The organism is Staphylococcus sp. HMSC071G07 (genome assembly GCF_001811435.1).
Lineage (GTDB): Bacteria > Bacillota > Bacilli > Staphylococcales > Staphylococcaceae > Staphylococcus > Staphylococcus pettenkoferi.
Map to the genome: position 1 here is coordinate 45,362 of NZ_KV804759.1, position 54,018 is coordinate 99,379.

Genomic DNA, 54,018 nt, shown 5'->3' on the forward strand with positions numbered 1-54,018 from the left:
TGCCTTCTCGAATTCAGTCAGCTACCGCGACCCTCAACTAATTTTTATCGCTTTTCAGCTCAAAAAATGGATTTTCGCTGCGCCCTTCATCCCTCAGGAGTATCGCCGTTGCCCTGCACTTGTATTGCGGATACTCTGAACTATATCTTTCAAACGTACAACAACATAATCATCACACACTATTTTTTTATTTTTAATTAGAACGTATCGAGATTGCAATACTGCGTATTGGGGGTTAGCGAGGATTTTCTAAAATACTACCACCATCAAAAAACGCCACACCATTTCTCCACAAACCAAAACGCTCACATCCAACTAAGTGAATGTGAGCGTGTGCATTACCTTACGCGTCTAAGCCAATGAGGTCAGAAACGTTATGGTATCCTTGTTGTTTCAGGTATTTAACGATGTCTTTATTGATTTTAGCAGTGAGACCTGGACCTTCGTAAACGAGCGAACTATATATCTGCACGAGTGACGCACCGTTGCGCATCATCTCAATCGCATCTTCTGCACTAAAGATACCGCCTGTCGCGATAATTGGGAATGTACCTTTCGTTTGTTGGTAAGCCCATCGTACGAGGTCGCGGTGGCGTTCGAAGAGTGGACGACCACTTAAGCCACCGCCTTCGCTACGATTCTCGGATTGTAAGCCGTCACGTTGTTGTGTCGTGTTCGCTAACACTACGCCATCGAACGTGTCGACGATAGGGTCGAGAATGTGTTTGAAACCTTCGAGTTCTAAATCTGAAGTCAGTTTCAAGAAGATCGGTTGTGACAACTCGTGATTCTCACGATAGTCTTTGATCGCCTTCGTTAGCATTGAGAACTCATCTTTGTCGTGGAAGTTCTGCAAGTTCGCTGTGTTAGGTGAGCTGATGTTAATTGTGAAGAACGTCGCGTCATTCTTAAACGTATCGAGTACTTTGATGTAGTCTTGGTAACGCTCTTCGTAGGCCGTCATTTTATTCACACCAACATTGATACCAATCGGCAGCTCATAGCTATGGCGACGAAGATTGCTGAGCGCTTTGTTCATACCGATATTGTTGAAGCCCATGCGGTTAATGAGGGCGCGGTCTTCAGGGAGACGGTACATACGCGGTTTCGGGTTACCAGGTTGTGGTTTAGGTGTAATACCACCGAGTTCAAGGGCGCCGAAGCCACTATACTGAAGCGCTTTAGGAACTTCACATGATTTGTCAAAGCCAGCCGCCAGACCTACCGGATTAGTAAAATGAATGCCAGCAACGTCTTGAGCGAGCATCTCATTTTTATAATGGAAGATACGGTCAATCATTGAGAGTAAATTGGGGTGTTTTTGAACGATTTTCAGTGCGCGCATCATTCGGCCGTGCGCTTGTTCAGGATCCATTTTAAAAAGAATAGGTTTAATTAACTTATACATATTCAACGCTCCATTTTAATGAAATTTTCGCGAACAGCTTGGTTAAAGTTTCAGAGAGCCATTTGGTGTCGTTGATGTACTGTTTCGCATTTTTACCATATGTATCTCTTTAAGATTAGCATGTTATGTGTCGCTTTCATAGGTATTATAAATGAAAGTTGTTGTTCTGACACAAATCATTTTATCAGCTAAGGAGGGTGGAAAAATCTAAACGAGTTGAAATCGCATTTTACCTATAACATATGTAGCTTGTATTGACTAAGCTCAGATCAATGATAAAGATTAAATCACCACGAAAAAAGGTATAAAGGAATGTATAAGATAACGATCGAGGAGGCGTCGATATGAAACAAGTATGGCAAGAACAACTTCCGGTGAATCATATTCAACGTATTCAGCCAGTGAGTGGTGGGGATGTCAATCAGGCTTATAAAGTGGAAACTGCTGATGATACGTACTTCCTACTCGTACAACCCAATCGCTCAGAAGATTTCTATGCAGCAGAAATTGCTGGATTAGAGAAGTTTGAAGAAGCGGGTATTACTGCACCGCAAGTCGTTGGAAGTGGTGAAATAGAGGGTGACGCTTATCTCTTGCTCACGTATCTCGAGGAAGGGGGTCGCGGTGATCAACGTGATCTAGCGAAATTAGTGGCTAAGATGCATAGCAATCAGCAGCCAGAGGGTCGCTTTGGTTTCGAAATGCCACATGAAGGCGGAGATCATTCTTTCGACAATGACTGGTGTGACACGTGGAGTGAGCTCTTTATCAATCAGCGTATGGACGTGTTATGTGAAGGATTGATCGAGCAAGGAAATTGGACTGAAGCGGATCGTGAAACGTATCAAGAAGTGCGTGACGTTATGGTTCAAGCGCTTGAGCAACATCGTAGTAAACCATCGCTATTACACGGTGATATGTGGGGCGGTAACCATATGTACTTGAAAGATGGTTCGCCAGCATTATTTGATCCGTCACCATTTTACGGTGATCGAGAGTTTGATCTCGGTGTGACTAAAGCTTTCGGTGCATTTAGCCCTGAGTTCTACGAAGCCTACGATAAACACTATCCATTAAGTGAAGGTGCAGACTTCCGCATCGAGTTCTACAAATTGTATATCTTAATGGTTCATTTATTGAAATTTGGTGGTATGTACGCACATAGTGTCGACCGTTCTATGCAGATCATTTTAAATGGTTAACATGACTAACAGCGTTCACTGACTTACAAGGGGACTGATACTTAACGGTGCCCAGTTGAGTTGGTGGACGTTTTTTTTAGTATCGGGAAAAGGGTGATGTAATAACAAGATATGTATAACGAATATATTGTATGCCCCACTATATAGACACTGTCTATTTTTTATATAAAAGTATTAATAAGTATATTTAAAAATATAACAAAACTTGTATATTTCTTCCTTTCAGTTTAAATTATAGATAGAGTTAGAAAAGGAGGAATTAGATGAATCTCAAAAAGTATGTCATTTCGTTAATTGTAACTCTAGCATGCGGCCTTGGAATAGGCGCAGGTCACGCTTCAGCTGAAGAAATTCAACAACAAGACAATCAACAAGATGTGGCGACACATCAAATAGCCACAGCACAAGTAGATCAAGGCAAGAAGTCACAGCAAGCCACTCCTGAAACGAAGTCATCTCAAGTTGGAGCGCATCAACAAGCTACAGAGGAAGATTCTGCACAAGATACCTCCTCTCAGGCAGATGCAGATAAAGCACAATCACAAGATGTAGCGACAAATGAAAAACAAAAATCTGCACAACAAGATCAAGCAACTGCAACACAATCTAAACAACCTCAAACTTCTCAAGATGCACCACAACAAGATCACAAAGCAACACACTCTAACCACACAGCTACGCAAGATCAAGCATCTCAAGTTAATAACAAACAACAACCGCAGCAGAAACAAGCACCACAAAATAATCAAACACAGCAACCTCAACAACAAGACAAAGCACAACAACCTTCACAACAACAAGCGCCTCAAGCACAACAAGATAAGCAAAAACAACAAAAAGCAGCAACTGCGGCAGCACAAGAACCTAAACAAGAACAACCTGCTGCGAACAACGAACAACCACGTAACGCGCAAATTCCTGAAGGTCATTTTCAAAATGAAATAATATTACCTAACAACAATAGACATCGCATCCCAGGAACGACACATGGTCACTATCAATCGTTATGTTTCGTTGATATGGGTGACGGCGGTATTGCCTCAGGTGTCGTTGTAGGTAAGAACACAATGTTAACGAACAAACACGTTGTAAAGAACGATAGTGTAACAGCGATGCCAGCAGCGAATGGTCAGAATAATTTCCCTAAAGGTCAGTTCAAATCGAACAATATTGTTCGCTATCCTGGAGACCAAGACTTAGCTGTCGTACATTTTGACAAGAATGATAAAGGACAAAGTATCGGTGATGTCGTACGCCCTGCAAATATGGCAGATGCGCAACAATCTAAAGTGGGCGAACGCATGACTATCACAGGTTATCCTGGTGACAAACCGTTAAGTACAATGTGGGAAAGTATTGGTAAGATTACGAAGAATGATGGTAGTCATTTAGAGTACGATGCCAGTACTGTTGGAGGCAACTCAGGTTCTGGTGTGTTCAACAAGAAACGTCAACTCATCGGTATTCACTATGGTGGTGCAGGCAAAGATGCGAATGGCTCTGTACCTTTAACTGGTGATATGTTGAACTTTGTTAAAAATAACATGCAATAAGTTTTCAATTTGAGTTGAAGCAAGGGGCTAGATTGAGGAGTCGGCAGATTACATAGTTTGACTTTCTTTCGAAGCCTAGTCCTTTTGTAAAAGCGGGGGAGCCTAAGTCCAATTATTGGGCGAGGTGTTCCTCGCTTTTTATTATATGTAAAAATAAGAAAGCCTCAACGCTACTCCTGGGATTGGGGAGAGTTCGCGCTGAGGTTTTGATTATGGGTAGGTTATAGAATATCGTTTAGGGTTAGGTTAGTATGAATGGATTAATCATCTAAAGATGTTGTCTTAGAAAAGTGTTCCTCATATTCGGGTAGGAGTTGGGACTTCTAAAGGGAGTGCGATTAGAAGTTGGGTTTGGGTCTCCTCCGAGCAGAGGAACAATCATATCATCCTATTTATTGGTTCGCGTTGTCGCCGCCTTTTTCACCAATATCTTGATAGAATTCTTTGTCGTGGTTCTCAGCAGTTTGCTCGCCGCCTTTTTGACCTGCTTCTTCGTTCGTCATCTTACCGCTAGCGTGCATACCGCCTTTCTGACCGGCTTCGGCTTTAGTCGCTTTACCATTCGCATGGTCGCCACCTTTTTCGCCGATGTCTTGGTAGAATTCTTTGCTGTGGTTCTCAGCAGTTTGTTCGCCACCTTTTTTGCCAGCTTCTTCATAACTCATATTGTTCTCAGCCATTTGACATACCTCCTTAAGATGATTAATGGGAATACTGTTACCTACATTCCTTGCATGCCCGTTGAATCTTATTCTAAACATATTAGACAAGATTCTTTTCAGACTTGGAGGTACAAAGATTTATTTTGGAATAAAATTTAACTCATGAACCTAATATATCTCTAGTTAAAATGCCTACAAACTACTCGCTATCACGCATGAGCCACGCGTCTAGTTCTACATAAAAGTCTTCTAACGTTTCCGGCTGATCGATACCGATCAACTGATGATTGACGTCGTAACCGAGATAATTGAGGCAATAAGACAAGCAAGCATAACCCTTACGATAGGGCGCGAGTGCACTACGATCAAAGGTTGATGATGTAGGAAGTACCGACACCAAACGATCTTGCTCATAAACGCAATCTAAATGTTGAATGCGCCACGTCTCCTCTTGCTTCACAACACGATAAATAATCTTTGCGTCTGACTGCAGCTCGTATGTCTCACTCTCAATATCGAGTCGAGATTGAATCGTTGCTTGCATCACAGCAATCGCACGTGCACCATTCTGCCACACTTGAATGTTGTAAATTTGATGTGGCGCATAACGTTGCATTGCTTGAGAATGGTCGACAAATTCGTCACCGGTTCCTTTAAACCATGAAATATTGATTTCAGAATCGGAAGTGAAGCAGGTGCGCATGCCATCCCATAAACTGTTATCACGACAGAAACGTTCATACGTGATAAACTCTTTAATATTTTCTCGAGCGACAATGTCTTCGATGCTTAGCGGTGGGTTAGGTTGAAGGAAACGTTGGGTCTCCATTTATTTCGGCCACACTTTAAGCAACACTTTCGCAAAGCCTTCAGGGTCTTGAACGTAGCCTAGATGACCACCAGGAATTTCAACGATGTCGAGACCCGTTTGTTCAGCGATATAGTTATTGACGTCTTGTGGGAACGAACCTTTCGACGCTTCCCCATTGAGTAGAGTGATACGGTCAAGATAAGGTTTGAAGTCACTGAGCTGAATATCAGATGTCGTATATTGGCGAATTTCATATTTGAACCAATTTAACATTTCTTGCACGCGTTGATTTTGTTGAGCGTCGTCGTTATTTTGAGTTGGTTTTGCCATAGCTTGACGATCGATTTCTGCGACATTCAACGCTTTGCCAAAGATTTCCATCGCTTTTGCCATGCTGTCATTTAATGCAGTATCCACGATTTCGTTATTTTTCTGTTGCCAATAATCTCGGTCAGGTAAAAATGTATTAATCGGTGGTTCGTGGAAAGCGATGTGTTTCACAACATCAGGGTGTTCTTTCAAGACATGCATCGCTACGATCGCACCTGAGCTAGAACCGAGCACGTAAACCGGTTCATCACTTTCTCGTTGCGCAATTTCAGCAATATCTTGCGCATCTCTTTTAACACGATATTGGCTATGTGGGTCAGCAGCTTCTTCTGGAAGAGGTGCTGTGAGTTCGCTCTGACCAAATCCACGGCGGTCAATCGCAATGACTGTGAAGTGGTCTGCGATTTGTTTTGCTAAAGGCATGAAGATGTCGCCTGTCCCATTCGCTCCTGGAATGAGGATGAGCACTGGCCCTTTACCGAGTTTGTGATAGCGTACGTTCGCGTCTGTTAATTGAATTGTTTCCATTTGTATCCCTCTTTTAGCTATTTATTTAAGGTTTAAAAGTCGTTCTGCATTGCCATAAGCAATCTTCTCTTTCGTCTCTTGATCGACGTCGAGTTCTTCTAAAAACGCACCTAATGTTTCAGGTTGAATGTAAGGATAGTCGGCTGAGTAAAGAATATGATCGTCGCCAAAGTAATGACGTACCATGTCGAATTGGGGCTGCGTCAACATACCACTTGGTGTGATATAGAAATGATCTTTAAAGTATTGGCTCACGGGTTTCTTCAAATCACGAGCGACGAGCGCTTGATCCATGCGATCTAAGAAGAATGGGACAAATTCACCCCAGTGTCCAATGATAAGTTTAAGATTAGGATGACGATCAAATAGACCACTTAACACGAGTCGAACCGCTTGAATACCAACATCCATATGCCAACCGAAACCAAATGATGCAAAGGTCGAAGCGACGACATCATCATAGGCATCGCTCGCATAATAGTCTTGATAGTTCTTCGCAGGTAGGACTGCTGGATGCACGTAAATTGGGACATCAAGATCTGCTCCTGTCGCAAAGACGATTTCAAAGTCGGACGTTTCTAGGAATTGATTGTTCGTGCGACCTGCGATGAGTGCCCCTTTAAAGTCGAGTTCCTTGATACAACGTTTGAGTTCTTCAGCTGCAGCTTCAGGTTCATTGATAGGCAACGTCGCAAATCCTAAGAAACGATCTGGATATCGTTGAATATAATCATAAAGTTTGTCGTTCGCTTTACGGCAGAGTTCAATAGATTTCTCACCAGATACGAGTGACGGTGGTGTATTCCCATAGGATAGGACCTGGTATTGCACATCTTGTGCGTCCATGAAGCGCAAGCGTTTGTCGTGATTGTCGTCACTTTCAAGCACATCATCGTTATCAAATCTTGTTTCCTCTGATAGTGCTTGTAACATCGCTTTAAGTGGTACGCCATTGTCGTCAAATTCCACATTGTTGAGCGTTTCTTGTTGGATGTCGTTTACAACATAGTGTTCTTCAAACGTAATTGATTTCATAAGTTATCCTCCCATTGATTAACTTCAGTTGCATCTCTCAAAGTCATCTTCAAGTGCTTTGTCTTTTACTGACAGCCGTGTGGTAGGTATGGGTAAAAGCGCTTGGTATAAATTCAGTGTAATGCATTTAAACTGTGTATCTTCTACTCCCAACGACACTTTTACTCAATGTCACAGAATCTTTAATAAAAGGGCAATTCACTTACCAAGGCATCGTGCCGTTCGCATCGATAAACGTACCTGTTGGACCGTCCGCATCAATAGTAGCGAGTTTCACGATAGAGATCACACCTTCAGAAGCCGGTTTCGAATTATTGCTGAAATCGCCAACTAAATCTGTATTCGTTGAACCTGGGTCAGCCGCATTGATTTGCATATTTGTCAGGCTCTTCGCATATTGGACCGTCAACATCGTTACGGCAGATTTCGATGAACAATAAGCGAGAGAATTCACTTGAGATTCCGCAGATTCTGGATTGTTGACCATACCAAAGGAGCCTAAACCGCTGCTGACGTTCACTACGACAGGTTGTGAAGAGGATTCGAGCAATGGCACGAAGTTATGCATCATGCGTACGATACCAAAGACGTTCGTGTTATACACAGGATAGAGATCATCAGCTGTTAGCGCCTCAGGTTTATCGAAGGTGCCTGAAATACCAGCGTTGTTGATTAAAATATCGATGTGTCCATACTGAGATTGAATATGTTTAGCGGCTTGTATGACAGAGTCGTCGGAAGTGACATCCAATTCTACGACATCTGCGCCAAGTTCTTGTGCTGCTTGGCGACCACGTTCTAAATTACGGGAACCGATGATGACTTGATAACCTTTGTCGATGAGCTGTCTCGCTGTTTCATAGCCGAGTCCTTTATTCCCGCCAGTAATCAATACTGTTTTCATTGTATTGCCTCCTTTGTAATATGAAGCTATTCTGTTTTCAGAAATATTGTTTTGTTTTACATATTTTACCCTGAATGTGATAAATAAATCTTACGATGAACTATGGCACTTTTACATTCATCTTTTATAATATAAATCTTGTTATACACATTTTCAAAATGATTCGCATGGAAAAGTGACAAAATTGGACGAAAGTCGGTGTTGTTCTGCCAAGCGAAAGTTTAATCAATTGACGTGACGCTGGCATAGATTTAAGATGAATTATCAATTTAAAACGTGGATATTCAACAAAAGTGAAATTTAGATTAAAGCGATGAAAGGACTGGAGAAAGCGATGAAGAAGATATTAGTGATAGGTGCAACAGGTAAGCAAGGCTATGCGGTGGTTCAAGCATTGCTTGAGAGAGAATATAGTGTGCGCGCTTTTACAAGAAATAAAGAGAACGAGCGTTTGAAAGCACTCGACTCTGAGCGTCTAGAAATCTTTGAAGGAGATTTAAATAGTGAAGACGATTTACGGGATGCGATGAGCGATGTGGACGGCGTGTACAGTGTGCAGCCGATCAATCGCGATGACGTGCAAGTCGAATTACAACAAGGACGCAATATTATGAAGAGTGCTAAGGCACAAGGTATTGAACATATCGTTTACAGTACGGCCGGCGGGGTGAACCGTGATCGTACGGGGCCTCACTTTGAAATCTTGGCGCAACTTGAGAATGAGCTTACAGATAGTGATTTACATTACACTTTAGTCAAACCGTCCTTCTTTATGGACAATTTCTTACGTATTGTGCAGAAAGACGAGAACCATTTATATATTCCTGAGTTTATTACGCCAGATATTCCATTTGCGATGATTTCAACACGTGATATTGCGCAAATTGCACTGCATGTATTCGAACATCCGCAACAATATGATGGTCAAAGTCTAGAAATTGCCTCTGATGAGTTAACACTTAATCAAATAGTGGATACGTTTGAAACGGTGACAGGGGTTCCGACGTCAATTCGTGGTACATTCACGAGTGGAACGGCTGAACGTTCTTGGTTAGAAGAGAAAGGATACAAAGTGGATTTCGATTTGATGACAGACATCAATCCAGATAGATTAACGCTCGACCGCTGGATTGCGCGTCAACAATGGTAATTTAAAGAGGTTGTGAAATATTATGAGGCATTTATTCAAGTGGATAGGATTTCTTCTACTAGGTGGCGCCGCTATTTTTCTCGTCGTCGAACTTGTACTTAAGTTAAAGCAGACGCAAGATTTACAGACTGCCTTTCATCTCAAATATGAACGTCAAAGTAGAGAGACAGAAACCTTTGGCGAGTATCGCAATGATCGATTGAAAGGGAAGCACTATGGCATCGATTACGCATTGCCGAAGAAGACACCTGTCAAAGCTGCGACAGATGGCGAAGTCACGCGCATTTTTACAGATAAGCTTGGCGGCAAAGTATTGCAGATAGCTGAAGCGGACGGCCAGCATCATCAGTGGTATATGCATCTTCACGACTACAATGTTGAAGTAGGCGATCACGTTAAGGCGGGAGATATTGTAGCTTATTCTGGTAACACAGGTAAAATGACTACGGGTCCTCATCTGCACTTTCAACGTATGAAAGGCGGCGTCGGTAATCGTTATGCTGAGGATCCCGCTGCTTTCGTTGACCAGTTGCCCGATGGTGAAGAAAGTTTGTATGATTTGTAGTTTAAAAAGAATATTAGTCCAATTGTTTGAGACGTGCTTCGGTCATGATAAAGATCAGAATCGTATAAATGGCAACTACGCCAAATTGTATGTATAACGACCATTCGTTGAAATGAAACATGAAGTCGACAATTAACCAGATGACGCCGATAATAGAGAACAACATCGTCAGTTGTTTACTGACTTGTACAAAGTAGTGTTGCGCATATTTCCAGTGAAGTGGGTTTTTCATAGAACGAGGCGTTCGATAGCCCATCCATTTATTGCGTTCATCAATAAGATGATGTTGCAACATGTAATGAAAAGCATAAGTAATGATAGCAAATGGAATTGTGACGATAAGTATAAGCATTCGAATTGAGCACCTCAATGTTAAAGTATAATGACTTAATAAAGACCCGCAGATGTATTGTATCATGCATCTGCGGGTCAATTTGTATTTATGGGTAAGGGTTAGGAGATGTGTAGCTGTCTGAATTCAAAAAAGGGTTACACCTTTTTTGAACTCTAGTCAGCCTCGCGGGGGCAGGACAACGAAATCAAATAGATTTCTGTCCTGCTCCCCCTACTTAGCTAATCCGATTGGTGAGAAGATGACGTAGCTTAACACTACGAGCAAGAGTACGATAGCACCTGCGATATAACGATACTTCCAAGGTGTCATATCGACTTTGGCATAATTAGATTTCAAGTCTAACTCATCAGACGGTTTCACTTTATTGAAGATCAACACAATAATGAGATCAACAAAGAACAGCACACTAAAGAAGTATAAATAATGAACGTGCGGTAAGAAATAAGTTAAAGCACCGTATAACACGATATGTGTGATTAAAGCTACTTTAGCCCCGAGTTTCGAAGTCCTTTTAGCAAAGAAACCAACCAGTATCAATACCAACAACGGCATACTGTAAATACCGTTAAACTGTTGTACAACTGCATACAAGCCACTTGGGAAGAGTGAGATCAACGGCGCGATAATTACTACGATAGCACCGATCAACACCGTAGCCACATGCCCGACGATGGCCACGTGCTTATCTGAAGCTTTGCGACCTACAAGTGGTTTGTAAAAGTCTAGCGTAAAGAGCGTTGATGTACTGTTGAGTGAGCCGACGAACGAACTCAAGATGGCACCAAAGATAATCGCACCGAAGAGACCGTAAGCCCAATCAGGTAGCACCGTGCTCAACAATTTCGGAAAGGCATTGTCAGATGTACTGATATGACTGCCAAACATGTTAAATGCGATGACACCCGGTATCACGGTGAAAATAGGGCCGAAAACTTTGAATAAACTTAAGTAAATCGCACCTTTCTGGGACTCTTTCAGGTTCTTCGCCGCAAGTGCTTTCTGAACAATCATTTGGTTCCCGCACCAGAAGAACAAGTTGTTAAAGAACATACCGAAGAAGAGGGTTGACCAAGGTACGACGCTAGAATCAACAGCGCCCCAACCGTTCAATTTCTCTGGTGTATGTTGCACGATGTGGTCGAAGCCGTGTAAGAAGTTGCCGTTTCCGAGATGACCTAGACCGAGGATGGTAATGGCAAGACCACCGATGATAAGCGCGATACCATATAAAGTGTCGCTGAATGCACTGAGTGACAAACCGCCGACGAAGAGATAAATAATGCCGATAATACCGATGACAGATGAAATAATGATAACTGCGGTATTATTGCTGACGTCAAGGTAGTCACTCACGTGGAACATTTTATTAAACACTAACGAACCGGAGTACAAGACAACCGGCAAGAATGATAGCACGTAGGTGATGATAAAGAGTATGGAAACGAGCTTTTTCGTAAAGCTATCGTAACGCATCTCCAGAAACTCAGAAATCGTCGTTACGCCGTAGCGTAAATATTTAGGCAGGAAGACCCAAGCGAGTAACACAACCGCAACGGCAGCTGTCACTTCCCACGCCATAACTTCCATACCAACTGAGTAACTCTGACCATTCTGACCGACAATCTGTTCCGTAGAAAGATTGGTCATAATAATGGTTGATGCGACAGTGAAACCAGTGAGACTTCTGCCGCCCATAAAGAAACCGTCAGTATTGTCCGTGTTCACGCGTTTCGAACGTACATAAGCGTAAACAGAGACACCACCGACGACGATGATAAAGAGTATAATCGATATCCAGTTCAAAGTGATTCTCTCCTTATTATTAGTGATTTGAAGATTTAAGTTAAATTGATGAATGTAGAAGATTCAATCGTCCAACGTTATAGTCATCAATGCGTTGAATTCTCGTTGTATGTAGCGAAGAAAGAGTGAATGACTTAATTCTCATATACTTAATATATTTTCCACTGTATAGAAATGTTAAAACATGTAAGTGTGCAACGTATAAATAAACTATCTATTTTAAAATTGTAAAGATGAGGCAATGGTAAGGAGTGACGCATTTTTGAAAGAAATTAGAAAAAGTTTCGAAATTAATATTCTGAAAATTGCGAACCTGTGGTATAGTTAATATTATTTAATTTATGGAGGAGACATCTATGAAGCATATGAGCATCAAAACATTCGGAAATAATTTACTATCGGGGGTAGCCATCGCGATCTTAGCAGGGTTAATTCCCAATGCGATATTAGGAGAAATCTTTAAGGCGTTAGCGCCGAAATATCCTTTCTTCTTAAATTTGTTACACATCGTTCAAAGTATTCAATTCACCATTCCAGCTTTAATTGGTACAGCTATCGCAATCAAGTTTAAACTCAATCCACTGGCAACGGTTGTAGTGGCGAGTGCGACCTTTGTAGGTAGTGGCGTTGCACAATTGAAAGGACAAGTATGGGTTCTAGCCGGAGTAGGCGATTTAATCAATGCGATTATTACTGCAGGGATTGCGGTACTGATCATATTAATCATGGGTGAGCGTGTCGGCAGTTTAGGTCTCATTTTCTTACCGATTATTGCTGGTGGCGGTGCAGGTTTCTTAGGATTACTCACACTACCCTATGTACGCTATATTACGACAAGTATCGGTCAGATGATTAATCATTTTACAGAATTACAGCCGATTCTCATGTCAATCTTAATCGCACTATCATACAGTTTCATCATCATTTCACCATTATCGACAGTTGCGATTTCACTGGCTATCGGAATCAACGGGCTTGCGGCAGGTTCAGCGTCGATGGGTGTGGTTGCGGCTGAAGCGGTACTCGTATGGGGTACGATGAAAGTGAACCGTGCAGGTGTGCCACTTACGATCTTCCTTGGGGGCGTGAAAATGATGTTACCTAACATGATCAAGCACCCAATTATGCTACTACCGGTATTCACCAATGCGGTCATCACTGGTTTAGGTGGCGCACTCATAGGTACAGGAGGTACGAAAGAGTCTGCCGGTTTCGGTATTATCGGTTTGATTGGTCCAATTAACGCATTCCGATTCTTAGAACATCCGCCAATCGTATCAGGTATCTTAGTCTTCATCGCGTTCTTTGTTATTCCGTTCTTCTTTGGTTGGTTGATTAACCTCTTCTACGTAAAAGTATTGAAGCTTTATACGAATGATATTTATAAATTCGAATTGTAAGCGTTGAGGTGGAGACAAACTCACAGCACTACGTTGATTTTCAAGGAAAGTCGACGTAGTGCTTTTTTACGTAACGCGTATTTCGTTCGATTTCCTTACATTGCAAGCGGGGTAGATAGAAGATAATTATTTTAAGTAATTGGGATATTACAGTTTTGTAACAGAACGATGTCTTGTAACAATAATCTTCTTCCATCGAAAACTGTGATGACAGTGTCGAGACCTTATAAAATCTAGTCTGAGTGAAAGGTTTTCTATTTTAAATTTATTACATTGTGACGCAAAATGATTCTTGTGTTACAGTTTGAAAATGCTATTGTAACTTTTTGTTAAGGTACCGTAATAAAACTGCCTCATTACTGTGGTATATTGAGTATGGTCAAAACAAGACTTGCCAAATACAAACTAGCACAACGAATATAATAATTTAGAATATAAAAGATTAAATACTTGGAGGCCTTTTTTAATTATGAAGAAGACAATCTTAGCATCATCTTTAACAGTAGCATTAGGAGTAGCAGGTTACTCATTAGTAGACGGACATAACGAAGCACACGCTTCTGAATTAAATATTGATAAAGCACACTTAGCTGACTTAGCTTTAAATCACCCTGAACAATTAAACGCTGCACCAATTCAAGAAGGTGCTTACGACTACCATTTCACATATGAAGGTTATGACTTTAACTTCACTTCAAATGGTTCAACTTGGTCATGGAGTTATGAAGTAGCTGGTCAAGGTTCAGCACAAACTTCATTCTACTCTGCACCAACAGCTAATTACTCAACACAATCTTATACAGAATCAAGCATGAACACTGTTGCTTATACACAACAATCAAGCAATACTCACGTTCAAGCTGTTTCTGCACCACAAACTTCAAATTACAGCACTAACTCTGGTTCAACATCTTCTTACTATGGTTACTCAACTGCTCAAACTTCAACATCATCTGCATCTACTTCAGGTGGTTCAGTGAAAGCACAATTCTTAGCTAACGGTGGTACTGAAGAAGCATGGAACTCAATTATTATGCCTGAATCAGGTGGTAATCCAAACATCGTTAACCAATATGGTTACAGCGGTTTAGGACAAACTAAAGAAGCTTGGGGTAAAGGTTCAGTAGCTCAACAAACGAAAGGTTTCTTAAACTACGTTAACCAACGTTACGGTTCAATCAATAACGCAATCAATTTCCGTAACACTCACGGTTGGTACTAAGCCGAGAACATTCAAGTCGTCTCTCATGAGACGGCTTTTTTTATTTTGTGCGGATCCAGGTGAGAGTTATTATTAATTTTGTAGTGGATATCAATAGGGTGAATCTTTTTTAGCGAATTCGTTAACTGTTCATTTTCATCAGTCATACTTTAGAGATATCATCACACATTTTACTGAAAAAGGTAATATTGCTACTACTCGAATAGCTCAAAGTCTGGTAAAATATTACCTAATATTCTGAAATTTATTACCGTAGCTATTTGACTACCTACAACAACAGTGAGGAGGCTGATAGATGGAATATTCACGACGATTAGCACGAGTACCCGATAGTTACTTTGGAAAGACGATGGGGCAGGAAGTGAAACATGGTCCGCTACCGTTGATTAATATGGCGGTAGGTGTGCCTGACGGTGAGACGCCACGCGGTATTCTAGATACATTTGCCGAGGCGTTATATCAACCTGAGAATCAAAAGTATGGCGCCTTTCACGGTAAAGCAACCTTTAAACAAGCTATCGTTCAATTCTACAAACGACATTATGAGGTTGAGTTAGATCCTGAAGCAGAAGTTTGTATCTTATATGGCACGAAGAATGGGCTTGTCGGCTTACCTACGAGTATCGTGAATCCAGGGGAGAACGTGTTATTACCGGATCCAGGCTACACAGATTATTTGGCTGGCGTGCTACTAGCAGATGCGATTCCTGTACCCCTTCAACTTGATCCACCGCATTATTTGCCAGATTGGACGCGTGTGCCTTCAGATATTATGTCCAATACGAAGCTTGTTTATTTAACTTATCCGAATAATCCTACAGGTTCGGTGGCGACACTTGAAACGTTTGAGGAAGCTATTCAGCTTTTTAAAAATACCCCAACGCGTATCGTGCATGACTTTGCCTATAGTGCCTTTGGTTTCGATGCGCCGAACCCTAGCATTCTCCAAGTAGAAGGCGCCAAAGATGTCGCAATCGAAATCTTCTCGCTATCAAAAGGATTCAATATGTCAGGATTTCGTGTGGGCTTCGCTGTAGGAAATAAAAATATGATTGCAGCGTTGAAGAAGTACCAAACGCACACACACGCAGGCATGTTTGGCGCTTTGCAGGATGCGGCAACCTATGCACTCAATCATTGCGATGATTTCTTAGTCGAACAGAACGCCAAGTTTAAGCGTCGAAGAGATAAGATTGAGCAGAAACTACGAGAAAGTGGCATACCATTCGAACCTATGAAGGGTGGTATCTTTATCTGGCTGCCAACGCCACCAGGTTACGATGGAGAAGCATTTGTACAATATTTACTACAAGAACAATCAATACTCGTAGCGCCTGGTATACCATTCGGTGAGAATGGACGCCATTATATACGCGTATCGCTCGCGCTCGAAGATGACCAATTAGATGAAGCAATGGAGCGCCTCAGTTCCTTAGCATCACTGTATGAACAATAGTTAAAGAGGGGAGAATGATTTATGACAACGATTAAATTATTTGGAGTAAGACCTGAAGATCGACCTTTTATTGATGAATGGAAGACGAAGCATAATGTAGAAATAGAAGAAACTGCTGAGATTTTAAACGATGATAATGTAGATACAGTGCAAGGCTTTGATGGCGTGTCGATTTCCCAACAAATCCCATTAAGTGAAACGATTTTTCAAAAATTACATGAGTTTGGCATTAAGCAATTAGCTCAACGTAGCGCTGGTTACGATTTCTTAGATTTAGACTTAGCTCGCAAATATGACCTCATCATCACGAATGTACCATCGTATTCACCGCGCTCTATTGCTGAGTACACGGTAATGCAAGCATTGAACTTAGTACGCAAGACATCGGCAATCCAAACAAAGACGGCGAATTATGACTTTCGTTGGGAACCCTCTATCATGTCACGTTCAATTCAAGATTTAACTGTAGCGGTTATCGGGACAGGACGCATTGGCAGTCAAGTGGTAGAAATCTTTGCGAAAGGCTTTAATGCGCGGGTTGTAGGCTATGATTTAGAGCCAGATAATGCGCTTTCTGAAATTGTTGAATATCAATCTTCGCTTGAAGAAGCGGTGCGAGATGCAGATATTGTTACAGTGCATGTTCCTGGCAGCGCGGACAATCGCTACTTATTTAATGATGAGGTGTTTAAAGCATTTAAAGAGGGCGCTTATTTCATTAACTGTGCACGTGGTTCTGTCGTTGAGACACAAGCATTGTTGGCATATTTAGATAGTGGCCATTTAGCAGGCGCAGCTCTCGATACTTATGAGGGTGAAAAGGGGTTATTCCCAAGCGATCAGCGTGGTACTGAACTACAAGATGACACACTCGTACATTTAATTGAACGTTCAGATGTCCTCGTGTCACCACATATTGCATTCTATACAGATGCAGCAGTGAAGAATCTCATTGTCGATGCACTCGACGCTACCCTTCAAGTGATTCAAACAGGAGACACACCATTTAGAGTGAATTAAATCCAATAGAAAAAGCTGGCAGAAGAAACAATCTCTCCGCCAGCTTTCTTTCAATTAAGCGTTCACATCATAACCTTGATCTTCAATCGCATCTCTCATATCTTCAAAGTCAACTTTATTATCATCGTAATCAACGTTAACTTGACCTTGTTCTAAACTCACTTCAGCTTGAGATACGCCATCTAAATCTTTCAATGCAGTTTCTACCGCATTTTTACAATGTTCACAACTCATACCTTCAACTTGAATTGTTTGGTTAGCCATCTTATCGTCTCCTTTTACTATTCTATACATCTTACTATAATTTCATACGTTTCAAACGTAAAGCGTTGGTTACCACACTAACTGAGCTTAATGCCATTGCGAGACCTGCAACCCATGGCGCAAGTAAGCCACATGCAGCGATAGGGATGCCTGCCACATTGTAACCTAGCGCCCAGAATAAGTTCTGACGGATGTTGCGAATCGTAGAGCGACTCGCGCGTAACGCTTGAGGCAAGAGGTGAAGGTCGTCACCCATAATCGTAATATCGGCAGCTTCAATCGCTACCTCAGTCCCTGTGCCAATCGCAATACCGATGTCTGCTTGTACTAAAGCAGGGGCGTCGTTGATACCATCACCGACCATCGCCACTTTCTTACCTTGAGCTTGTAGTGTTTGAATCTGATGTGCTTTGTCTTCCGGTTTCACTTCCGCGATCACATCATCGATACCTGCTTCTTGAGCAATCGCTTGAGCCACTTTGGAGTTATCACCCGTCAGCATCATGACTTCGACACCCATAGCGTTGAGCTGTTCAATCGCAGAGCGGGCAGAGCTTTTAATCGGGTCAGCTACAGCGATATAGCCTCGATACGTGCCATCTACAGCGATGAGCATCGTCGTTTGAGCTTGACTTTCAGATGCTTCAACGTCAGCTAAGTCTGATTGCGCCACGTCGATACCTTGTTCTAGTAAAAGTTGTCGATTACCCACGTGAATTGAGTGATCATCGACGCGACCTTGGATTCCGCGGCCGGGTATTGCTTTGAATTCAGTAGGATTCATAAGCGATACGCCAGAAGCTTTCGCATATTCCACTATCGCTGTCGCAAGCGGATGCTCAGATTGTTGTTCCAGACTTGCGATAAGTTGAAGTGTTTCGTTATCGCCTGTATAAGACGTCACTTCCGGTTTGCCATGCGTTAGCGTGCCCGTTTTATCTAAGACAAGTGTATCAACATTATGTGCTTGTTCGACAAACTCTCCACCTTTAAAAAGGATACCGGATTCGGCCGCTTTACCAGTACCTACCATAATGGACGTCGGCGTTGCTAAACCGAGTGCACAAGGGCAGGCAATGACCAGCACGGAGATGCCAGCGATTAAGGCAGCTTCCACATCGCCGTAGTTAACCAACGTGATCCAGACTAAGAAAGTGAGGACAGCAATCGACACGACGATAGGTACAAAGTAACCAGAAATCTTATCTGCCAGACGTTGAATCGGTGCTTTCGAACCTTGGGCAGTCTCCACGGTCTTGACGATAGAAGCGAGGGCAGTATCCTTTCCGACGTGCGTCGTCCGCATCGTGAACGTGCCATTCTGGTTCATTGTGCCACCGACGACCTCGTCATCCGTAGATTTACGAATAGGCATGGATTCTCCTGTGAGCATGGATTCATCCACCGTCGTTTCGCCACTTAATACGACACCGTCTACCGGGACGCTTTCTCCAGGTTTAACTTTGAGCGTTTGCCCCTCTTGTAACTGTTCGACTGGGACCATGCGTTCTTCTCCGTTATCTATGAGACGCGCTTCTTTCGCCTGCAAGTTAAGCAATTGAGTTAATGCTGAGGTCGTTTGTGATTTCGCACGTGCCTCTAAGTACTTTCCGAGTAAAATGAGAGTGATTAATACCGCGCTCGTTTCATAATAGAGGTGTGGCGTCGTTTGCGGATGAACGATCCAAATAATCGTTTCATATAAACTGTAAAAATAGGCCGCGCTCGTTCCTAAAGCAACGAGGACGTCCATATTAGCAGAGCCACTGCACAGACTTTTATAAGCGCCAGTATAGAACTGCCAACCTATACCAAACTGCACGAGACTCGCAAGCACAAGTTGGAAATACGGATTCATCAACAGATGAGGTAACTGAATGCCAAAGAGATGCGTTAACATCGTTAAGAGCAACGGCAACGTAATGATAGCTGATATGACGAGTTTAATTGCTTTATGACGGAGTTCACGCTGCTTACGATCGCTTTCACTGGATTGTTCATCGGATTCAAGTTCGGCATCGTAACCTAATTGTTGAATGCGAGCGATGAGATCACGCACATCATATTGAGCAGGAACGTAATCGACCCGAGCTTTCTCGGTCGTTAGGTTCACGTTAGCTTCAGCCACGCCAGGCATCTTGTTAAGCACTTTCTCAATACGACTCGAACAAGCCGCACAGGTCATACCTAACACAGCAAGTTCAGTAGAATCTGTAATGACGTGATAACCTGTCTTCTCTATAGTTTGAACGAAGTCGTTGAGCGTGTATGCGCGTTTAGGGTAGGAAATCGTCGCTTGTTCTGTAGATAAATTCACATTCGCTTCCACGTCTTCAAGCTTGTTTAAATTCTTCTCGATACGATTTGAACATGCTGCGCAACTCATGCCTTCTATTCCTAGTGTGAGTGTTTCATTTTTTCCAGCCATATTCTCACCACCTTATGCCATTTCGATACGTTCTTGATTCGATTTCAATATACCCCCTATAGGTATAAAAGTCAATGTGATTGCTTTATGATGTGGCGTTGTGGGGGGGCTTTAAGGTTTTAAAAGTGGAAAAGATATATAGGACTACACTTCTTCAATAACGTGCGCTACGGAAATATTTTTAACAACCTATTTCACTACTAAAATGTTTAAAATACAGGCATAGTGGTACAAATTTATAACGTTAAACTTAAAGTTGATGGAGGTCTTGGGAATGAATTTAAAGGAATTTCACGACAAGATTAAAGGGTACACACAAGATAGACAACCCGGTATTGAGAAAGACATGGATCCACGACCAATCTCTGAGTTAGATGCGTATCGCGCAGGCGGCAAGTTACAAGGTAAGGTTGCGCTTATCACAGGTGGAGATTCAGGTATTGGACGTTCAGTAGCGATCCTCTTTGCGAAAGAAGGTGCCAATGTCGCAATTGGTTACTACGATGAACATGAAGACGCAGAAGAAACTGTGAAACGTTTAGAGGAAATCGGAGTGAAAGCGAAAGCTTATGCCCATGATTTAAGAGAGGTTGAACAATCTCAGCAACTCGTAGATAAAGTCGTAGGTGATTTCGGTAAATTAAACATTTTAGTCAATAACGGCGGAGTACAGTTCCCTAAAGATGACTTCAGTGAAATCACGCCAGAACAAGTGAAGAAGACGTTTGAAACAAATATCTTCGGCATGATGTTCCTCTCTCAAGCCGCAGTTCCACATATGTCAGAAGGTGATGCCATCGTGAACACTACAAGCGTAACGGCCTACCGTGGCTCAGGTCACCTCATCGATTACTCTGCGACGAAAGGGGCGATCGTGTCATTCACACGTTCACTCGCGACAGTGTTATCTGAGAAAGGTATTCGCGTGAACGCGGTGGCACCAGGTCCTATTTACACACCATTGATTCCAGCTACGTTTGACGAAGAGAAAGTCGAAGGTCAAGGTGGCGAAACGCCGATGGGACGTCGTGGTCAACCAGCTGAACTCGCACCGTCTTATGTATTCTTGGCTTCCAACGCAGATAGCTCTTATATTACTGGACATGTGATTCACGTTAACGGTGGAGATTACATTACTTCATAAGATTTATAGTAGAATAGTTATAGTAAAGTTAAAAATAGCGCAGACGCGTTCACGATTGATGAACGGCTGCGCTATCGTTATGCTCAAATGAACTTCTTAAATGTTGAGAGCGATAATCAAGTTATTTGAGCAGGCAACAGATTTATATTAAAAACTAAAAGAAGTCAGACAAACTTAAATCCTCGAGATTAAAGTGCTTTAGATTATTGGAATTGACATTTTCGATATTAGGCAAGACATCACCTTGTTTAAATTGTTGATAATAGCGATTGATAGTGACGCCTGCATCGTAGTCATAGAAAGTCTTCACTATTCCGAGGACTATAAGTACAGCGATAATACCTTGAAGTATACGTTTCATATATCTGACTCCTTTAATAGTTTATGTTTCTATTGTACGCGGTTAAACGCGCGTTGCCATTCGTCTCTAGGACTGTTTTTAACTCATACTTTGGCATGAGAAGTCAGATAGGGTTGAAAAATTTGATGAGTGGTGTATGATTTTATTTTATAATGGAGAAAATGACAAGGGGAGAAAGAATAGACATCATTTCTACCCACTATGCAGAATAGAAAGGATTGAATGATAACTATGACTGAAAGGGAAAAAATGCTTGAAGGCGAATGGTATCAAGAAAACGACGAGGAACTACAACGTCATCGTTTAAAAGCGAAAGATTTATGTTTCGATTTGAACCATACAAGACCGAGTGATGTAGAAACTCAAAATGAAATTATCGAAGAATTGTTCACATATCAACCTACAAATTTGGAATTACTAACACCATTCCAAGTAGATTATGGTAATAACATCTTCTTAGGAAAGAACGTGTTTATTAACCATAATTGCTACTTTATGGATGCGGGGCGTATCATCGTTGGCGATAACGTCTTCTTCGGCCCTGGGGTAGGCCTCTACACAGTAAGCCACCCATTAGCGTATGAACGCCGTAATTCAGGACTCGAACAAGCACAAACGATTAAGATTGGCGACAATGTCTGGATTGGTGCGAACGCATCAGTTCTACCAGGTGTGACAATTGAGTCAGGTGCTGTCGTGAGTGCCGGCAGTGTCGTAACACGCGACGTACCAGAGAACGCCATCGTGGCAGGTATTCCTGCGAAGATCGTTAAATCTATTCACGAAGAAGAGGTAGACTCAGAAGAATAGATAGTGGTGAAGCGGGTGTAGACGTCGATCCATAGGAATAGTCAATGACGAAGCGTTTGATGAAGTCGACGTTGAGATCGCTTATCGCTAGTTGAGGTAAAATTGTATATTAAGAAACCGAAATTTTGAAATACGACTATGTTTAGGGGCATGGTCGTATTTTTTTTAATTTCGTTTTAGCTTATAATAAAGGAGAGATAAAGAGAGAATAACGTTTCTATAAGACAGACCAACGATTCAGCATAGTTAACTATAGTTACTTATTTTACGATGCATGTTCTCTTTCAATAGTCTTCAGGTTGAAAAGTAATGTATTCAAAAAGATAAATAGTTAAACAAACGAAGCAGTCGGTAAAATCTTTGATTAACCTGAGATATTGGAGTGAGACAACAAATGGCAAGAATACATCTTATTTATAATAATCCGAGATACAAAGTAGTTGAGAAAGATAATAAATACTTATTGATAGACCTAGAACAACATTGGTATTCCTACTTATTGCCTATGTTAAATTGGGTGATTCCTATTAAATATACAGAACTTACTTACGAAGAATTAAATAGTTTATATGTTACTAAAAATAGATATAACAGTGCTTATAGTTTAGCTATAGCGGGGGCTGGTTTATTAATTACCAGACATATTAAAAAAATTACATACTTGATGGATATGTATCTTTCGACTATATGGATGTTTGTAATATATTTAATTGGTTTTATATCGATTGTAGCGTTGAGAGTGTATATAAGTAGAAGATTGAAAATTACGAAGTTTGAGAGTAAAGAGAAACAAAAATTAATATTATTTCCTACCTTTAAGAATTTGATAATTGTATTATTTGGTTTCTTCTTATTTTCACTACTATCTTCTATGCCTTATTACGAAATAAGTGAGAATAGATTCAATATTATATATTATATTTGCTGGTTAGGTATTTTTTTAATGTTTACCGTTTTAAATATGTGTACTATTACAGGTAAGAAAATACGTGTGAAAATATGTAGAAGAAAAGATCAGTAGATGACATGATAGTATTTAGTAATGAATAAGGTAGCGTAGTAATTTAAAAATTTATTAATAGTAAACATAAAAAGGACTCGAATACAAGTCCTTTTTTATTTGGATTTTTGTGATAAATTTCATTATGTAAATGTGATTTATGAATTTTAATTACTAAAGTATTTAATAATAAATTATACATAATAGTAGAAGGACGTGAGTCATGTAATGGGTCAAGTTAAAAGTGATTCAGATAAGATAGATGATATCTTCTCAGGTTTAAAGGGAGCTCTCAATGGTTTTGATGACCTCACTAAGCCGACTAAAGATGAAAGTACAACGGTCAAAGGCAATTCGAATGCACACGACGCTATAGATAATTTAATGAAGAAAAGTAAGTCTGTTGCTAATGCAATTGAAGAGGCAAGTAATCATATTAAAAAAACAGGTGAATCGTTTGAACAAACCGATCAATCAATAAGTAGTAACATTGGCCAGAATTAAAGGAGCAAGTGAATGACAAAGGAAGTAGATGAATACAATCATTTAATTAAAGATAAGCAAGAGCAAGTAGAAGATTTAATGTCTGAGATAAAGCAAGTTGAAAATCTAATAGATGAATATGAAGATTTAATTCATCAAACAGAACACTTCAATAATCATTTAATTGATCGATATTACGATAGTCGAATGTTTAGTGCAATAGAGGAAAATACTCGCGCATATCATTCAGCCCAGCATAAATTGATGGGAGAGTTGTCTGCCCAACAAAGTGATATTGAACAATCCATTCGACAAACCAACGATGACATTGATGATCTTGAAAGAAAGCGAAATATATCATTACAAATAGAACGAGAGAGAGGTTAACATCATGAGTATTGATATGTATTTAGGTAAATCCAGAAACCAATCTTCAGATGTGAGTAGTACAGTTAATGACATAACTAGTGATTCTGAAGATGTAGTTAAAGAAATAAATAAATTTGTTGGAGAAGATGAATTACAAAGTCAAGCTTACGATTCAGGAAAGCAGTTCTTCTCTTCAGTACTCATACCATTAGCGGTGAGTATAAAAACGTTAGGAGAGTTAACACAACAAGCGTGTGACGAGTTTGTTGATAAATATCAATCTGATGTAGATACACAAAGTTTAAAAGAATCAGAGTTACAAGAGGACATTAAAAATTTAGACCATCAAATTAGTCATTTAGATGCGATGAAAGGTCCTTCTACACATACTAATGCGCATAAAGAGATGGTAGGGAGTTTAAAAGATCAAAAACAAAAACTTAAAGAAAAACTCGATAAATTAAGGGAGTTTAACTCCGATTCTCCAAACATTTTTAAAGAGGTAGAATCATTTCAAAAAAACGTTGAAGAAGGAATCAAACAAGCGAAGTCGTCTTGGAATCCAGGTAAACAAGCATTTGACATTCCATCTGGTAAGAAGATGAAATGGGCAGAAGCGGTTCATCAAAAGACGGTTCAAGTAGATATTAGAAATATCCTTCAAAAAGTACAAGACGGCAAGAAACTAAATAAGAAAGACATGTATACAATCATCAGCTACGGACAAGAAAAACTTTCTCATTTAACACCTAAAAAAGTACAAAAAGAGATTGATGAAGATATAAATATTATGGCTAATGTTTTATCAGTGAATGGGTCGTCTGAACTCATGAAAGATTTTGGGAATATATTATCTAAAAGTAATGGAATAACGGTTGATGGTAAAAGTTATAATAATATCGGGAAAGGCATGATATCAGTTGGTAAAATTATACCAATTTTAGGTTTTGGAATTGGAATGTATACAGATTTACATGATAGTCATAAAACGATTGGTGAGGCACTAGCGCATAATTTAGAAGTGTCTTTAATTAGCACAGCAGGAGGAATTATAGGAAGTGCTGTAGGATCTCTTGGAGGACCAGAAACTGCGGTTGTAGGTGGAGCTGCAGGAGAGGCATTTGGTTCTGTAGAAGGTGAAAAAGCATATCAAAGGGATGATTATAACTTAAAAACTGGAGCAGACTGGGTAGGACAGAATATATTTGATCCAACAATTGATAAGACAAAAGATATAAGTAAAGATTATTGGAAAGGACGAAAAGCTACCCTTGCATTGGAAGGGAATTTATTAGTAGGAGGTTTCAACATTGTAAAGGATATAGAGGAAAAAATTGCAAGAAAGCAGGTGGATTTATACAGAAAAGCAAATGAAAAAATAGGTGAATCACTAAAAAATTTCCAAAGTACTGTTAATCCTATGTCAGGCTTTTAATATAGATATTTTTAGGAGTGGATTATTTATCGATAAGACTACTATTGATACTATTGTCAATAATAGAAAGTATAAATTAGTCTATTATGATAATAAGTACTACATCATTGATCTTAATAGAAATAAATTAACTTATATATTCCCGTTATTAAATTTCATTACTAGACATAAGCTAACAGAAATTAGTGAAGAAGAACTACATAGTATTAAATCTTCTAATGTAAGTAATAATAATAAGGGGAAAGTTGCTATAGGCGGATATACGGGTATAGGCTTTTTAGTATCTGTTTTCCTAAGACCTTATATCAATTATATGTACTTTGACATGAATATATGGTGGATTATTTTCTTTATACTACTAGCAATTATACCTTTGTTAATATTAAAAGGAAGAAATGATAGAAAAAACAGACGTAAAATGAGTATCAATTTAGATGACTATCGAATTAAAGCTTTTATATTACCTAATACTAAAGATTTACTAAAAGGTGTTTTCTTAAATATAGTTGGATATCTGCTTTTTATTTTTTGTACACTAGATCCCATTATGTATGGAGAATTTAGCTTTATAACTTTTCTATTTATTATATTAGTATTTTCTTTCATTCTATTTCAGAATGCATTGTTATACACCCAAAATAAAATCGAAGGAAGGATCGGTGGCATTAAATGGAAACAATAGGCAGCATTATTTACTTAAAAGAAGGTTCTCAGAAACTTATGATTATCAATAGAGGGCCAATTGTAGAAATGGACAATCAGCGCTATATATTTGACTATTCAGCATGTAAATATCCAATTGGTGTAGTTGAAGATGAAATTTATTATTTTAATGAAGAGAATATTGATAAAGTCATTTTCGAAGGTTATTCTGATGAGGATGAAACGAGATTTCAAGAATTATATGAAGATATGTTAAAGAATTTAGATAGCGATATTAAACGAGGTAATGTGAAACAAGAAGAAAATTTTGGATTACACTAGAAAAATTTTACTCAAGTAAGTGCGTGAATAATATCCCATTTTAAACATATAAAATAAGAGTGTGTCGTTACAACGTTACGTAATGGCACACTCCTTTATTTGTGAAGACTTAATCTCCCATTTGGCTCTCGAGGACATCGGTCACGAACATATGACCTGGCGCATGGGTGATGACGAGATCTGGTTTAGCGGCTAAAGCAACGGATTGTGGTGTCACACCGCAGCCCCAGAACACGGGCACTTCTCCTTCGTTTATCTGCACAGGTTCGCCGAAATCAGGTTGGCTTAAATCTTTAATTCCGATATCTTCTGGACGACCAATGTGAATAGGTGTGCCGTGAACTTGCTTGTAATGTGTCGTGATTTCAGTCGCTTTAATGGCTTCTTTCATCGTCATCGGACGCATACTCACTGTCAATGGACCGCGAAAGATGCCGCTCGGACGTGTATCGATGTTAGTCACATACATTGGCACGTTATGTTGTTCTTCAATGTGTCGCACAGGGAGACCAGCATCTAGCAAAGCATGTTCAAAGGTGAAACTACAACCGATTAGGAAACTAACCATATCTTCTTCAAAGAGGTGTCGAATATCATTAGGTGTCTCAACGAGCTCGCCATGTCGATAAACGCGATATTTACTCACATCTGTTCGAATATCTGCGTTTTTACCATAGGTCGGGAAGGATACAGCGCCCGTCTCTGCAATATCTAATAGAGGACATGTCTTCGGATTGCGGAAACAGAATTTTAGAAAGTCAAATGCATATTTTTCAGGTAGAATCACGACGTTCGCTTGTACGTAGCCTTTCGCCATTCCACTCGTATGTCCGAATAACTTCCCCTTACGTATCAATTCTCGAATTTCACTCGGTAAAGCGTGATGTAAATTCATTTTCTCATCCCCTTTTCTAGGTAAAAGTTTAAAAATTCTAATAATTAAACTTATACTTTTACTTCCTATATCTATTATACATGAATAGAGGTATGAATAGGGAAGCCTGCTTAAAAAAGATGCAACCAACCTTAATTGATTGGCTGCATTAGGTATTTAATACATGTCAAAGACTATTCATTTTTATCCTGTGAGTGATTATTCACTTGCTGAGTGTGGTGGTCGTAATCGACAGTTTGATGATTGTCTTCATCATTATCCTTACTGCTACTTGCCTCCTCGTCACTCTCACGCTCTTCTAAAGGTATGGAGTAGTCTTTCTCATCATTGATATACGACATTTGGAAGTGCTTGGTATGTTCGCGTTTTAAAGCTCTCATCAGTGAGAAGATCATTAAGAGTAAAATGATTGAGAACGGTAAGCCTGTGACGACGGAAGCAGTTTGTAAACTCGTCAATCCGCCAGCGATAGTCATGGAAACCGAGATTGCTCCAATGAGGATCCCCCAGATAATCTTATGTTTCACTTTAGGGTTCGCTAGTCCCCCTGTCGCCATACCAGCTACAATATGTGTCGTCGAATCTGCGCTGGTAATAATAAAGATAAAAATTAATGCGATAGCTAGGATACTCGTGATATCCGCAAGTGGAAATTTGGATAGCAGTTCAAATAAAGCTACAGTGTAATCTTTGTCGACAACGTGTGCGATATCGTCACCTTTCAAGGCAAATTTTAGAGCCGTGCCGCCGAATCCAGCAATCCAACTGAAAGAGATGAGTGGTGGAACGATCAACACGCCAATGACGAATTCACGTACTGTTCGTCCTCTTGAAACCCGGGCAACGAAACCACCGATAAACGGTGACCAGGAAATAACCCATGCCCAGTAGAAGACCGTCCATTTCTGAATCCAAGCATCACTGCCACCGTATGGATTGAGACGCAAACTGTATTCGATGAAATGACGGAGATAATCGCCAATCGCGAGTGTGTATGATTCAAGAATAAATTTGAGATCACCAACACATAACATGAAGATTAAGAGAATAGCACCAAGCCCAATATTGATATTACTGAGCCATTTTACCCCACGATTTAAACCGGTAATAGCCGAACCTAAGAAGATCACGACCATCAAGATAGTAATACCGATTTTAACACTATTGTTTTGTGGCACATGAAATACATGATGTAATCCACCGTTAATCTGCATGATACCGAGGCCGATAGATGTCGCAATCCCCATTACCGTTGCGATAATCGCGAGAATGTCAATGATATTTCTAAAAGGTCTGCGATACGCTTCACCGAAGACAGGTTCCATGGCAGTCGAGATGAGCCCGTCACGCTTTTTACGAAACTGGAAATAAGCCACGATTAAACCAGCAATCGCAAAGATCGACCATTGAGAAATACCCCAGTGGAAGAAAGTATAACCCATTGCGACACGGGCTGAATCTTCAGAGGCATTCGCAATCTTACCCGGGAAGGGAGAATGTAGGTAGTGCGTCAGCGGTTCAGCCACGCCCCAGAAGACGATACCGACACCTAGTCCAGCTGAGAACAGCATACCAATCCATGAAAGCATAGAGAACTCCGGCGATTCGTCGTCATCTCCGAGTTTGAAACGGCCATAGCGAGAGATAGCTAAAGCGATCAAGAAGATGTCCAAGATAAAGATAATGAGTAGGAATAGCCAACCAAAGCTATTGGAAATGAAATCATAGATGTGTTGCGCATGATGACCGAATTGAGTAGGGAAGATACCAGCGATTGCGGTAATCAACACGATAATCGCAACCGATATTCCATAAACGAAATTTCTATTTTTAGTCTGTTTATCATTCATAAAACAATTACTCCATCCTTTGTTTATTGTTTAGTTTCAAGTGAGGTTGATTACATAGATGTTGTTAGTTAAAAACTCACCCTTGATCGTGATTTATTATCAGTTATTCATCGATGTTATTGTTATATAGATTTTCAAAAAACCCATATTTAAACTTAGTCTTAAATTAAGAATTTATAGGTGTTGTTTAGTTTTTACTTTATATAGGTGTTCTAGCAGTAGGGTAATAATAGATTATTTTGTAAGATATTTATTTAATTTTGTTTTCAAAGACAATTCGACACGCTTGAAGGATAAAGGTCGCAACGAAAATCCATTCTTCGAACTCTTTGGGTGAGAAGAATTAGTTGAGTGCGACCCCTTAAGCAAGGGAGGATTGTCAACTGAAAACAAAGGATTTCATTAATTCCAATCTTTTTCAACCAGTTGAGTATAGCTATTAATTTTGTAGGATATTATATGTGTGTTCACTACTCCTTTTAGTTGAAGTATAAAATAAGTGTGATTTTGTAATTATTTAAACCTAATTATAAAGTAAATAGAATAAATTACAACGTAATATTCTGATAAATTTAGAGCTAATTGTTTTTGAATAAGCTGTATTATACAATAACAATGCATGGTGAATAATAAATATAAAATCACTAGGAGGAACTTGAATGAAAAGAGTTTGGGAGAAGATTCTAGTTTGGCTAGGACTACTCTTACAATTTGCGCTCATATTTATTTACGGGGTCATCGCACCTTTCATGAATGACGATAGCTTTAAATCTGAAATTAAGGATAGTATCAAAGAAGAAGTGAGTTCAGGTAAATTATCCAATGCAGATATTAATTCAATCGTAAGTCATCTGAATGAATGGATTATCTATTTAATTGGTTTAGCTATTATTGTTGCGGCAGTAGCTTTAATTACTGCGTTAATCATCAACAAATTACCGAAGACAGCAGGCGTGATATTTATCTTGCTTGCGATTGCAGCGGTATTGAGCCTCAATTTCATAGCGACACTGTTCTGGCTCATCGCTGGAATTATGCTGATTGTGCGCCGCAATAAGCAGACTAAGCGTAAGGCACGTGCTTAGTTTTTAGGCTCAGGTAAAATACAATATATAGTAAATGCAAGACAATGTGACTGAGTGTATGACATGCTTAGTGGCATTGTCTTTTTTTACTCGAAAGTATGGCTTGACTCATGTATTAAGCTAACTCAGAGAATGAACTAAAAAAATCATGATCCAGCACTAAATTTTTTCAACTTTTACAAAAACAAAATAAACTACGCTAAACTATTGCAGATAAAGCGTTTTACACCTGAAAGGTAATATTAAAAAGAGATGAAATCTTAGTAAATTTCTAAAAATTATTTGTAAGCGATTGCAATTATTAGAAAAGACAGATAAAATACATAGCAACAGTGGATATTTCCATTAAAGTTTTCTATTAACAAACATTGGGGGTAGAAATGATGGTAAGAGAATACAGAAGTGAAGCAGGAATCGATTTCTCTCAACAAGAAAATGTAGAATCATTCCAGCAAATGTTAAGTAAAGTGAAAGGTGAATTCAGCCAAAAAGTACCTTTATGGATCAATGGCGAAGAGAAATTCACGAAAGATACTTTCACTTCTATTAATCCAGCAAATACTTCTGAAGAAATTGCTGAAATTTCTAAAGCGACGAAGAAAGATGTAGATGCTGCATTTGACGCGGCGAATGAAGCATACGAGTCATGGCGTAAATGGCAGCACCGCGATCGTGCAGAATTTATGTTACGTGTAGCTGCATTAATCCGTCGTCGTAAAGAAGAAATCGCTGCTGTAATGGTTTACGAAGCAGGTAAACCATGGGATGAAGCTGTAGGCGATGTTTGTGAAGGTATCGACTTTATCGAATACTATTCACGCTCAATGATGGAACTAGCGGATGGCAAACCTGTCTTAGACCGTGAAGGCGAACATAACCGCTACTTCTACAAACCAATTGGTCCTGGTGTCACTATTCCACCATGGAACTTCCCGTTCGCGATTATGACAGGTACAACTTTAGCGCCAGTTATCGCTGGTAATACTGTATTACTCAAACCTGCTGAAGACACAGTGTTAACTGCTTATAAGTTAATTGAAGTGCTTCAAGAAGCAGGCTTACCTAAAGGGGTAGTTAACTTCGTACCAGGTGATCCGAAAGAAATCGGTGACTATCTTGTAGATAGTGTTCATACGCATTTCGTTACTTTCACAGGATCTCGTGCGACAGGTACACGTATCTTCGAAAGAGCTGCCAAAGTTCAAGAAGGTCAACAGTTCTTGAAACGTGTCACAGTTGAAATGGGCGGTAAAGATGCGATTATCGTTGATGAAGACGCGGACACTGATTTAGCTGCTGAATCTATTGTTTCATCAGCATTTGGTTTCTCAGGTCAGAAATGTTCAGCATGTTCACGTGCAATCGTGCATAAAGCAGTTCACGATGAAGTGTTGGAAAAAGCAATTAAGTTAACGAAAGACATCACATTCGGTAACACTGAGAACAATACTGAAATGGGTCCAGTAATTAACCAAAAACAATTTGATAAGATCAAGAACTATATTGAAATTGGTAAAAAAGAAGGTAAATTAGAACATGGTGGCGAAACTGAAGACGAAACAGGTTACTTCGTACACCCAACAATCTTCTCAGGATTAAAATCTAAAGACCAAATCATGCAAGAAGAAATCTTCGGTCCAGTTGTTGGCTTTGTAAAAGTGAGCAGTTGGGAAGAAGCGTTAGACGTGGCTAACGATACAGATTATGGTCTTACAGGTTCAGTGATTACAAATACACGTGAACACTGGTTACAAGCAATTGAAGACTATGATGTAGGTAACTTATACCTCAACCGTGGCTGTACTGCAGCTGTGATGGGCTACCACCCATTCGGCGGATTCAAGATGTCAGGTACAGATGCGAAGACAGGTGGACCAGACTACCTCATCAACTTCTTAGAACAAAAAGTCGTTTCAGAAATGTTATAATTTCGTGAACTTTAAAGCGTTCTAATCTCATATTAATCTAAACAAGTTAATATAAGTCTCAGTAAGGGCAGGACACTGTGAATGAGGTGTTCCTGCCCTTTCAATAGTAGAACGTGTGGGAGGAACGCGAGATGAAACGTTGTATATATTTGGTGTTAGCTATTGTTACCGGTATTATCTATATCATACTGAGTGCTTTGTATCCTCATCTTGAGCTCGTGATGTGGTTTCGTTCTATTTTATTCGTGGCTTTTATCTTTTTTGTGTTATATACATTTAGTGATGGTAAAAGTGAGGGCAAATGAGATTGATGATGTGCTTGTAGTAACAGGATAGAAAAAGCACATTTTAACTAAATGAGTCTGAAAATTCGGTTAAATTTATTTCGAAAATATATACACAATGCTACAATTTAGTTATAAGTTAAGGGGTTAAAGGGGATGTGGTGTAATGACAGCATTATCTAGTAAGAGAAAGCAGCGTAGTTTGATCGTAGGCGTGATGTTATCAATACTGACATACTGGCTATTTGCGCAAGCGTTGCTGAATATAGGGCCGCAAATTCAATCAACGTATCATGCCTCTCTCAATATCGTGAACATTTCTGTCAGCTTGACTTCGTTCGTCACTGGCGTCTTGATGGTTGTAGCTGGGAACGTGGCGGACAAGCTAGGGAGAGTGAAGATGATTTATCTTGCGCTCATCTTAAACGTGATAGGTTCGCTGCTGCTCGTCCTGACTGGCTACATTAGTTTGTTCCTACTTGGTCGAGTGATTCAAGGCTTCTCAGCTGCGATTATTATGCCAACGACAATTGCTCTGTTTAACGACTACTTCGACGGTGAAGCACGTAAGAAAGCGTTGAGTTATTGGTCGATTGGGGCATTCGGTGGGACTGGCTTTGCTTCTACCTTCGCAGGCTTAATTTCAACTTATTTCGGGTGGCAATACATCTTCATCCTATCTATTGTGATTTCTATCGTGGCTTTTTGGTTGTTACGAGACATTTCTGATAGACAACGTCAGCGCGATACCAGTGCACATTTCGATTTGGTAGGTTTAGTGATCTTTATCGCGATGATTGCCAGCATTAGTTTCGTGATTACGCAAGGTTACAAGATGGGCTGGACGCACCCGTACTCATTAGGTTGCGTGCTCGTATTTGTAGTGAGTGTGGTTCTATTTATCTTTGTAGAACAACGTCGGGCAGAACCTTTTATAAATTTACGATTATTTAAAAATAAAGCCTTTGTCGGCGCAGTTATCGCGAATACATTATTGAATACTTGCGTAGGTGTCATCGCACTAATTAACATTTTTGCGCAAGGCAGTTTGAAATTGAATTCGTTTCAAGCTGGATTGCTTACTCTGCCGTACGTGATTGCATTGTTGATTGTGGTACGAGTCGGTGAGAAAGGAATTAATCGCTTTGGTTCGAAAGTCATGTTGGTGGGTGGTCCAACACTTTCTGCAATCGGAATTGCTTTATTGAGTATGACGTTTTTGAGTTCATCTAGCTATCTCGTACTAGTAATTATCGCGAGCGTGCTGTTTGGTACAGGAACAGGATTGTTTGCTACTCCGGCATTGAATACAGCGGTTTCAACGACGCCTCAAGATAAAGTAGGTGTTGCTTCAGGTATTTTTAAAATGGGTTCCACACTTGGTGGCGCATTTGGCATCGCAATTATTACTTCTGTATATGAAGGTGTGCTTTCAAGTGGTAAGTCGGTTTCTCAAGCAGCAAGTTACGGCTTTCTCACTGGTGTCTTGATGGTCGTGATTGCTATTATCGTAGGTGGATGTTTACTACCTCGAAAAGAGAACTAATGAGTGCAATAACGATGAAATTTGTTTCATTTTCCAAAGTTGCAGTAACTGAAAAAAGCCTCGAAAGACATGAGTAGAAACTCCGAAAGTGAAATTTTACAAACTGTAGACTCTTAGGCTATGATAGAGAAAATGATTTGAGAGATGAGGAATACTATGCAATATCTAACACACTATCAATCACCTATAGGACAATTGACGTTAACTTCTGATGGCAGTGCTTTAACTGGCGTATGGCACGCGAACCAACAAGATTTCGCAGATCAGTTTAATGATACCTTTGAAGAAAGTGACTTGCTGGTCTTTGCTAAAGCACGTGTGTGGTTAGACGCTTATTTCAAAGGTGAACGACCAGAGATCGATTTCGAGTTAAATCCACAAGGGTCAGAGTTCAGACAACAAGTATGGCATTATTTGCGACAAATTCCGTATGGCAAGACGGTCACATATAGTGAAATTGCTAAAGATATCGCGCGTTTAAGAGGTAAACAGAAGATGGCAGCTCAAGCGATAGGTGGAGCGGTAGGAAGTAACCCTATATCTTTGATTGTGCCCTGTCACCGTGTAGTGGGTAAGAATGGTAACTTGACCGGCTACGGGGGCGGCTTGGATGTTAAAATGCAGCTTCTAGAATTAGAGGGCGTAGATTTAGGTGATTTCTATTTGCCGATTGAATGAGTAAAGAGGTAGGGAGGTGTTGAGTCTGATTATAAGCCTTTCTACATAAAGAAGTCGCACTATCATGTTGTCATAACAGTGCGACTTTAAGCCCTAATATCTCAGTGGCGCAGTGAATCTGTGTAATGGATGAGCCTTACCCTTATCCAGTGAATATTAAATTATTATAAGGTATTATAAGAGCGGATATGATCTTCGATGTGATCTAAGTAGAATGCACCTTTAGGTGTTTCTGCAAGCTCAGTATCGTGATCAAATTCCAAGTTGTCAAAGCGTTTGAAGAATGATTCATACTCTTCAACAGACAATGCTTTTCGGTTGTTCATTAAAGCTTTATGTTCATCAATTGCTAAAGCATCACGATAACCTTCAACTAGTTTACCAGAGAAGAATTCACCTACTGAACCTGAACCATAACTGAAGAGACCAATGGTTTGACCAGCTTCTAAATCATGTGTTTCTAATAATGAAATCAGGCTGAGGTAGAGTGAACCTGTGTAAATGTTTCCGACGTAACGGTTATAATATGTTGCTGCGTCGTATCCCTCTGTAAGACGTTTCTGAGTTTCATCTGAAATCTCATCTGTTAAGATAGATTCAAGCGCTTTTTTACCCATTTTAGTAAATGGAACGTGGAAACATAGACTCGCAAAGTCATCTAAAGAATGATTATAGCGCTGAGCATACGCTTTCCAACTTTCTTGGAAAGAGTGAATATACGCATCTTTAGATAATTTACCAGCAACGAGTGGATACATATGGCCAGTCGGTCTCCAGAAATCATAGACATCTTCAGTAAATGGCACAGCATCATCATTGAGTTCAAGAATGCGAGGATTGTGGCTGAGCATCATTGCTACGGCACCCGCACCTTGCGTAGGTTCTCCGCCTGATTCAAGTCCGTAACGTGCAGTATCACTAGCGATAACGAGCACTTTCTCATCAGGACGTTGTTGAAGATAATCTTTAGCAAGTTGGATGGCTGGAGTAGCCGCGTAACAAGCTTCTTTCATTTCAATACAACGCGCGAAAGGTTGAATACCGAGCAGGTTGTGAATTTGAACTGCAGATGCTTTCGCAGAATCAATTGCTGATTCAGTGGCTACAATCACCATAGAAACCGCTTTCTTATCATCGTCTGAAAGAATATCTTTAGCTGCGTTAGCACCCATTGATACGATATCTTGACTTACAGGACTGACAGCCATCTCTGTTTGGTCTATGCCTTTCAAGAATTTATTCGGATCAACGCCGCGTGCTTCAGCTAATTCTGCCATATAAACGTAGAATTGTGGAATGTAAAAGTTTATTTGATCTATACCGATAGTCATGATGTATCGACCCCTTTCTTATGTAAAAATAGCAATTGTATCATATCAAAATACAACCTATAAATACAGTAATTACAAAGTAAACAAAGGAGAAATTTATATGAGTAATATCGCTATTGTTAGTGCGAAACGTACACCCATAGGGAGATTTAAAGGTAGATTGCGTAACTATAACGCAGTTGAACTAGGAACGAAAGCATTGAGTGCAGCTATTGAAAGTGCAAACGTTAAATCTGAAGAGATTGAACAAGTCATCTTCGGTAATGTGTTACAAGCAGGTCTCGGACAGAATACAGCACGTCAAATTAGTATTGCGTCTGGCATACCAGAAACTTCACCAGCGATGACGATTAACGAAGTATGTGGTTCAGGTCTTAAAGCCATTATTCTAGGTAAGCAGCTCATTCAACTTGGCGAAGCGAAAGTCGTAGCAGTAGGTGGCGTTGAAAGTATGACCAACGCACCGAAGCTGTTATTAGGGGAAGACGAGAAGCCTGTTGAAAGTTTCATGCATGATGGCTTAACAGATGCTTTCCATAACGTGCCAATGGGCGTAACTGCTGAGAAGATTGCTGATAAATATCAAGTATCACGTGAAGCACAAGATACTTTCGCTAACAACTCACAACAGAAAGCAGCTCAAGCTACTGAAGCAGGCAAATTCAAAGATGAAATCGTGCCTCTTGAAGATGCTGACGGCGAAATGATGACGACCGACGAAGGCATCCGTGGTAATAGCAGTGTAGAAAAGCTTGGCACACTAAAGACAATCTTTAAAGAAGATGGCACTGTAACAGGAGGTAATGCTTCTAGTATTAATGACGGTGCGTCTGCGCTCATCTTGATGGATGCAGATTATGCGAAAGAGAACGGTTATGACATCTTAGGTCTTATCGGAGATTATTCAGAAGTGGGTTGCGATCCAGAGATGATGGGTTACGCACCATATCATGCAGTTTCTCACTTATTAACTAAAATGAATAAACAAATGACAGACATCGATGTTGTTGAAATGACTGAGGCATTTGCTGCACAAAGTATTCCGGTTAAAGAACACTTGGGTATTCCTGATGAGAAATTTAACCTTCATGGTGGTGCGATTGCTTTAGGACATCCTATTGGAGCGAGTGGTGCCCGTTTAGTGACAACCTTAGTAAATATCTTATCTCAAGAGGATAAACAATCAGGTATCGTAACAGCTTGTATCGGTGGCGGCTTAGGCATCGCATTACATGTGGAAAGAGGAGAGTAGTTTATGAAGCCTTTGGATAAATCATTTAGACATTTGTCGCGTGAAGATAAGCTTGAGATGTTAAAGTCATACGGTTGGTTGAACGACGATGACTACGCTACGTTGAAAAATTATGCCATGATTAATGAAGATGTAGCGAATAGTTTAATTGAGAATGTAATTACGCAAGGCGCGCTACCAGTGGGTTTACTACCGCAAATTGATGTTGAAGATCAATCTTACGTGGTGCCAATGATGGTTGAAGAACCTTCTGTAGTCGCTGCGGCAAGTTATGGTGCGAAGCTCGTTAACCGAACAGGCGGGTTTAAAGTCGTTTCTAGTGAGCGTTTGATGATTGGCCAAATCGTCTTTGATGGTGTCGAAGATACAGAAGTATTGGCGGAACAAATCAATCAATTTGATCAGCAGATTAAACAAATTGCTGATGAGGCTTACCCTTCTATTCTAAAAAGAGGGGGCGGCTATCGTCGCTTTGAAATTGATACGTTCCCTGAACAACAGTTACTCTCATTGAAAATCTTCGTAGATACGAAAGATGCGATGGGCGCGAACATGTTAAATACAATGTTAGAAGGTATCGCTGCATATCTTAAAACGGAAATTCCTGAAAGCGACATCTTGATGAGTATCCTATCCAATCATGCGACTGCTTCTGTCGTTCATGTACGAGGCGAAATAGCAGTAGATGATTTAGGAAAAGGTGAGCGAAGCGGTGAAGAAGTAGCGCGCCGAATGGAACGTGCATCTGTACTAGCTCAAGTTGACCCTCATCGTGCCGCAACACATAATAAAGGTGTAATGAATGGCATTCACGCTGTTGTCTTAGCTACAGGGAATGATACACGAGGAGCCGAAGCAAGCGCACATGCATACGCTGCTAAAGATGGCCAGTACCGTGGTATTGCGACTTGGAAATATAATCAAGAGCGCCAACGCTTAATCGGTGATATCGAGGTACCAATGACGTTAGCGACAGTCGGTGGTGGAACGAAAGTGTTGCCAATTGCGAAAGCGTCGTTAGACCTACTGAACGTGTCGTCAGCTAAAGAGTTAGGCGAAGTCGTAGCTGCAGTAGGTCTTGCTCAGAACTTTGCGGCATGCCGTGCATTGGTATCAGAAGGCATCCAACAAGGGCATATGAGCTTACAATATAAATCATTAGCGATTAGTGTCGGTGCTCAAGGCGAAGAGATTGCACAAATTGCTGAGTACTTAAAGCAAGCCGATCGTGCAAACACTCAAGTTGCTGAAGATAAGCTCAAAGAATTAAGATCACAACAATAATAAAATTAGTGAATGAGGGATAGTCGTTTTGTAACAAAAGCAATTAGCGTACTATCCCTTTTCTTATTACAAACGATTTGAAAAGGTTATAAATAAGTTCACAAATTTTTATTATTTTCATACCACCCCTTTATATCCTTATCAGAATCACTTCATACAGAATTGATAAAGTGAAAACATTATTTATTTAGCATGTAAGAAGTTGCAAAATTCAATAAATGAGTTATGATATTTTGTAAGCGTTGACACATTTAATTTTTAAATGATCAACGTGGAACAAAGGGGTGTAAGAAATGTCAAAGGATAAGAAGGAAAAGAGTGAGAAAGTTAAGAAGAAAATAGGGGTACCTTCGGCTTTACTCACACTCGCAATAATGATTGGTACTATGCTCTTCTCAGTAGCAGTACTCGGTAAAGAGCCTCACATTCCGCTCATGATTGGTACTGCTACCGCGATTATCGTAACGATGTTCCATGGTTATGATTTCGAAGAAGTAGAAGAGATGATGTACAAAGGTATTCGTCATGCGTTACCAGCCATCGTTATTATTATGTTAGTCGGGCTAGTTATCGGATCTTGGATTGGCGGCGGTGTCGTAGCGACGATGATTTATTATGGTTTAAGACTGATTAATCCTACATATTTCTTAGTTGTAGTTATTATACTCTGCAGCGTAGTTGCACTAGCAATTGGAAGTAGTTGGTCAACGATGGCCACAGTAGGCGTTGCTTGTATGGGTATCGGTATTAGCATGGGAATTTCATCTGGTATGGTTGCAGGTGCAGTCATTTGTGGATCTTACTTTGGTGACAAGATGAGTCCACTCTCAGATACGACCAACCTTGCATCTGGCTTAACAGAAGTCCCATTGTTTGATCACATTAAGCATATGTTCTATACCACGATTCCCGCTATTGTCATTACTTTGATTGTTTATTTCTTTATCGGATTACGCTACGGAAATCGTAACTTCAATAGTGGAAAAATCGACAAGATTCTCAATACGATGAATGACAACTTTACGATTACGCCATGGCTATTGCTTGTACCAGCCATCGTTATCATTCTCGTCGTATTGAAAGTACCAGCTATTCCAGCGATTTGTGCAGGTGTAATCTTAGGGTTCTTCTCTCAAATCTTTATCCAAGGAGATTCCCTTACAGATGCACTAACAGCATTACAAACAGGTTATTCTATTCACACTGATAACCATATGGTTAACGAACTCTTTAACCGTGGTGGTTTAGAAGATATGTTCTACACCATCTCGCTAACACTTGTAGCGATGACTTTTGGTGGTGTGCTTGAATATTCTGGTATGCTTGCTGCTTTAATCAATGTTATTTTAAAATTTGCGAAACGCACAGGTTCACTTATCGCATCAGTTATCGTGTCATGTATCGGTACGAACTTCACTTGTTCAGAACAATATATTTCAATCATCGTACCATCACGCATGTTTGCGGATGCATTTAAGTTGAAGAAATTACATGCGAAGAACCTTTCACGAGCGCTTGAAGATGGTGGAACGTTAACGTCAGTGTTCGTTCCGTGGAATACATGTGGGGTGTTTATTGCGACGACATTAGGCGTGTCTGCAGGAACATACGCACCGTTTGCCATCTTGAACTATATTGTACCAGTTATTTCTATTATATATGGTTATACTGGCTTTAAGATTGTGAAAGACAAGACTGCTAAAGTTGAAAATCCTGAAGGCTTAGAAGAACATTTAGAAACTAAATAGTTCAGGTTTAAGTAAGAGTTAAGGTCTTATTTAAGCTGTTTGCCAACTCAGGTATAAAGAATTGTATTGTCACGGGGGAGAAACTTCGGAAGCTCATTGATTTCAGTTTGTCTCCCGTTTTTTGTATATAAAAAAGGGAGAAAGTACGTTAATGCACGAACTTTCTCCTACGCATCATGAGGTGATGGCAAGCCTATCTCTCATGAAATACTATGGCTACTACATGAGGACGAATTGGCTAAATAAGTCTAAGGCTCTCTTAGTGATACTGAGCAACTCAGTATCAGTCCAATTGTGTTCACGACAATATGTCAAGATGCTTTCTGGATCAGAAACATTTTTAGGGAAATTGACATCTTGATTAATCTCATCAGCCAATTCACCTAAAGGCGTGTCATCACCTAGAAAGTTCTGCATAAAATCGTAGAAAGTCATACATCACCTCTTCTAGAGCCACAAGTCATTATACCATAATCTATATTTGGTATTAAACACATTCATGTAATTGTCAATTTTAATACTGGGTTGAAAAGGGTAGTGGGCAATCAGACTCACCACACACCTGATGATAATCGTTAACAATAAGGAAAGAAATTGAGCTAAAACTCCCATTTTAGCGCAAAATAAGGTAGTATTAACAGTGAAGAAAGTGATAGATGAGGGGTACGCATCCTATGGATATCAAACAAATGACATATTTCGTTGAAGTCGTGGAACATGGTGGAATGACGAAAGCTTCGAAGCATCTGTATATCGCTCAACCAACGATTAGTAAAGCGATTAAAGATTTGGAAAGTGAATTGGCGATGCCATTGTTCGATAGAAGTAAGCGGCAATTAGTGCTCACAGATGCGGGAGAAGTCTTCTATCAAAAATGTACAGAAATACTCAATTTATTTAATGATTTACCGAAAGAAATTAATAGTTTGCTCGGACTCGAGACAGGTCATATCAGCATCGGGCTTTCAGCAGTGATGAATATGAATCAATTTATTGAAATCTTGGGCGAGTTTCATCAGCGTTATCCAAATGTAACTTATAATCTAGTGGAAAATGGCGGAAAGATGATTGAATCTCAACTGGTCAATGATGAAATTGATATCGGGATTACAACATTGCCAGTAGATAAAGCCATCTTTAATTCCATACCACTTTATCAAGAAGAACTGCGTTTAGTGACGCATAGAAATCATGCATTGGCGACGAGGGACACCGTCAACATGAAAGATCTCATTAATGAGGACTTTATCTTATTTAATGAGGATTTCTATCTTAATGACAAAATCATTGAAGCGACAAAGAACGCAGGTTATATACCGAATACAGTTTCTAAGATATCTCAGTGGAACTTTATTGAGAATCTATTAAATGCACATTTGGGTATCAGTATACTACCAGAGAATATCGTGAAGATGTTAGATAGTCACTTCTGTAATATACCGATCGATGACAAATCTATGTCTTGGGAACTCGGTGTTGTCTGGAAGAAAGATAAATATTTAAGCTATGCTACGCGTCAGTGGATCGAGTTTATGAGCGAGCGGCTCTAACGAATGTATGAAATATTATTATGAAAGTGAACGCTTTCATAGAAAAAAGTAATAGGTCGTATTTAAATTCAATATTTTAAATATATTGGGGTATGGATTAAAATATATAGTGTACAAAAGAGATAAAGTTTAACTAAATCTTTTGAGAGGGATGAAAAGCATGCAGTTTGCTTGGAAAGTAGTGAGAACATTACTCCAAATACTGTTGTTGATGGGGGTTACGTATGTTGGCAGTGTGATCCAGCGTATATGTCATATTCCTATTGCGGGAAGCATAGTTGGATTGATACTGTTATATTTGCTGTTACAATTTAAGATTCTACCAGAAAAGTTCATAAGTTCAGGCGCAAACTTTTTCCTTGCGACAATGATATTCTACTTTGTACCATCTGTAGTGGGCGTTATGGATGTGGCTTCGGATATCAATTTAAATTTCATCGTATTCTTTATACTCATCATATTAGGTACATGTTCTGTGGCGCTAGTATCAGGGTACATTGCTGAGAAGATGGTTAAAAGGGTACATGCTAAAGAGAGTGATTCGCAATGAATTTCTTACATGCATTGCTCATGATCGCTCTTACTGTTGTCGTATACGCCGGCGCGCAAAAGTTACAGCGTAAATACCGCACACCTTTGCTCAACCCCGCATTGGTCGCATCACTCGCAATCATCATCGTGCTACTCATCAGTGGTACGACATATAAAAACTATATGGTTGGCGGTAAATGGATTAACTATTTGCTCAACGTCAGCGTTGTTTGTCTTGCTTATCCCCTCTATCAGAATCGTCATAAGATATGGGCATACGCAAGAGTTATATTTGCAAGCGTCTTCGCTGGTGTGCTCTTCAATTTTTTGTTAGTATTTACAGCGTTGAAACTTCTCGGTTACTCTAAAGAAGTTATCGTAACTGTCTTACCGAGATCTATTACAGCTGCAGTAGGCATCCAAGTTTCTCATCAGCTTGGAGGTACTGACACCTTTGCTGTACTCTTTATCATCACTACTGGTTTGCTCGGTAGTATGATAGGTTCCTATTTACTTCGCCTTGGACGTTTCGAAACATCCATTGCGAAAGGCCTGACTTATGGGAACGCTTCTCACGCCTTTGGTACAGCGAAAGCACTTGAGATGGACATTGAATCTGGTGCCTTTAGTTCAATAGGTATGATTCTAACAGCAGTCTTAAGTTCAATCCTCATTCCCATATTCATCCTGCTATTATATTAAGTTGTAGTATTTGTGTTTGAATAGTAACGCACTTCGTCACAAGAGAGATAAAAATGATAAATCGAAAGGGGCTTTTTCAAAGTGGCAAAAATTAAAGCAAATCAAGCACTCGTTAAAGCATTAGAAGCATGGAATATTGATCACCTTTATGGTATCCCTGGTGACTCAATCGATGCAGTCGTAGATAGCTTGAGAACAGTACGTGAAGACTTGAAATTCTATCACGTACGTCATGAAGAAGTAGCAAGCTTAACAGCAGCAAGCTACACTAAACTTACTGGTAAGATCGGTGTAGCATTAAGTATCGGTGGTCCTGGTATTGTCCACTTATTAAACGGTATGTATGATGCCGAAATGGACAACGTGCCACAACTTATCTTAGCAGGTCAATCAAACAGTACAGTGCTTGGTACGAAAGCATTCCAAGAGACTGATATTCTTAAAATGGTTGACGGTGTTGCTGTATACAGCCACCAAATTACTAAAGATGACAAAGACATCTTCGGTATCGTAAACGAAGCGATCCGCACAGCTTACGAGAAAAAAGGTCCAGCAGTACTCGTACTTCCAAATGACTTATTAACTCGTAAAGTCAAAGATACTACAAGCAAGAAAGTAGATACTGCACCACCAGCACGTATCTCACCAAAACCACGTAGTATCAAGAAAGCAGCTAAACTTATCGATAAAAGTAAACGTCCAGTTGCCTTAATCGGTTTAGGTGCGCAACACGCGAAAGAAGAAGTGCGTGAATTTATCGAAACTGCTAAGATTCCAGCAGTTGTGACTTTACCAGCTAAAGGTATCTTACCTGACTCTCACCCTTACAACTTAGGTAACTTAGGTAAGATTGGTACGAAACCTTCATACCAAACTATGCAAGAAGCTGACTTGCTTATCATGGTAGGTACAAACTACCCTTACGTTGATTACCTACCTAAGAAAAACATCAAAGCAATCCAAATCGATACTAACCCAGATGCAATCGGACACCGTTTCGATGTTAACGCAGGTATCGTAGGTGACAGTAAAGTTGCATTAACTCAACTTACTGAATCAATCAAACATGTTGGTGAACGTGACTTCTTAACTAAGACATTACAACGTAAGGCAACATGGGATTCTTGGATGAAAGCAGACAAAGCTAACGAAAGTAAACCAATCCGTCCAGAACGCTTAATGGACGCAATCAACAAAGTACGTCACGACGATGCTGTATTCTCAGTAGACGTTGGTACTTCAACTGTATGGTCTACACGTTACTTGAACTGTACTGTTAACAATAAATTTATCATTTCTAGTTGGTTAGGTACTATGGGCTGTGCATTACCAGGTGCAATCGCATCACGTATCGCTTGGCCAAACCGTCAAGTTATTGGTATCGCTGGTGACGGTGCATTCCAAATGGTTATGCAAGACTTCGCTACAGCAGTACAATACGACCTACCAATGACTATCTTTGTTCTTAACAACGAACAATTATCATTCATCAAATACGAACAACAAGCAGCAGGTGAATTAGAATACGCAATCGACTTCACTGATATGGACTTAGCTAAATTTGCTGAAGCTTGTGGCGGTGTAGGTTACACACTTAAAGACCCTAGCCGCGTAGACGATGTTGTTGCAGAAGCATTAGAACAAGATCGTCCAACAATCGTTAACGTATACGTTGACTCAACTGCAGCTCCACTACCAGGTAAGATTGTTAAAGACGAAGCAATCAACTATGGTAAATGGGCTTACAGATCTATCACTGAAGATAAAAAATTAGATTGGGACGAAATCCCACCATTATCAACAGCAGCAAAACGTTTCTTCTAATTTAATTAATTATTAAACCTATCCTTTCCCGTATAATACCGAGCCGTCATGGCTCGGTATTTTTTGTTGCAGAACAGAAGTCTTTGACTTCGTAGTATCTGCATGCGCAAGGCTGACTCAACTTCATGGCGGCGTAAGCCATTATGAAGTCAGACAGCCACTCCGTGTGTTATTGGGAGAGAGATGTCACAATATAACTTCCTTTTGTTTTCTTCTGCTAACCTAGGGTATTCATATAAAAATGACTAACAGGAGTGGAACAAAATGGGAAAATCTAAGAAACTACAAATCAAAACACCACACACCTATGCTTTATTAATTATGATTATTATTATTGCTTGGGTGCTGACATACTTAATTCCAGCTGGAGAGTATCAGAGAGAAAAGAAGGGTGGACAAACCCTTGTGGTGTCAGGAACTTATCACGAGGTCGCTGCGCATCACGGTTCATTTTTAGAGGTATTTAGAGCTATACCACAAGGTTTAATTAGTGGTTCTGAGATTGTATTTTACATCTTCTTAGTGGGTGGCGCCTTTGGGATCATTCATAAAACAGGCGCTTTTGAGAATGGTGTCAATAAAGCAATGTATGCGCTAGGTAAAGCGAATTATCTCATGATACCTTTGACGATGACGGTATTTTCAATCTTAGGCTTTTCAATTGGTCTAGCTGAGGAAACGATTATCTTTGTACCAATCGGAATACTTATCGCACGCACATTAGGTTATGACGCGCTAACAGGTGCAGCTATGGTTATTCTAGGAGCTGCAAGTGGTTTTATAGGAGGAATGTTAAATCCATTCACAGTAGGTGTAGCTCAAAAAGTAGCAGAATTACCGATGTTCTCTGGTTGGGGACTCAGAACAATTATTTATCTCTTTATCTTAATAGCTGCGATTACTACTGTAATGAGATATGGACATAAAGTGAAGAAAGATAAGACGAAGAGCTTAGTTTATGATTTAGAACAAGAAGAGAAGGATTTCACGAATAAGAAAGCGGCTCAACAGTTTAGTAAAAGGGAAGCACTCTGTTTACTGCTTATCATCTTAGCCATATTAATTAACGTGGTTGGTATTTTTACATTAAACTGGTCATTTAATGAAATGAGTGCTAACTTCTTAATGATAGGTATTATGGCTGGATTTGTCGGTGGACTAGGATTTAATGGTACGTTTGATGCACTCATTGAAGGCATGCAGAATGTGCTTTTTGGAGCACTCGTTGTTGGGTTTGCAAAAGGTATTATCGTTTTATTAGAAGATAGTAAAGTTATTGATACTATTGTACATGGTATGACGACACTTTTAACGGACGTGCCATCATCATTCGTTATCTTAGTTATGTTTGTGTTTCAATTTTTCTTGAACTTCTTTATACCTTCTGGTTCAGGTCAAGCATTAACAACAATGCCTTTAATGGTACCTATTGCAGATTTATTGCATATCAATCGACAAATGACAGTATTAGCTTTTCAATATGGCGATGCAATTAGTAATGTGCTATTTCCAACTTCAGCTATCTTAATGGGAGCACTTGCTGTTGGAAAGATTCCATATACGCAGTGGTTAAAGTTTGCTTGGAAACTGATTTTACTATGGGTCATTATTTGTGCAGTAGCAATGTCCGTTGCGCTCTTGTTTGGATATTAGATAAAGATGTTCAAAATATTTTTAACCACAAAGGCACACAATCTAAAAATATTGAACTATTCTGATAATAGACTTATGATAGGTGTAATACCTTTAAGGATGTGAGACCTATGTCGGATTTATTATTGAAACTAGAGGTAGACGACCACATCTATCTAGCACAACCCGAAATGTATATGGCGGAAGAACTGTACCATGTTATTCAAGATAATATGATGCATCTTAAACCATTTCTCGACTTTATTGATGAATCAGTTTCTATTAAAGATGAAGAAAATTATTTAAGAATGATGTTACGCCTTCAAGCTGAGGGTAAAGGACGCGTCTTCATTATTTATTATGATAATCAACTGATTGGTACGGTGGATATTCATAATGTGAACACTCATTTTCAACGTGCTGAGGTAGGATATTGGATAACTCAGGCGTTTAGCGGGAAGAACATCATTACAAGGTGTCTTAAGGCCATGTGCGACTTTGTGTTCACACATCTAAATATCAACAAATTAATGCTATTTGCTGAAGTAGACAACACGGCGAGTAATAAAGTCGCTACGAAAGCGCATTTTCAATACGTAGGGCAGTTGCGTGAACACTTGTTGACACATGGCCACTTTAAAGATGCGAATCAGTATGAGTTGTTGAAAGCAGATTATTATAAAATGACAAAGTAAAACCGTTAAAGAGGAGGAATAACTGTGGCAATCACAAGAGGCATTAATCATATCGGACTAACTGTACCAGACATGGAAGAGGCGACACGATTCTTCAAAGAGGGTTTGGACGGTAAGATTGCTTATGATAGCCAAACGAAGACAGAAGAACCGCGTGGTGGACGGCATGTAGAGCATATTCTCGGACTTGAACGTGGAGCTCAAATTATCCATAAACGCATGATGGTCTTTGGCAATGGACCAAATATCGAAATGTTTGAGTTCGAAGACGCACATCAGCGCGGTGCAGAATCTCTACAAGATGTCGGATTCACACACATTTCATTCTATGTGGAAGCGGAAGACTTTGACGAAGCATTCAAACGCATTCAAGAGGCTGGAGGCACGCCTTTGTCTGATCCACATAGTAATACACGGTATGAGGATACTGAAGGGAACCAAACTGTTTACGTTAAAGCGCCGTGGGGTAGCTTAATTGAACTCCAAACAGTTCCGAATGGCTTTTACTATCCAGAAGATAGTGAGGCAACGCTATTTACACCTAAATCGACGAAAGACTAAACCAAGAGGGAGCGTGAGCACATGTTAGAGAATAAACTGAATGTTGCACAGTTAGATACGCCGATTCAGAAGTTAGAGAATTTAAGCCAGGACTATGGTAAAAATATTTATATCAAACGGGATGACTTTACAGGTACAGAGCTATCAGGGAATAAGATACGTAAGTTAGAGTATACGATTCAATATGCGTTCGACCATGGTTACGATACGATTATCACGACAGGTGCGGTCACATCGAATCATGCCCGAGCTACGACAGCACTATGCGCTAAGGAGAATCTTGAGTGTCATCTTGTGCTTCCGGTTTCCAACAACTTGTGGAAGGGAATCTGTTCTTGGATCAACTCATGGGCGCTCGAATTCATTCTATTGAATCTAGTGATGAGCGAGATGTTACAATGGAGACAATCGCTTCTGAGCTACAGGAAGAGGGTAAACGACCGCTTATCGTTCCTGTAGATGCTTCAGACTGGATTGGGACACATGGCTACATGAACGCCTATAAAGAGATTCTGAAGCAGGAACATCAACTCGGTATCAAATTCGACGTGATTAACGTTGCTGTGGGTTCAGGAGGCACATACGCAGGACTATGGTACGGTAACCACCATTATCAAAGTAATAAGCAGATTGTCGGTTATGCTGTAGATGCAGATCGTGAGACTTTTACTGAAAAAGTGAAGGATTTAGTGAAAGACTTAGATAAAAGTGTGACAGACTTCAAGACCATCGATATTAACGATTGCTATGTAGGGCAAGGCTATGGTCAAGCGACAGATGAAGAGCTCCGTTTTTACATTGATATCGCTCAGAAAGAAGGTCTGGTGCTCGATCCTACTTATACCGGAAAAGCTTTCAGAGGAATGTTAACAGAACTTGAAAACGGCACATTCGATGATGCTGAGAATATTCTATTTATTCACACGGGTGGCTTACAAGGGTACACGCAAGAAGTGAGAGAACGGATGTTAAAGTTACTTGATAAGTAGAAAGCGTCTAATTGAAGGCCAACAGTTAAGGTTCTCGCTATAACAGAAGACTTGTGTGGGTGTGACCGAATTTCAGCACTGATAACGATTATCCTAGTGACGAATATACGACGTAGATGGTATAGAAACATGCCAAGTTAGTTATTATACAAAATTGAGGTGAGCACGGATGCAACAAATTAACAGTATCGAAGAATTCCACCAATTTATCACGTCACATCCTTTAGTGATTGTACACGTGATGCGCGAGAATTGTAGCGTGTGCCATGCAGTCTTGCCTCAAATAGAAATGATGTTGAAAGATTATCCTGATGTGCCACTTGGCGTGATCAACCAGACGCATCTTGAAGCGATAGCGGGCGAGCTTTCCATCTTCACTGTCCCTGTCGACCTTATTTATCTCGAAGGTAAAGAAATGCATCGCCAAGGCCGTTTCATCGATATGCAAGCCTTTGAACATCAGTTGAGTCAAATGGCCGAGTATGTTTTTAAGGACGAGTAAGGTAACAAGATTTCAGTAATGACAGTTGACGACCCTATAAAGTATTTATCATTTTAATTATAAAAACCATGCATATGTGACGCGCGACGAAATATGATGTATGATAGATATAATTATTTTTATAAGTGGGGGGCTTTTAAAATGAAAATCGAAAGAATATGTCCAGATGAAACCAAGAATTTATACAACTGCATGAAGCAAATCGATAGCGAAAGCCAGTTTATGTTATATGCACCAGACGAACGAAGTTATAACGAAGAGACGCTAAGAGATAATATTAAGCATAACTTCTATATTGGTTTGAAGACAGACGAGGGCGATATTAAGGGCTATTCGTTTGTTCATATTAGTTCAGTAGCAAAAATTAAACATATCGGCTATATCATTACGGGGATTGAAAATAATTACCACCATCAAGGTTATGCGACGCAAATGTTCGAAGAAATCATTAAATGGGCGAAAAATAAAGGACTACGTCGTCTTGAACTCACTGTCCTCACGCATAATAATCCGGCTATTAAATTGTATGAAAAGATGGGCTTCAAGATTGAAGGCATCAAACGTCAATCGATTTATATGGATGGTCTTTATCATGACGAGTTGTACATGGCGATGTTATTAGATGAATCTCCTGAAACAACTTTAGCTTTCTAGAGTGTCTTTCACTGTTTTTTACTGTGTCGCTAAAGAACACTCATTGCTCATTTACGTGATAGTAAAATCGCTGCTTCGTGTTCTTCAGCTCCGAGTAAAAAAGAATGCAAGCCACTCTATAAGAAATGGAGAAGTCCCTCCCGCTGTTTTTTACTTTGTCGCTGACATTATCTCCTCGCTCATTTACGTAATAGTAAAATCGCTGCTTCGTGTTCTTCAGCTTCGAGTAAAAAAGAATGCAAGCCACTCTATTAAGAAATGAAGAGTCCCTCCCGCTGTTTTTAAATTGGCACTGACAGTATCTCCGATCACCATTAGATTTGAACTATTGATGATGTCGGCCGCGCATGTTCAAAGAGAGCCATCTATTTTAAATGGCTTTAATAGTAGAAAGTGTATTGCTCGCTGATTTGCATAAATAATAATATGATTTATTTAAAGTTTAGCCCTCATAATCTATTTAACGACAGTCAACTTTAACCACACACTCTTCTTGCACATAAGATAGAGTGTTTTTTTACTTTTCTCAAACGCCATGTGAGCTATTTTACAGAAAATAAGTAGTGGATTTGAATCTCAATATGAAGCGGTCATGCAAGAAAAATAATATCGGCTCCTCTAGAGTGTTTCACTAAAATTCTGGGTATAAATAAGATACACTAAAGATAAGAGAGCGAACTAGGAGGTAAATAGAATTGTTGAAGAAAGTATTAACTGCATTAGCGGGCGTGGGTGGCCTTGCGTTAGCATCTTATTGCTATGCGCGTATTAAAGAAAGAAGAAGTTATCGCAGCTTTCTACTCGAGCTCAAACTTCGCGCTTCTGGTATGAAGAAGCCATTTACAAATATCTCAGACGCGCAAGTCGCATTGGATAAAGTAAGTCCGCATACGAAAGGGCTATTCCAAGGTATTGACTACAACTTTAAACATAAAGCAGATAAGTTAGAGGTTAAAGGGTCCACAGTGTATGTCGTTAATAATCTCGAGAATCGTCAGCAACCTGTTGTGCTGTACATTCACGGCGGCGCTTGGTTCCAAGACCCAATTAAACCACACTTTGAGTACATCGATGAGCTAGCGGAAACGCTCAATGCGAAAGTGGTTATGCCAGTTTATCCTAAAGTTCCTCATGCAGATTATAGAGCGACATTTGATTTATTAGAGACGCTTTATAAACAATTATTAAAAAGCGTAGAGCACAATCATCAACTTATCTTGAGTGGGGACTCAGCAGGTGGACAGATTGCTTTAGCGTTTGCACAACAATTAAAGCAACTTCATTTACCACAACCTAGCAATATTATACTCAATTCTCCAGTGCTCGATGCGACATTTAGTGACCCTGAAGCGAAAGTGTATGAGCAATTCGATCCGATGATTGGAATAGAAGGAAGTAAATTCTTCCTAGAGTTATGGGCTGGAGACAAAGATTTATCAGACTGGCAAATTTCTCCGATTAATGGGGATCTAACAGATTTAGGACATATTACGATTAACATCGGTACGAAAGAAACGTTATACCCTGAAGCATTGAAACTTTCTTACAAACTGCAAGAGTTAGGTATCGCGCATGATTTCGTTCCGGGTTACAACCTTTACCACATTTATCCTATCTTCCCGTTACCAGAGCGACAAACATTCCTTAGACAGTTAAAGCAAATTGTGAATAAACATTAGTAAAATGTACGATATACACAGAAAAATAGGCGATGCGATGTAAACAATGAATTACGTCGCGTCGCCTATTTTATGCATAGTAGCTATAGAGTTAAATGGTGCTCATTATTTTAAATTTTCCAGATAAGACGGCAACATCTCAGTAAAGAGATCAATGAACGTTAAATAAGTAGATTTCGTCACATATTCATCAACTTGATGCGCTTGGCTAATATGGCCTGGACCGAACATGATGAATGGGAAGTCCTCATCTTTGTCTTGTAATAAATCAGAAGCATCAGTCACACCTGGTGATGGAAGGGCTTCTAGATCTGCATTTAAGTATTGGTGACCCATATTCTGTGCCAATTTCACCAACCCATTAGTACCTGTAGTTAACACAGGTGGACGAGACATGTAAGTATCGACTTCGATGTCTGTCTTATCCGTTTCTACCTCTTTAAGCACGTCTTTGAAGTATGACACAAACTGATCATTGTCATGTTCTGGAATGGTACGAATGTTAAATTCTGATTCCGCATATTCTGGAATAGAGTTCACTTGAGTTCCTCCGTTAAACAACGTCGCATTTAATACAGGTTCACCTAACGTCTCGTTCGTTTGATCGAATTTGTGGAATCCTTCATCAATTTTATAAATAAACTTCACAAGTGGTGAAATCGCGTTAAAGCCTAAGTCAGGCATTGAACTATGGGCAGCCTTACCTGTTGAGCTCACACGAATATCCATAGAGCCTTTGTGCGCGTAAATGATACGGTCTTCAGACGGTTCAGCAATCACAAGCGCGTCCACATCGTCCATGTAGCCTTTATCGTGGAACGCTTTCGCACCTTCACCCGCAATTTCTTCACCAGCCGTAGCGAGCAGTCGAATTCTACCATGTTTCAGACTCTGAGAAGCGTTGATATCAATCATACTGATCACGAAAGTAGCGAGTCCAGATTTCATATCTGCAGCGCCTCTGCCGTAGAGCTTGCCGTCTTCTTCCGTAAGGGTAAAAGGATCATGTGTCCAGTTATCTTTGTTGCCGGGTGCTACGACATCCATATGTCCAGAAATACCTAGTACAGGTCCGTCTGTGCCAATTTCTGCCACGAGATTTGCGCGTGTGTCGTTGAGTTGGATAATTTCAGATTTGATGTCGTGTTGTTGGAAAAGTTTGTGGAGATATTGGCAGACTTCGAGTTCGTTATCATTCACTGATTCGATTTTGACTAAATCTTTGAGCAGGTTGAGTTTGTCTTTTTCGGTAAATTGACTCATATTAATGACCCCTTTGAGATAAGTTTATAGTATAAGTATATCGAATATTCAGATATTTGTATAATTAAAGGAATTTACTTTTAAGAGCCTATTTTTTAGGCTGCTTGCCTAAGGGCCACCATTCAACTAATTAATGACACCTAGTCGGTATCATTAATGGATTTTCATTGGTGGCTTGTTCCTTCAGGCGTCAGCCTTAATAGGCTCTTAAATAGAATAAACTATACTCAAAGATTTAGGTAGGTTGTGTGGGTAGTAATAAAGAGTATCTATAAAATTATTGTTCACAATTATTCTTTCAGGCATCAGCCTTAATAGGTTCTCATATAGAATAGACTATACTCAAAGAATTAGGTAAGGGTGTGGTAAGAATAGAGAGCTCTGACTTATAAGTTTTTGTTGACGACTATTTCTTCAAACGTCAGATTGGTAAGTCTCTTAATTGGAATTTAAATATACTAATTTTTTCAAAGACATAGGTTGGTAGTGTGTCGAGGGATGATAGCGTTTCTTTGTAAGTTTATTATCAAGAGAGAGTTAAATTATACGTAAAGAAGTAGGCAATGAAAGAAAGAGTGATGTGTGAATGGAGTATGTATTAATGAATGATGACATCATTAATTAAATAATTAGTATTCTACATTCTTAAAATTATTAAACCATAGATTTTGTGGAGAGTGAGATTAGAAATTATTGATTAAGATGTTAACTTAGTAAGAAAACTAATTAGTAAGAGCAGCAGAACGGAAATCCACCTTTAATACAAAAAGAAAGAACAACATAATTTATCATTAAACAATAATATTAGGAAAGTTTTCAATGTCGACTTGAGACACTTGAGGGAACAAGGCTGCAATGAAAATCCATTTCTTG

Annotated in this window: 50 protein-coding genes and 1 pseudogene; 35 read left to right on the forward strand and 16 right to left on the reverse strand. The window is 39.8% G+C overall.

Annotated elements, in window-relative coordinates; all coding sequences use genetic code 11:
• Positions 1 to 343 precede the first annotated feature (343 nt).
• On the reverse strand, positions 344 to 1,408 hold the full coding sequence (locus HMPREF2802_RS03385) for a quinone-dependent dihydroorotate dehydrogenase (RefSeq protein WP_070502753.1): 1,065 nt from the start codon (positions 1,406 to 1,408) through the stop codon (positions 344 to 346).
• A 344-nt stretch (positions 1,409 to 1,752) separates the two neighbouring features.
• On the opposite strand from HMPREF2802_RS03385, the gene HMPREF2802_RS03390 reads away from it, so the two are divergent.
• Positions 1,753 to 2,610: a fructosamine kinase family protein gene (locus tag HMPREF2802_RS03390; RefSeq protein WP_070502754.1), complete on the forward strand. Its 858-nt coding sequence runs from the start codon at positions 1,753 to 1,755 to the stop codon at positions 2,608 to 2,610.
• Positions 2,611 to 2,873: 263 nt separating this feature from the next.
• Positions 2,874 to 4,163, forward strand: coding sequence for a trypsin-like serine peptidase (locus HMPREF2802_RS03395; RefSeq protein WP_070502755.1), 1,290 nt, complete (start codon positions 2,874 to 2,876; stop codon positions 4,161 to 4,163).
• 392 nt (positions 4,164 to 4,555) lie between these two features.
• Here the strand turns inward: HMPREF2802_RS03395 and HMPREF2802_RS03400 are convergent, their stop codons facing one another.
• The 5 genes from HMPREF2802_RS03400 to HMPREF2802_RS03420 all read right to left on the reverse strand — a co-directional run bounded on the left by HMPREF2802_RS03400 (position 4,556) and on the right by HMPREF2802_RS03420 (position 8,433).
• Complete coding sequence (locus HMPREF2802_RS03400) at positions 4,556 to 4,843, reverse strand: general stress protein (protein WP_070502756.1); 288 nt, start codon at positions 4,841 to 4,843, stop codon at positions 4,556 to 4,558.
• A 181-nt stretch (positions 4,844 to 5,024) separates the two neighbouring features.
• Positions 5,025 to 5,654, reverse strand: a complete 630-nt coding sequence (locus HMPREF2802_RS03405) for a nuclear transport factor 2 family protein (RefSeq protein WP_070502757.1) — start codon at positions 5,652 to 5,654, stop codon at positions 5,025 to 5,027.
• A complete protein-coding gene (locus HMPREF2802_RS03410) occupies positions 5,655 to 6,494 on the reverse strand; it encodes an alpha/beta fold hydrolase (protein ID WP_070502758.1) in 840 nt (279 codons plus the stop codon).
• A gap of 21 nt (positions 6,495 to 6,515) precedes the next feature.
• The gene (locus tag HMPREF2802_RS03415) at positions 6,516 to 7,529 is read right to left on the reverse strand and encodes an amidohydrolase family protein (protein WP_070502759.1); all 1,014 of its coding nucleotides are present in this window, start codon (positions 7,527 to 7,529) and stop codon (positions 6,516 to 6,518) included.
• A gap of 202 nt (positions 7,530 to 7,731) precedes the next feature.
• Positions 7,732 to 8,433 carry an SDR family NAD(P)-dependent oxidoreductase gene (locus HMPREF2802_RS03420; protein ID WP_070502760.1) on the reverse strand — a complete coding sequence of 234 codons (702 nt, stop codon included), beginning with the start codon at positions 8,431 to 8,433 and terminating at the stop codon, positions 7,732 to 7,734.
• Positions 8,434 to 8,767: 334 nt separating this feature from the next.
• On the opposite strand from HMPREF2802_RS03420, the gene HMPREF2802_RS03425 reads away from it, so the two are divergent.
• On the forward strand, positions 8,768 to 9,583 hold the full coding sequence (locus HMPREF2802_RS03425; protein WP_070502814.1) for an NmrA/HSCARG family protein: 816 nt from the start codon (positions 8,768 to 8,770) through the stop codon (positions 9,581 to 9,583).
• 22 nt (positions 9,584 to 9,605) lie between these two features.
• Positions 9,606 to 10,148, forward strand: a complete 543-nt coding sequence (locus HMPREF2802_RS03430; protein ID WP_070502761.1) for a M23 family metallopeptidase — start codon at positions 9,606 to 9,608, stop codon at positions 10,146 to 10,148.
• A 13-nt stretch (positions 10,149 to 10,161) separates the two neighbouring features.
• On the opposite strand, the gene HMPREF2802_RS03435 is transcribed toward HMPREF2802_RS03430, so the two are convergent.
• Positions 10,162 to 10,500, reverse strand: a complete 339-nt coding sequence (locus HMPREF2802_RS03435) for an SdpI family protein (RefSeq protein ID WP_070502762.1) — start codon at positions 10,498 to 10,500, stop codon at positions 10,162 to 10,164.
• A 213-nt stretch (positions 10,501 to 10,713) separates the two neighbouring features.
• Entirely contained in the window at positions 10,714 to 12,306 is a 1,593-nt protein-coding gene (locus HMPREF2802_RS03440) for a solute:sodium symporter family transporter (RefSeq protein ID WP_070502763.1), read from the reverse strand.
• Between the two features lie 356 nt (positions 12,307 to 12,662).
• On the opposite strand from HMPREF2802_RS03440, the gene HMPREF2802_RS03445 reads away from it, so the two are divergent.
• From HMPREF2802_RS03445 to HMPREF2802_RS03460, 4 genes are all read left to right on the forward strand, one after another.
• Entirely contained in the window at positions 12,663 to 13,706 is a 1,044-nt protein-coding gene (locus HMPREF2802_RS03445) for a PTS sugar transporter subunit IIC (protein ID WP_070502764.1), read from the forward strand.
• Positions 13,707 to 14,175: 469 nt separating this feature from the next.
• Positions 14,176 to 14,928, forward strand: coding sequence for an aggregation-promoting factor C-terminal-like domain-containing protein (locus HMPREF2802_RS03450; protein ID WP_070502765.1), 753 nt, complete (start codon positions 14,176 to 14,178; stop codon positions 14,926 to 14,928).
• 295 nt (positions 14,929 to 15,223) lie between these two features.
• Positions 15,224 to 16,384, forward strand: coding sequence for an aminotransferase class I/II-fold pyridoxal phosphate-dependent enzyme (locus tag HMPREF2802_RS03455; RefSeq protein ID WP_070502766.1), 1,161 nt, complete (start codon positions 15,224 to 15,226; stop codon positions 16,382 to 16,384).
• Between the two features lie 21 nt (positions 16,385 to 16,405).
• Positions 16,406 to 17,404 (forward strand): D-lactate dehydrogenase, encoded by a 999-nt coding sequence (locus HMPREF2802_RS03460; protein ID WP_070502767.1) that lies wholly within the window; start codon positions 16,406 to 16,408, stop codon positions 17,402 to 17,404.
• A gap of 54 nt (positions 17,405 to 17,458) precedes the next feature.
• On the opposite strand, the gene copZ is transcribed toward HMPREF2802_RS03460, so the two are convergent.
• Both copZ and HMPREF2802_RS03470 read right to left on the reverse strand, forming a co-directional pair.
• A complete protein-coding gene (copZ, locus tag HMPREF2802_RS03465) occupies positions 17,459 to 17,668 on the reverse strand; it encodes a copper chaperone CopZ (RefSeq protein WP_070502768.1) in 210 nt (69 codons plus the stop codon).
• 34 nt (positions 17,669 to 17,702) lie between these two features.
• On the reverse strand, positions 17,703 to 20,096 hold the full coding sequence (locus tag HMPREF2802_RS03470; protein WP_070502769.1) for a heavy metal translocating P-type ATPase: 2,394 nt from the start codon (positions 20,094 to 20,096) through the stop codon (positions 17,703 to 17,705).
• Between the two features lie 274 nt (positions 20,097 to 20,370).
• Here HMPREF2802_RS03470 and HMPREF2802_RS03475 point away from each other — a divergent pair, with 274 nt between their 5' ends.
• Entirely contained in the window at positions 20,371 to 21,240 is an 870-nt protein-coding gene (locus HMPREF2802_RS03475) for an SDR family oxidoreductase (RefSeq protein WP_002471419.1), read from the forward strand.
• 154 nt (positions 21,241 to 21,394) lie between these two features.
• Here the strand turns inward: HMPREF2802_RS03475 and HMPREF2802_RS03480 are convergent, their stop codons facing one another.
• Positions 21,395 to 21,601 carry a hypothetical protein gene (locus tag HMPREF2802_RS03480; protein ID WP_070502770.1) on the reverse strand — a complete coding sequence of 69 codons (207 nt, stop codon included), beginning with the start codon at positions 21,599 to 21,601 and terminating at the stop codon, positions 21,395 to 21,397.
• Between the two features lie 231 nt (positions 21,602 to 21,832).
• Between HMPREF2802_RS03480 and HMPREF2802_RS03485 the strand changes: the two genes are divergently transcribed.
• From HMPREF2802_RS03485 to HMPREF2802_RS03515, 7 genes are all read left to right on the forward strand, one after another.
• Positions 21,833 to 22,411 carry a sugar O-acetyltransferase gene (locus tag HMPREF2802_RS03485; RefSeq protein WP_070502771.1) on the forward strand — a complete coding sequence of 193 codons (579 nt, stop codon included), beginning with the start codon at positions 21,833 to 21,835 and terminating at the stop codon, positions 22,409 to 22,411.
• Between the two features lie 394 nt (positions 22,412 to 22,805).
• A complete protein-coding gene (locus HMPREF2802_RS03490; protein ID WP_070502772.1) occupies positions 22,806 to 23,432 on the forward strand; it encodes a DUF443 family protein in 627 nt (208 codons plus the stop codon).
• Positions 23,433 to 23,639: 207 nt separating this feature from the next.
• Positions 23,640 to 23,915: a TIGR04197 family type VII secretion effector gene (locus HMPREF2802_RS03495; protein ID WP_070502773.1), complete on the forward strand. Its 276-nt coding sequence runs from the start codon at positions 23,640 to 23,642 to the stop codon at positions 23,913 to 23,915.
• A 12-nt stretch (positions 23,916 to 23,927) separates the two neighbouring features.
• Positions 23,928 to 24,281 (forward strand): DUF3958 family protein, encoded by a 354-nt coding sequence (locus HMPREF2802_RS03500; RefSeq protein ID WP_070502774.1) that lies wholly within the window; start codon positions 23,928 to 23,930, stop codon positions 24,279 to 24,281.
• Positions 24,282 to 24,285: 4 nt separating this feature from the next.
• Positions 24,286 to 25,698 carry an LXG domain-containing protein gene (locus tag HMPREF2802_RS03505; protein ID WP_070502775.1) on the forward strand — a complete coding sequence of 471 codons (1,413 nt, stop codon included), beginning with the start codon at positions 24,286 to 24,288 and terminating at the stop codon, positions 25,696 to 25,698.
• Positions 25,699 to 25,750: 52 nt separating this feature from the next.
• Complete coding sequence (locus HMPREF2802_RS12455) at positions 25,751 to 26,380, forward strand: DUF443 family protein (RefSeq protein ID WP_369008187.1); 630 nt, start codon at positions 25,751 to 25,753, stop codon at positions 26,378 to 26,380.
• Complete coding sequence (locus HMPREF2802_RS03515; RefSeq protein ID WP_049407920.1) at positions 26,368 to 26,682, forward strand: DUF4176 domain-containing protein; 315 nt, start codon at positions 26,368 to 26,370, stop codon at positions 26,680 to 26,682. Before HMPREF2802_RS12455 ends, HMPREF2802_RS03515 begins: the two co-directional genes overlap by 13 nt.
• 109 nt (positions 26,683 to 26,791) lie before the next feature.
• Here HMPREF2802_RS03515 and HMPREF2802_RS03520 read toward each other — a convergent pair whose 3' ends face one another.
• Complete coding sequence (locus HMPREF2802_RS03520; protein WP_070502777.1) at positions 26,792 to 27,577, reverse strand: putative hydro-lyase; 786 nt, start codon at positions 27,575 to 27,577, stop codon at positions 26,792 to 26,794.
• A gap of 173 nt (positions 27,578 to 27,750) precedes the next feature.
• Entirely contained in the window at positions 27,751 to 29,427 is a 1,677-nt protein-coding gene (locus HMPREF2802_RS03525) for a BCCT family transporter (RefSeq protein WP_070502778.1), read from the reverse strand.
• A gap of 659 nt (positions 29,428 to 30,086) precedes the next feature.
• Between HMPREF2802_RS03525 and HMPREF2802_RS03530 the strand changes: the two genes are divergently transcribed.
• From HMPREF2802_RS03530 to HMPREF2802_RS03545, 4 genes are all read left to right on the forward strand, one after another.
• On the forward strand, positions 30,087 to 30,512 hold the full coding sequence (locus tag HMPREF2802_RS03530; protein ID WP_070502779.1) for a DUF4064 domain-containing protein: 426 nt from the start codon (positions 30,087 to 30,089) through the stop codon (positions 30,510 to 30,512).
• A gap of 383 nt (positions 30,513 to 30,895) precedes the next feature.
• The gene (pruA, locus tag HMPREF2802_RS03535) at positions 30,896 to 32,440 is read left to right on the forward strand and encodes an L-glutamate gamma-semialdehyde dehydrogenase (protein WP_040805936.1); all 1,545 of its coding nucleotides are present in this window, start codon (positions 30,896 to 30,898) and stop codon (positions 32,438 to 32,440) included.
• Between the two features lie 450 nt (positions 32,441 to 32,890).
• Positions 32,891 to 34,270 carry an MFS transporter gene (locus tag HMPREF2802_RS03540; RefSeq protein WP_070502780.1) on the forward strand — a complete coding sequence of 460 codons (1,380 nt, stop codon included), beginning with the start codon at positions 32,891 to 32,893 and terminating at the stop codon, positions 34,268 to 34,270.
• A 156-nt stretch (positions 34,271 to 34,426) separates the two neighbouring features.
• The gene (locus tag HMPREF2802_RS03545) at positions 34,427 to 34,948 is read left to right on the forward strand and encodes a methylated-DNA--[protein]-cysteine S-methyltransferase (protein WP_070502781.1); all 522 of its coding nucleotides are present in this window, start codon (positions 34,427 to 34,429) and stop codon (positions 34,946 to 34,948) included.
• Between the two features lie 164 nt (positions 34,949 to 35,112).
• On the opposite strand, the gene HMPREF2802_RS03550 is transcribed toward HMPREF2802_RS03545, so the two are convergent.
• Positions 35,113 to 36,279 carry a hydroxymethylglutaryl-CoA synthase gene (locus HMPREF2802_RS03550; protein WP_070502782.1) on the reverse strand — a complete coding sequence of 389 codons (1,167 nt, stop codon included), beginning with the start codon at positions 36,277 to 36,279 and terminating at the stop codon, positions 35,113 to 35,115.
• Positions 36,280 to 36,379: 100 nt separating this feature from the next.
• Here HMPREF2802_RS03550 and HMPREF2802_RS03555 point away from each other — a divergent pair, with 100 nt between their 5' ends.
• The 3 genes from HMPREF2802_RS03555 to nhaC all read left to right on the forward strand — a co-directional run bounded on the left by HMPREF2802_RS03555 (position 36,380) and on the right by nhaC (position 40,563).
• The gene (locus HMPREF2802_RS03555) at positions 36,380 to 37,531 is read left to right on the forward strand and encodes a thiolase family protein (RefSeq protein WP_070502783.1); all 1,152 of its coding nucleotides are present in this window, start codon (positions 36,380 to 36,382) and stop codon (positions 37,529 to 37,531) included.
• Between the two features lie 3 nt (positions 37,532 to 37,534).
• Positions 37,535 to 38,815: a hydroxymethylglutaryl-CoA reductase, degradative gene (locus HMPREF2802_RS03560; RefSeq protein ID WP_070502784.1), complete on the forward strand. Its 1,281-nt coding sequence runs from the start codon at positions 37,535 to 37,537 to the stop codon at positions 38,813 to 38,815.
• Positions 38,816 to 39,108: 293 nt separating this feature from the next.
• Positions 39,109 to 40,563: a Na+/H+ antiporter NhaC gene (gene nhaC, locus HMPREF2802_RS03565; protein ID WP_002470880.1), complete on the forward strand. Its 1,455-nt coding sequence runs from the start codon at positions 39,109 to 39,111 to the stop codon at positions 40,561 to 40,563.
• A 219-nt stretch (positions 40,564 to 40,782) separates the two neighbouring features.
• Here nhaC and HMPREF2802_RS03570 read toward each other — a convergent pair whose 3' ends face one another.
• Positions 40,783 to 40,998, reverse strand: a complete 216-nt coding sequence (locus tag HMPREF2802_RS03570) for a sterile alpha motif-like domain-containing protein (RefSeq protein WP_002470888.1) — start codon at positions 40,996 to 40,998, stop codon at positions 40,783 to 40,785.
• A 239-nt stretch (positions 40,999 to 41,237) separates the two neighbouring features.
• On the opposite strand from HMPREF2802_RS03570, the gene HMPREF2802_RS03575 reads away from it, so the two are divergent.
• The 12 genes and pseudogenes from HMPREF2802_RS03575 (at position 41,238) to HMPREF2802_RS03625 (ending at position 51,882) form a co-directional block, all read left to right on the forward strand.
• Entirely contained in the window at positions 41,238 to 42,113 is an 876-nt protein-coding gene (locus HMPREF2802_RS03575; protein WP_070502785.1) for a cidABC operon transcriptional activator CidR, read from the forward strand.
• Between the two features lie 160 nt (positions 42,114 to 42,273).
• The gene (locus HMPREF2802_RS03580; RefSeq protein ID WP_002470898.1) at positions 42,274 to 42,663 is read left to right on the forward strand and encodes a CidA/LrgA family protein; all 390 of its coding nucleotides are present in this window, start codon (positions 42,274 to 42,276) and stop codon (positions 42,661 to 42,663) included.
• Positions 42,660 to 43,346, forward strand: coding sequence for an LrgB family protein (locus HMPREF2802_RS03585; protein ID WP_002470900.1), 687 nt, complete (start codon positions 42,660 to 42,662; stop codon positions 43,344 to 43,346). Before HMPREF2802_RS03580 ends, HMPREF2802_RS03585 begins: the two co-directional genes overlap by 4 nt.
• Positions 43,347 to 43,427: 81 nt before the next feature.
• Positions 43,428 to 45,170: a pyruvate oxidase gene (locus HMPREF2802_RS03590; protein WP_070502786.1), complete on the forward strand. Its 1,743-nt coding sequence runs from the start codon at positions 43,428 to 43,430 to the stop codon at positions 45,168 to 45,170.
• Positions 45,171 to 45,434: 264 nt separating this feature from the next.
• Positions 45,435 to 46,823, forward strand: a complete 1,389-nt coding sequence (locus HMPREF2802_RS03595; protein WP_070502787.1) for a YfcC family protein — start codon at positions 45,435 to 45,437, stop codon at positions 46,821 to 46,823.
• Between the two features lie 110 nt (positions 46,824 to 46,933).
• The gene (locus HMPREF2802_RS03600; RefSeq protein WP_070502788.1) at positions 46,934 to 47,497 is read left to right on the forward strand and encodes a GNAT family N-acetyltransferase; all 564 of its coding nucleotides are present in this window, start codon (positions 46,934 to 46,936) and stop codon (positions 47,495 to 47,497) included.
• Positions 47,498 to 47,521: 24 nt separating this feature from the next.
• Positions 47,522 to 48,058, forward strand: coding sequence for a VOC family protein (locus tag HMPREF2802_RS03605; RefSeq protein ID WP_070502789.1), 537 nt, complete (start codon positions 47,522 to 47,524; stop codon positions 48,056 to 48,058).
• A gap of 21 nt (positions 48,059 to 48,079) precedes the next feature.
• Positions 48,080 to 48,307: pseudogene (locus tag HMPREF2802_RS12460) on the forward strand (pyridoxal-phosphate dependent enzyme); the annotation flags it as partial.
• Between the two features lie 35 nt (positions 48,308 to 48,342).
• Positions 48,343 to 49,047, forward strand: a complete 705-nt coding sequence (locus HMPREF2802_RS03610) for a pyridoxal-phosphate dependent enzyme (protein ID WP_308409854.1) — start codon at positions 48,343 to 48,345, stop codon at positions 49,045 to 49,047.
• Positions 49,048 to 49,216: 169 nt separating this feature from the next.
• Complete coding sequence (locus tag HMPREF2802_RS03615; RefSeq protein WP_002470885.1) at positions 49,217 to 49,549, forward strand: thioredoxin family protein; 333 nt, start codon at positions 49,217 to 49,219, stop codon at positions 49,547 to 49,549.
• Positions 49,550 to 49,690: 141 nt separating this feature from the next.
• Positions 49,691 to 50,203: a GNAT family N-acetyltransferase gene (locus tag HMPREF2802_RS03620; protein ID WP_070502790.1), complete on the forward strand. Its 513-nt coding sequence runs from the start codon at positions 49,691 to 49,693 to the stop codon at positions 50,201 to 50,203.
• A gap of 695 nt (positions 50,204 to 50,898) precedes the next feature.
• Positions 50,899 to 51,882 (forward strand): alpha/beta hydrolase fold domain-containing protein, encoded by a 984-nt coding sequence (locus HMPREF2802_RS03625; RefSeq protein ID WP_070502791.1) that lies wholly within the window; start codon positions 50,899 to 50,901, stop codon positions 51,880 to 51,882.
• Between the two features lie 105 nt (positions 51,883 to 51,987).
• Here the strand turns inward: HMPREF2802_RS03625 and HMPREF2802_RS03630 are convergent, their stop codons facing one another.
• Positions 51,988 to 53,145, reverse strand: a complete 1,158-nt coding sequence (locus HMPREF2802_RS03630) for an ArgE/DapE family deacylase (protein WP_070502792.1) — start codon at positions 53,143 to 53,145, stop codon at positions 51,988 to 51,990.
• Positions 53,146 to 54,018 lie beyond the last annotated feature (873 nt).

Excerpts from the sequence above, each read along its gene's own strand:
- HMPREF2802_RS03385 (WP_070502753.1), bottom strand. The coding sequence starts at position 1,408 with ATGTATAAGTTAATTAAACCTATTCTTTTTAAAATGGATCCTGAACAA.
- HMPREF2802_RS03390 (WP_070502754.1), top strand. The coding sequence starts at position 1,753 with ATGAAACAAGTATGGCAAGAACAACTTCCGGTGAATCATATTCAACGT.
- HMPREF2802_RS03395 (WP_070502755.1), top strand. The coding sequence starts at position 2,874 with ATGAATCTCAAAAAGTATGTCATTTCGTTAATTGTAACTCTAGCATGC.
- HMPREF2802_RS03400 (WP_070502756.1), bottom strand. The coding sequence starts at position 4,843 with ATGGCTGAGAACAATATGAGTTATGAAGAAGCTGGCAAAAAAGGTGGC.
- HMPREF2802_RS03405 (WP_070502757.1), bottom strand. The coding sequence starts at position 5,654 with ATGGAGACCCAACGTTTCCTTCAACCTAACCCACCGCTAAGCATCGAA.
- HMPREF2802_RS03410 (WP_070502758.1), bottom strand. The coding sequence starts at position 6,494 with ATGGAAACAATTCAATTAACAGACGCGAACGTACGCTATCACAAACTC.
- HMPREF2802_RS03415 (WP_070502759.1), bottom strand. The coding sequence starts at position 7,529 with ATGAAATCAATTACGTTTGAAGAACACTATGTTGTAAACGACATCCAA.
- HMPREF2802_RS03420 (WP_070502760.1), bottom strand. The coding sequence starts at position 8,433 with ATGAAAACAGTATTGATTACTGGCGGGAATAAAGGACTCGGCTATGAA.
- HMPREF2802_RS03425 (WP_070502814.1), top strand. The coding sequence starts at position 8,768 with ATGAAGAAGATATTAGTGATAGGTGCAACAGGTAAGCAAGGCTATGCG.
- HMPREF2802_RS03430 (WP_070502761.1), top strand. The coding sequence starts at position 9,606 with ATGAGGCATTTATTCAAGTGGATAGGATTTCTTCTACTAGGTGGCGCC.
- HMPREF2802_RS03435 (WP_070502762.1), bottom strand. The coding sequence starts at position 10,500 with ATGCTTATACTTATCGTCACAATTCCATTTGCTATCATTACTTATGCT.
- HMPREF2802_RS03445 (WP_070502764.1), top strand. The coding sequence starts at position 12,663 with ATGAAGCATATGAGCATCAAAACATTCGGAAATAATTTACTATCGGGG.
- HMPREF2802_RS03450 (WP_070502765.1), top strand. The coding sequence starts at position 14,176 with ATGAAGAAGACAATCTTAGCATCATCTTTAACAGTAGCATTAGGAGTA.
- HMPREF2802_RS03455 (WP_070502766.1), top strand. The coding sequence starts at position 15,224 with ATGGAATATTCACGACGATTAGCACGAGTACCCGATAGTTACTTTGGA.
- HMPREF2802_RS03460 (WP_070502767.1), top strand. The coding sequence starts at position 16,406 with ATGACAACGATTAAATTATTTGGAGTAAGACCTGAAGATCGACCTTTT.
- copZ (WP_070502768.1), bottom strand. The coding sequence starts at position 17,668 with ATGGCTAACCAAACAATTCAAGTTGAAGGTATGAGTTGTGAACATTGT.
- HMPREF2802_RS03470 (WP_070502769.1), bottom strand. The coding sequence starts at position 20,096 with ATGGCTGGAAAAAATGAAACACTCACACTAGGAATAGAAGGCATGAGT.
- HMPREF2802_RS03475 (WP_002471419.1), top strand. The coding sequence starts at position 20,371 with ATGAATTTAAAGGAATTTCACGACAAGATTAAAGGGTACACACAAGAT.
- HMPREF2802_RS03480 (WP_070502770.1), bottom strand. The coding sequence starts at position 21,601 with ATGAAACGTATACTTCAAGGTATTATCGCTGTACTTATAGTCCTCGGA.
- HMPREF2802_RS03485 (WP_070502771.1), top strand. The coding sequence starts at position 21,833 with ATGACTGAAAGGGAAAAAATGCTTGAAGGCGAATGGTATCAAGAAAAC.
- HMPREF2802_RS03490 (WP_070502772.1), top strand. The coding sequence starts at position 22,806 with ATGGCAAGAATACATCTTATTTATAATAATCCGAGATACAAAGTAGTT.
- HMPREF2802_RS03495 (WP_070502773.1), top strand. The coding sequence starts at position 23,640 with ATGGGTCAAGTTAAAAGTGATTCAGATAAGATAGATGATATCTTCTCA.
- HMPREF2802_RS03500 (WP_070502774.1), top strand. The coding sequence starts at position 23,928 with ATGACAAAGGAAGTAGATGAATACAATCATTTAATTAAAGATAAGCAA.
- HMPREF2802_RS03505 (WP_070502775.1), top strand. The coding sequence starts at position 24,286 with ATGAGTATTGATATGTATTTAGGTAAATCCAGAAACCAATCTTCAGAT.
- HMPREF2802_RS03515 (WP_049407920.1), top strand. The coding sequence starts at position 26,368 with ATGGAAACAATAGGCAGCATTATTTACTTAAAAGAAGGTTCTCAGAAA.
- HMPREF2802_RS03520 (WP_070502777.1), bottom strand. The coding sequence starts at position 27,577 with ATGAATTTACATCACGCTTTACCGAGTGAAATTCGAGAATTGATACGT.
- HMPREF2802_RS03525 (WP_070502778.1), bottom strand. The coding sequence starts at position 29,427 with ATGAATGATAAACAGACTAAAAATAGAAATTTCGTTTATGGAATATCG.
- HMPREF2802_RS03530 (WP_070502779.1), top strand. The coding sequence starts at position 30,087 with ATGAAAAGAGTTTGGGAGAAGATTCTAGTTTGGCTAGGACTACTCTTA.
- pruA (WP_040805936.1), top strand. The coding sequence starts at position 30,896 with ATGGTAAGAGAATACAGAAGTGAAGCAGGAATCGATTTCTCTCAACAA.
- HMPREF2802_RS03540 (WP_070502780.1), top strand. The coding sequence starts at position 32,891 with ATGACAGCATTATCTAGTAAGAGAAAGCAGCGTAGTTTGATCGTAGGC.
- HMPREF2802_RS03545 (WP_070502781.1), top strand. The coding sequence starts at position 34,427 with ATGCAATATCTAACACACTATCAATCACCTATAGGACAATTGACGTTA.
- HMPREF2802_RS03550 (WP_070502782.1), bottom strand. The coding sequence starts at position 36,279 with ATGACTATCGGTATAGATCAAATAAACTTTTACATTCCACAATTCTAC.
- HMPREF2802_RS03555 (WP_070502783.1), top strand. The coding sequence starts at position 36,380 with ATGAGTAATATCGCTATTGTTAGTGCGAAACGTACACCCATAGGGAGA.
- HMPREF2802_RS03560 (WP_070502784.1), top strand. The coding sequence starts at position 37,535 with ATGAAGCCTTTGGATAAATCATTTAGACATTTGTCGCGTGAAGATAAG.
- nhaC (WP_002470880.1), top strand. The coding sequence starts at position 39,109 with ATGTCAAAGGATAAGAAGGAAAAGAGTGAGAAAGTTAAGAAGAAAATA.
- HMPREF2802_RS03570 (WP_002470888.1), bottom strand. The coding sequence starts at position 40,998 with ATGACTTTCTACGATTTTATGCAGAACTTTCTAGGTGATGACACGCCT.
- HMPREF2802_RS03575 (WP_070502785.1), top strand. The coding sequence starts at position 41,238 with ATGGATATCAAACAAATGACATATTTCGTTGAAGTCGTGGAACATGGT.
- HMPREF2802_RS03580 (WP_002470898.1), top strand. The coding sequence starts at position 42,274 with ATGCAGTTTGCTTGGAAAGTAGTGAGAACATTACTCCAAATACTGTTG.
- HMPREF2802_RS03585 (WP_002470900.1), top strand. The coding sequence starts at position 42,660 with ATGAATTTCTTACATGCATTGCTCATGATCGCTCTTACTGTTGTCGTA.
- HMPREF2802_RS03595 (WP_070502787.1), top strand. The coding sequence starts at position 45,435 with ATGGGAAAATCTAAGAAACTACAAATCAAAACACCACACACCTATGCT.
- HMPREF2802_RS03600 (WP_070502788.1), top strand. The coding sequence starts at position 46,934 with ATGTCGGATTTATTATTGAAACTAGAGGTAGACGACCACATCTATCTA.
- HMPREF2802_RS03615 (WP_002470885.1), top strand. The coding sequence starts at position 49,217 with ATGCAACAAATTAACAGTATCGAAGAATTCCACCAATTTATCACGTCA.
- HMPREF2802_RS03620 (WP_070502790.1), top strand. The coding sequence starts at position 49,691 with ATGAAAATCGAAAGAATATGTCCAGATGAAACCAAGAATTTATACAAC.
- HMPREF2802_RS03630 (WP_070502792.1), bottom strand. The coding sequence starts at position 53,145 with ATGAGTCAATTTACCGAAAAAGACAAACTCAACCTGCTCAAAGATTTA.